Source organism: Rubritalea squalenifaciens DSM 18772 (assembly GCF_900141815.1).
Taxonomy (GTDB): Bacteria; Verrucomicrobiota; Verrucomicrobiia; order Verrucomicrobiales; family Akkermansiaceae; genus Rubritalea; species Rubritalea squalenifaciens.
The window spans coordinates 1-57671 of record NZ_FQYR01000010.1; the positions used below are offsets into that span (position 1 = coordinate 1).

At 53.3% G+C, this 57671-nt stretch carries 50 protein-coding genes and 1 pseudogene (1 of these 51 running past the window's edge); 27 read left to right on the forward strand and 24 right to left on the reverse strand.

Annotated features, from left to right (window positions below):
* A pseudogene (locus BUB27_RS18485) lies at window positions 1-257 on the reverse strand (hypothetical protein); the annotation flags it as partial.
* 405 nt (window positions 258-662) lie between these two features.
* Here BUB27_RS18485 and BUB27_RS18990 point away from each other — a divergent pair.
* The 10 genes from BUB27_RS18990 to BUB27_RS18530 all read left to right on the forward strand — a co-directional run bounded on the left by BUB27_RS18990 (window position 663) and on the right by BUB27_RS18530 (window position 5979).
* On the forward strand, window positions 663-812 hold the full coding sequence (locus BUB27_RS18990; protein WP_159435080.1) for a hypothetical protein: 150 nt from the start codon (window positions 663-665) through the stop codon (window positions 810-812).
* The gene (locus tag BUB27_RS18490; protein ID WP_143185379.1) at window positions 809-1087 is read left to right on the forward strand and encodes a hypothetical protein; all 279 of its coding nucleotides are present in this window, start codon (window positions 809-811) and stop codon (window positions 1085-1087) included. The genes BUB27_RS18990 and BUB27_RS18490 overlap by 4 nt, the downstream gene beginning before the upstream one ends.
* Window positions 1081-1431, forward strand: coding sequence for an IS66 family insertion sequence element accessory protein TnpB (gene tnpB, locus BUB27_RS18495; RefSeq protein ID WP_143185380.1), 351 nt, complete (start codon window positions 1081-1083; stop codon window positions 1429-1431). The genes BUB27_RS18490 and tnpB overlap by 7 nt, the downstream gene beginning before the upstream one ends.
* A gap of 41 nt (window positions 1432-1472) precedes the next feature.
* Window positions 1473-2078, forward strand: coding sequence for an IS66 family transposase (locus BUB27_RS18500; RefSeq protein WP_159435081.1), 606 nt, complete (start codon window positions 1473-1475; stop codon window positions 2076-2078).
* 254 nt (window positions 2079-2332) lie between these two features.
* Window positions 2333-2533, forward strand: coding sequence for a hypothetical protein (locus tag BUB27_RS18505; protein WP_143185382.1), 201 nt, complete (start codon window positions 2333-2335; stop codon window positions 2531-2533).
* Between the two features lie 577 nt (window positions 2534-3110).
* Window positions 3111-3545 (forward strand): hypothetical protein, encoded by a 435-nt coding sequence (locus BUB27_RS18510; protein ID WP_143185383.1) that lies wholly within the window; start codon window positions 3111-3113, stop codon window positions 3543-3545.
* Between the two features lie 178 nt (window positions 3546-3723).
* Entirely contained in the window at window positions 3724-4128 is a 405-nt protein-coding gene (locus BUB27_RS18515; RefSeq protein WP_143185384.1) for a hypothetical protein, read from the forward strand.
* 2 nt (window positions 4129-4130) lie between these two features.
* Window positions 4131-4340 (forward strand): hypothetical protein, encoded by a 210-nt coding sequence (locus BUB27_RS18520; protein ID WP_143185385.1) that lies wholly within the window; start codon window positions 4131-4133, stop codon window positions 4338-4340.
* A 278-nt stretch (window positions 4341-4618) separates the two neighbouring features.
* Window positions 4619-5050, forward strand: a complete 432-nt coding sequence (locus tag BUB27_RS18525) for a hypothetical protein (RefSeq protein WP_143185386.1) — start codon at window positions 4619-4621, stop codon at window positions 5048-5050.
* A gap of 332 nt (window positions 5051-5382) precedes the next feature.
* The gene (locus BUB27_RS18530) at window positions 5383-5979 is read left to right on the forward strand and encodes a hypothetical protein (RefSeq protein WP_143185387.1); all 597 of its coding nucleotides are present in this window, start codon (window positions 5383-5385) and stop codon (window positions 5977-5979) included.
* Between the two features lie 112 nt (window positions 5980-6091).
* On the opposite strand, the gene BUB27_RS18535 is transcribed toward BUB27_RS18530, so the two are convergent.
* Entirely contained in the window at window positions 6092-6970 is an 879-nt protein-coding gene (locus tag BUB27_RS18535) for a metallophosphoesterase family protein (protein WP_143185388.1), read from the reverse strand.
* Between the two features lie 358 nt (window positions 6971-7328).
* On the opposite strand from BUB27_RS18535, the gene BUB27_RS18540 reads away from it, so the two are divergent.
* A complete protein-coding gene (locus BUB27_RS18540; RefSeq protein WP_143185389.1) occupies window positions 7329-7712 on the forward strand; it encodes a hypothetical protein in 384 nt (127 codons plus the stop codon).
* 104 nt (window positions 7713-7816) lie between these two features.
* On the opposite strand, the gene BUB27_RS18545 is transcribed toward BUB27_RS18540, so the two are convergent.
* Window positions 7817-8212 carry a hypothetical protein gene (locus tag BUB27_RS18545; protein WP_143185390.1) on the reverse strand — a complete coding sequence of 132 codons (396 nt, stop codon included), beginning with the start codon at window positions 8210-8212 and terminating at the stop codon, window positions 7817-7819.
* A gap of 357 nt (window positions 8213-8569) precedes the next feature.
* Here BUB27_RS18545 and BUB27_RS18550 point away from each other — a divergent pair, with 357 nt between their 5' ends.
* Both BUB27_RS18550 and BUB27_RS18555 read left to right on the forward strand, forming a co-directional pair.
* Entirely contained in the window at window positions 8570-12679 is a 4110-nt protein-coding gene (locus BUB27_RS18550) for a DUF6288 domain-containing protein (RefSeq protein WP_143185391.1), read from the forward strand.
* Window positions 12680-12682: 3 nt separating this feature from the next.
* On the forward strand, window positions 12683-13528 hold the full coding sequence (locus BUB27_RS18555) for a hypothetical protein (RefSeq protein WP_143185392.1): 846 nt from the start codon (window positions 12683-12685) through the stop codon (window positions 13526-13528).
* An 8-nt stretch (window positions 13529-13536) separates the two neighbouring features.
* Here BUB27_RS18555 and BUB27_RS18560 read toward each other — a convergent pair whose 3' ends face one another.
* The 4 genes from BUB27_RS18560 to BUB27_RS18575 form a co-directional block, all read right to left on the reverse strand.
* Window positions 13537-14064, reverse strand: a complete 528-nt coding sequence (locus tag BUB27_RS18560) for an NADPH-dependent FMN reductase (protein ID WP_143185393.1) — start codon at window positions 14062-14064, stop codon at window positions 13537-13539.
* Between the two features lie 9 nt (window positions 14065-14073).
* A complete protein-coding gene (locus tag BUB27_RS18565; RefSeq protein ID WP_143185394.1) occupies window positions 14074-14460 on the reverse strand; it encodes a hypothetical protein in 387 nt (128 codons plus the stop codon).
* 70 nt (window positions 14461-14530) lie between these two features.
* Complete coding sequence (locus tag BUB27_RS18570) at window positions 14531-15166, reverse strand: YceI family protein (RefSeq protein WP_143185395.1); 636 nt, start codon at window positions 15164-15166, stop codon at window positions 14531-14533.
* A 40-nt stretch (window positions 15167-15206) separates the two neighbouring features.
* The gene (locus tag BUB27_RS18575; RefSeq protein WP_143185396.1) at window positions 15207-15920 is read right to left on the reverse strand and encodes a pirin family protein; all 714 of its coding nucleotides are present in this window, start codon (window positions 15918-15920) and stop codon (window positions 15207-15209) included.
* A gap of 108 nt (window positions 15921-16028) precedes the next feature.
* On the opposite strand from BUB27_RS18575, the gene BUB27_RS18580 reads away from it, so the two are divergent.
* Window positions 16029-16925, forward strand: a complete 897-nt coding sequence (locus tag BUB27_RS18580) for a LysR family transcriptional regulator (RefSeq protein ID WP_159435082.1) — start codon at window positions 16029-16031, stop codon at window positions 16923-16925.
* Between the two features lie 43 nt (window positions 16926-16968).
* Here BUB27_RS18580 and BUB27_RS18585 read toward each other — a convergent pair whose 3' ends face one another.
* Both BUB27_RS18585 and BUB27_RS18590 read right to left on the reverse strand, forming a co-directional pair.
* Entirely contained in the window at window positions 16969-17592 is a 624-nt protein-coding gene (locus BUB27_RS18585; RefSeq protein ID WP_143185398.1) for a PEP-CTERM sorting domain-containing protein, read from the reverse strand.
* Window positions 17593-17638: 46 nt separating this feature from the next.
* Window positions 17639-18286 (reverse strand): PEP-CTERM sorting domain-containing protein, encoded by a 648-nt coding sequence (locus tag BUB27_RS18590; protein ID WP_200797162.1) that lies wholly within the window; start codon window positions 18284-18286, stop codon window positions 17639-17641.
* Window positions 18287-18535: 249 nt separating this feature from the next.
* On the opposite strand from BUB27_RS18590, the gene BUB27_RS18595 reads away from it, so the two are divergent.
* Complete coding sequence (locus BUB27_RS18595; RefSeq protein WP_143185400.1) at window positions 18536-18931, forward strand: hypothetical protein; 396 nt, start codon at window positions 18536-18538, stop codon at window positions 18929-18931.
* A gap of 159 nt (window positions 18932-19090) precedes the next feature.
* Here BUB27_RS18595 and alaS read toward each other — a convergent pair whose 3' ends face one another.
* The 5 genes from alaS to rph form a co-directional block, all read right to left on the reverse strand.
* A complete protein-coding gene (alaS, locus tag BUB27_RS19135; protein ID WP_234991788.1) occupies window positions 19091-22237 on the reverse strand; it encodes an alanine--tRNA ligase in 3147 nt (1048 codons plus the stop codon).
* Window positions 22238-22379: 142 nt separating this feature from the next.
* Window positions 22380-24275, reverse strand: a complete 1896-nt coding sequence (gene speA / locus BUB27_RS18610; protein ID WP_143185401.1) for a biosynthetic arginine decarboxylase — start codon at window positions 24273-24275, stop codon at window positions 22380-22382.
* A gap of 165 nt (window positions 24276-24440) precedes the next feature.
* Window positions 24441-25166 (reverse strand): type II secretion system protein, encoded by a 726-nt coding sequence (locus tag BUB27_RS18615; protein WP_143185402.1) that lies wholly within the window; start codon window positions 25164-25166, stop codon window positions 24441-24443.
* Window positions 25167-25414: 248 nt separating this feature from the next.
* A complete protein-coding gene (locus BUB27_RS18620) occupies window positions 25415-26074 on the reverse strand; it encodes a hypothetical protein (RefSeq protein WP_143185403.1) in 660 nt (219 codons plus the stop codon).
* 9 nt (window positions 26075-26083) lie between these two features.
* Complete coding sequence (rph, locus tag BUB27_RS18625) at window positions 26084-26866, reverse strand: ribonuclease PH (RefSeq protein ID WP_143185404.1); 783 nt, start codon at window positions 26864-26866, stop codon at window positions 26084-26086.
* 68 nt (window positions 26867-26934) lie between these two features.
* Between rph and lpxK the strand changes: the two genes are divergently transcribed.
* The 8 genes from lpxK (at window position 26935) to BUB27_RS18665 (ending at window position 35171) form a co-directional block, all read left to right on the forward strand.
* Window positions 26935-28143 (forward strand): tetraacyldisaccharide 4'-kinase, encoded by a 1209-nt coding sequence (gene lpxK / locus BUB27_RS18630; RefSeq protein WP_143185405.1) that lies wholly within the window; start codon window positions 26935-26937, stop codon window positions 28141-28143.
* A 93-nt stretch (window positions 28144-28236) separates the two neighbouring features.
* Complete coding sequence (locus tag BUB27_RS18635; protein ID WP_143185406.1) at window positions 28237-28785, forward strand: sigma-70 family RNA polymerase sigma factor; 549 nt, start codon at window positions 28237-28239, stop codon at window positions 28783-28785.
* The gene (locus tag BUB27_RS18640) at window positions 28782-30368 is read left to right on the forward strand and encodes a FecR domain-containing protein (RefSeq protein ID WP_143185407.1); all 1587 of its coding nucleotides are present in this window, start codon (window positions 28782-28784) and stop codon (window positions 30366-30368) included. Before BUB27_RS18635 ends, BUB27_RS18640 begins: the two co-directional genes overlap by 4 nt.
* Before the next feature lie 50 nt (window positions 30369-30418).
* Entirely contained in the window at window positions 30419-31171 is a 753-nt protein-coding gene (locus BUB27_RS19140; protein WP_234991789.1) for a PEP-CTERM sorting domain-containing protein, read from the forward strand.
* 147 nt (window positions 31172-31318) lie between these two features.
* Complete coding sequence (locus BUB27_RS18650) at window positions 31319-31867, forward strand: sigma-70 family RNA polymerase sigma factor (RefSeq protein WP_143185408.1); 549 nt, start codon at window positions 31319-31321, stop codon at window positions 31865-31867.
* Window positions 31864-33468 (forward strand): LamG-like jellyroll fold domain-containing protein, encoded by a 1605-nt coding sequence (locus tag BUB27_RS18655; RefSeq protein ID WP_143185409.1) that lies wholly within the window; start codon window positions 31864-31866, stop codon window positions 33466-33468. Before BUB27_RS18650 ends, BUB27_RS18655 begins: the two co-directional genes overlap by 4 nt.
* 73 nt (window positions 33469-33541) lie before the next feature.
* On the forward strand, window positions 33542-34261 hold the full coding sequence (locus BUB27_RS18660) for a PEP-CTERM sorting domain-containing protein (RefSeq protein ID WP_143185410.1): 720 nt from the start codon (window positions 33542-33544) through the stop codon (window positions 34259-34261).
* Between the two features lie 70 nt (window positions 34262-34331).
* The gene (locus BUB27_RS18665) at window positions 34332-35171 is read left to right on the forward strand and encodes a PEP-CTERM sorting domain-containing protein (protein WP_143185411.1); all 840 of its coding nucleotides are present in this window, start codon (window positions 34332-34334) and stop codon (window positions 35169-35171) included.
* 92 nt (window positions 35172-35263) lie between these two features.
* On the opposite strand, the gene BUB27_RS18670 is transcribed toward BUB27_RS18665, so the two are convergent.
* The 7 genes from BUB27_RS18670 to BUB27_RS18700 form a co-directional block, all read right to left on the reverse strand.
* A complete protein-coding gene (locus BUB27_RS18670; protein ID WP_143185412.1) occupies window positions 35264-36130 on the reverse strand; it encodes a hypothetical protein in 867 nt (288 codons plus the stop codon).
* A 38-nt stretch (window positions 36131-36168) separates the two neighbouring features.
* Window positions 36169-37716 (reverse strand): SUMF1/EgtB/PvdO family nonheme iron enzyme, encoded by a 1548-nt coding sequence (locus tag BUB27_RS18675; RefSeq protein WP_143185413.1) that lies wholly within the window; start codon window positions 37714-37716, stop codon window positions 36169-36171.
* 17 nt (window positions 37717-37733) lie between these two features.
* Window positions 37734-38894 carry a tetratricopeptide repeat protein gene (locus BUB27_RS18680; RefSeq protein ID WP_143185414.1) on the reverse strand — a complete coding sequence of 387 codons (1161 nt, stop codon included), beginning with the start codon at window positions 38892-38894 and terminating at the stop codon, window positions 37734-37736.
* A 147-nt stretch (window positions 38895-39041) separates the two neighbouring features.
* A complete protein-coding gene (locus tag BUB27_RS18685; RefSeq protein ID WP_143185415.1) occupies window positions 39042-40487 on the reverse strand; it encodes a cryptochrome/photolyase family protein in 1446 nt (481 codons plus the stop codon).
* Window positions 40480-40971 (reverse strand): glycosyl-4,4'-diaponeurosporenoate acyltransferase CrtO family protein, encoded by a 492-nt coding sequence (locus BUB27_RS18690; RefSeq protein WP_143185416.1) that lies wholly within the window; start codon window positions 40969-40971, stop codon window positions 40480-40482. The genes BUB27_RS18685 and BUB27_RS18690 overlap by 8 nt, the downstream gene beginning before the upstream one ends.
* A 1-nt stretch (window position 40972) precedes the next feature.
* The gene (locus tag BUB27_RS18695) at window positions 40973-42091 is read right to left on the reverse strand and encodes a glycosyltransferase family 2 protein (protein ID WP_143185417.1); all 1119 of its coding nucleotides are present in this window, start codon (window positions 42089-42091) and stop codon (window positions 40973-40975) included.
* Window positions 42091-43590: a phytoene desaturase family protein gene (locus BUB27_RS18700; RefSeq protein ID WP_143185418.1), complete on the reverse strand. Its 1500-nt coding sequence runs from the start codon at window positions 43588-43590 to the stop codon at window positions 42091-42093. Before BUB27_RS18700 ends, BUB27_RS18695 begins: the two co-directional genes overlap by 1 nt.
* A gap of 74 nt (window positions 43591-43664) precedes the next feature.
* Between BUB27_RS18700 and BUB27_RS18705 the strand changes: the two genes are divergently transcribed.
* A complete protein-coding gene (locus BUB27_RS18705) occupies window positions 43665-45050 on the forward strand; it encodes an aldehyde dehydrogenase family protein (RefSeq protein WP_143185419.1) in 1386 nt (461 codons plus the stop codon).
* On the opposite strand, the gene BUB27_RS18710 is transcribed toward BUB27_RS18705, so the two are convergent.
* From BUB27_RS18710 to BUB27_RS18720, 3 genes are read right to left on the reverse strand one after another with little or no spacing between them, the layout of a single operon-like run.
* Complete coding sequence (locus BUB27_RS18710) at window positions 45040-45492, reverse strand: SRPBCC family protein (protein ID WP_143185420.1); 453 nt, start codon at window positions 45490-45492, stop codon at window positions 45040-45042. The two genes, BUB27_RS18705 and BUB27_RS18710, sit on opposite strands and share 11 nt — an antisense overlap.
* Before the next feature lie 6 nt (window positions 45493-45498).
* Window positions 45499-46119, reverse strand: coding sequence for a hypothetical protein (locus tag BUB27_RS18715; RefSeq protein ID WP_143185421.1), 621 nt, complete (start codon window positions 46117-46119; stop codon window positions 45499-45501).
* A gap of 21 nt (window positions 46120-46140) precedes the next feature.
* The gene (locus tag BUB27_RS18720) at window positions 46141-47664 is read right to left on the reverse strand and encodes a phytoene desaturase family protein (RefSeq protein WP_143185422.1); all 1524 of its coding nucleotides are present in this window, start codon (window positions 47662-47664) and stop codon (window positions 46141-46143) included.
* A 218-nt stretch (window positions 47665-47882) separates the two neighbouring features.
* Between BUB27_RS18720 and pabB the strand changes: the two genes are divergently transcribed.
* The 3 genes from pabB to BUB27_RS18735 all read left to right on the forward strand — a co-directional run.
* Window positions 47883-49118: an aminodeoxychorismate synthase component I gene (gene pabB, locus BUB27_RS18725; RefSeq protein ID WP_159435083.1), complete on the forward strand. Its 1236-nt coding sequence runs from the start codon at window positions 47883-47885 to the stop codon at window positions 49116-49118.
* Between the two features lie 486 nt (window positions 49119-49604).
* Window positions 49605-53243, forward strand: a complete 3639-nt coding sequence (locus BUB27_RS18730; RefSeq protein WP_143185424.1) for a LamG-like jellyroll fold domain-containing protein — start codon at window positions 49605-49607, stop codon at window positions 53241-53243.
* A gap of 348 nt (window positions 53244-53591) precedes the next feature.
* Window positions 53592-57671, forward strand: partial view of a LamG-like jellyroll fold domain-containing protein gene (locus BUB27_RS18735; protein WP_143185425.1) — the 5' portion only. The gene runs 1797 nt beyond the window's last position; the window shows 4080 of its 5877 coding nt (coding positions 1-4080); it begins with the start codon at window positions 53592-53594; its stop codon lies beyond the right edge, outside the window.

Genomic DNA, 57671 nt, shown 5'->3' on the forward strand with positions numbered 1-57671 from the left:
AGGGATTCCAGCAGCTTTTGCGCAGGAGGCTCGTCGCCGGGTACTACCGGGTATTCATCACGCTCGCGTTTGCGGTTCTGGACCCAGGTGGCGAAGGTCTGGTATTTGACGCCGTGAAGGGCGGCAAACTTCGTTCCTGACAGAGGGCTCTTTTCGAAGGTATCCAGCAGGGCCTCCCGATGTTTCTTGTCCAGACGAACCCGGCCGATGCAGTCGGTCTTAATGAGGGGATTTCCCGGCGAATTCGTAGACGTCATAGTTGTCATGCTATGACGTCTATGAAATCGACGTTACAACGGCGAAGCGCAAACCGAGGGTCGATGATTTAGCGCTTACGTTTCAGAGGATGATGAGTCATTGTTGAGTGATTTACTTTTATATCTAGAAAATTCACCAAATAGCTAAGGACGTTGCTAAGTAGCAAACACAAAAGCCACCCTGCGGAGTCACAGGCGAGTTCATGGGGTTAATGGTTGCAAACGCTTCCTGCATCCGCACCACACTCCACACCCCATAAGGCCTGTCATGCTGCGTGCAAACGCTGACATTCGCACAACGGGTGTAATAAGGGGCATCCTCCTTCACGTTGGTTCGTAAGCGCTCAATAGAGGGCCTTCCGATTTTGGTTCATCGTGTTGGCTTTCGTCATAAGTATCGTAGTCATGTCAGATACGACACTTACGACCGCTGATAAATTCGAACCGTTGAAAACCGGTTGCCTTGGCCGGGTGAAGCTCAAGCCTGAGCACCGTGAGGCCCTGCTGGATGCATTTGATTCCATGCCACCAAGTTTGCCGAAGCCCATGGGGTGAACTACCAGACCTTTGCCACCTGGTTGCAGAAGCGCAAACGTGAGCGAGGTGAATATCGGGACGCCGCAAAGGGCAACCCATCTCAAAAGCTCCTCGAATCCCTCGTCGAGCTTGAACTTCCCGGGCCTTCCGAAAATCCCCGACGAGAAGAGACTGGGGCCGGCAAGCTTTTTGCCGAACATCCTTCCGGGGTCAGGGTGCAGTTAACGGATCTTTCACAGGTGGAGCTGGCGGCTGCACTGTTCAACAAACTCGATGTCCGCCGGCCATGCTAAGCTTCAGCGGCAGCCTCAAGGTCTATCTGGCCACCGAACCCTGCGACATGCGCAAGAGCTTCAACGGACTCAGTGCCGTGGTCGCGCAGAAGCTCGGGGCCGACCCGGTGAGCGGGGCGGCCTTCCTCTTCACCAACAAGAAGAAAACGCTTATCAAGATCCTGTACTGGGACGGCTCTGGCCTCTGGGTCATGGCCAAGCGGCTGGAGAAGGGTACGTTCAGCTGGCCTAAACACACGGGAGGCAAAACCCGGATCAGACTGGAACCCACCGCCCTCGCCATGCTCACCGACGGGATCCAGCTGCGCGACGGCCACAAGCTGCCATGGTATGAAAAACCCTGATTTAGTTGAAAAACATCCGTCCCAAGGAACGTTGTTAGATCGTGACCGGGAACGAACAGGACAAGGACGAAATCATCGCGCAACTGCGCGAGGTGAACCGCCTGCTAAGGGAGAAGGTCGACTATCTGATTAGAGTCATCCACGGCAGCAGTAGCGAGAAGGTCGACGCCTCCCAGCTCGAACTTCTGCTCGACCCGGCGTCGGCAAAAAAGCAAGAAGCCGCCGATGGAAACGAAGAACCACCGGCGGCTGAAGACCTTTACACCCCCGCCTGCATGCGCAGACGCGCCCCGCGCAAGCCCCGCCTGCCCGCAGACATCCCTACCACAGAGACCGTGCTCATCCCGGATGAAGTGGAAGCCGAGCCGGATGCCTACCGGCAGGTAGGTGAAAAGCGCAGTGAGAAGCTCGATGTCATCCCGGCACGCTTCATCAGGAAGATAACCGTCCGCCCCCAGTACATCAGGAAGGGGAACCCTGTCCCGAAGTGGCTCATAGCCCCTTTGCCTCCTTGTTTGTTAGAAGGGAGCATCCTGACGCCTTCGCTGCTTGCCCACGTCCTGGCCGGGAAGTACTGCGACCACCTTCCCTTCCACAGGCAGGAACAGATCATGCTCCGGCGCCACGGCGTGCGCATCCCGTATTAAACGTATTAAAAGGACAGACAATTTACGAGCAGGACATATGCTTGCAGATAGAGCTGGTAAAGGTTTCGCTGGTGGATCACTTTTAGATGAGGTTCAAGCTAGCTGGATTGGGCGTAATCTTCCCTGGTTTGAGTAAAGTTGAAAGATACCAGCTATTAAGAGATGCAGCAGAAAGGGCTAAAAATGAAGGGCAGTCATTACGTAACCTTCTACCTCAGTTAAATCAGTAAATGTTATCCGAGAAGGACTGAATTATGAAGAAGCGAAAGTCATTAGATTCTGAAACATTTGCGATAATTGAAGCAGCTCTTAAAGAGTTCAAAGATCACGGTAGGGTATTAACTGTGACTTGTCCCCATTGTGGTTCGTTGGTTGAGGTGAAAGCAGCAGGTAGTGAGATATTTGAAATGAAGTGTGACTGTGGTTATTTCAATGATACTTTGAAAGGCATATAAACCCATTAATGAGACAGACAATTTAAGGATTAAGAGATCGAGATGAACTACTTGATTATATTATGGATGTTGCTGATGAAGCGCTTGGTGTAGCTAAAACCAAACTAGAGGCATCAAAAATTGATTATGACCTTAAGAAGGACCGTGCTTTTTTGAACGAGTTTCGAGATTTAGTACTGGGCTGATTTTTTCACAATTTGCTAGTCCATCCCCCCATTAAAAGGACAGCAAGACAAATTGAAACATTGAGTGTGAGGGCTACATTAGCTCATGAGTTTCATGGGCATGCTGCTAAGCGTGGCAGTATTAAAAGGACAGACAATTTACGAGCAGACAATTTACGAGCAGTAAGCTTCCCGGTCTCAGGAGGAAGTAGTCTGCAAGCTGCCGAGTTCCAAGTGTTTAAAAACGCACACGAAGTGCATCTAAAAAACAATCTTCTGCGAAGTGGTTTACCTGTTGATAGTAAACTTCTGGAATCTACCCGAGCAGGATACCAACGAGCTCTAGACGCAGCTCGTGAAGATGTTGATTTTTGGCTAGGGCTATAACAATGAGTTTAATACGGTATATTAAGGTGAGAAAGAGCTTAGGTAAAATTCGTAAGCTCTTACCGAGTCAAGTTGAGAAAGCATTCGCCGAGGCTAAAAGGATCTGGCAAGCAGGAGAGGGTGTATACAGTCGAGCAACTCCTTTTGATGGCACTGAACGAAATGATTATTTGGTGTTAAAGGAGTTTTTGGAATTAGATGAAGCTGAATCATTATTTCTATCTTTGCTGAAGGAGGAATCAGCAATTTTAACAGGATATGGTATTCTAGGACTATTTTTGGTTGAGAGCCCAAAAATGAGCGTAAATCTAGAAATACCATTGCCTGAACGGAAAATTAGATTCTTCCACGACCCCGAAGAGGAATTATCATTATCAGATTTTCATGATAAATTACTTAAAGAAAAGCGAATACATGAAGAGAATATTAGACGGTTCGAAAATAGCAAATCTCACCCCTAGCGAGCCTAATATTAACCAAGAAAAGCAATCATTTGTAGTATTAGTGAGACAGACAATTTAAGAGAATGGGAACGCAGGGCTTGGGGAGCGGAGTTTGAGTTCCAGAAATTTATGGGAGGTGATACTTTTGCTGATGACATGAGTTGAATACGTGATTTAGTTAATAAATTATATTAAAATGGAAGAGATTGGTGATAAAGTATTGTGTTTTATTGCGGAAATTATTGCATCTCATAGTCGTGATTATGATTCTTTTGACGAAAGGAATGCACTTTTACTTGGGTTATCCAATTACTTGAATGGAAGTGGGCTAGTAATCATTAACTCGGCGTCCAAGTGGTTTCAGCCAGTGTATGAACTCATACGAAGTAATAAGCTAGATGCAGGTTTCGCACTTGTTGATGGCTCGCTAGTATTGAGGAAGAGTGCTTACAGTAAAGAGCAACTGGCAAGACTATCATCTATGACCAATGAGGAGTACCCTCAAGTATTATTGTATTCTCCAACTGGTATAGGATTGTTTCTATTGAAACTTAGAAAAAAATGGCGAGAGGTAAAAGGAGTGTTAAATAGAAAATCTTAACCATGTCGATCCTAACAGGAAACAATCCGTCTTTGAGCGTACACCATTCTCCTGATCCGTCCGTGGACTTTGCAGGCTTCCCAGCCTTTCGCGGTATTTCCCATGAAGACTATCTCCCGGCCAACAGAAAAGGAAAAGGCGGACGCCTCGGCGAACGAATGAAATCCATCAATCTCTGGAGTCTACGCAAGTTGGCAGAGAACGGGGTATGAATTTTCTGTTAGTAAGAAACGATAAGGAGATCATGCAAAGCGGTACGCCACAACGCAACAGCTAGGAGAATCCTGTACGGACAGAGTGAGATTGAATCCAAGGTAGGGGCCTAAGGAAGAATAAATCCTAGCCTGGATCTATAAGAAGCCGTGCCAGCTGAAAACTAACGCGTCAGATGAGTAAAGTGACCATGAGAGATGAATTCGATTGCCATTTATCCGAATATTGTCTGTCCTTTTAAATATTTTGGCGTTGGTGCCGCGTATTACTTCGACGAATGAGTGAATCGGGATTAGAGAAGATTGAATGGCCGGTGTTGAGGTTCGGTTCCCCGAACTGCACCGTGATGAAATATGAGTCTGGTGACGCTTTGGCAAACGCCTCATCTAAGACTCTCGACGTCTGGAAACAGATGGCCGAATACTTCGTCATCGACTCCAAGGGCAATCGCTACAACTTGAACAATCCCGAGTTCGTTGATCCGCCGAAAGGCTTTGGAAAGCTCATGTCGGGATTGAGCGGATCCGCAAGGCCAGTTCGTTGGGAGTCCGAGGATGCTGGTGCGCTTTCGGCTGATCAAATCCGATCGTTGATCATGGCTAACTTCGACGAGTATGAAACTGTCTGGCAGGCATACGAACTTGATGAACTGAAGCAGCGTGTAGCGTCAGCAAAAGATGTTGCTGAGATCATGGAGGTGTTTGGTTAGTCCACGCGCTGAGGCTGTCGCCGAAACAACGGCCACCCAAGCCGTCCCAAAAAATAAAAGGACAGAGAATTTATGAATCGTGATTTATGAATCGTGAACGGCCGAAATACGGTCGTGCGCAGTAATTGAATATTTAATTGAATATTGTCTGTCCTTTTATTAAAGGATGCTCTGATTGCTGATCCTCTAGCTCCCACCACGTTCTTTGGGAGAAGGGCACGAGCGGCTGGCTTCCCCAACGGAACTCCAACCGGGCCGATTCGAACCTTCGAGGTTAACGCTTCTAATTTGAATAGATGATGGATGAATTGACGGCAAAAATTGGAAAGGCGTTGGCTGATAAACTTGATGGCTTCAAGTTCGTGAAGTCTCAATGGCACCTAATCCGCAAGACAGAAGTTGGCTCGCAATCCATCGTGATCGAGGTGCTACCGACATCTGACCCTGAAACCGCTAAGCTGGCAGCACACGGGCATGTCCGCATCGATGAGATCGAGGATGGCTACACACCCCACAATCCATATTTGACGCCGAAAGACGCAAAGGCACACCCAACGATCGTAGTGAACTGCGACCAACTTCTCAGCGACAAAAGTCTAGCAAACGGCTTTCGCGTTGATGAACAGAGCATCAATCAGTTCGTTGATGTCTATGCTAGGGCACTAGAAGGGGACGTGCTTCCGTGGCTCAACAAATACTCTGACGAAGGCAATCTGTTTGAGAATCTGAGTGGTGAAGATCCGAAATCATGGATCACTTCTGATCGCCTCATTCGCTACCCAGTTTTATTAGCGATGTTGGCTAAGAAGGAAAACTGGGCGCGATTTGAGCAAATCGGAGAGGAGTTCCTGAACTACTGCGATCAACCTCACGCTCAAGTTTACAAGCCTCTTGCAGCTTCGGTTATCGAAGGCCTGAAGGGGGTGTAAGCTTCCCTCGAACTGAGACATTTCAAAACTTGATGTTTTCTTTCACACTCTCACTGAAGTGGAAAGTTAGCCTGCTTCTGGCAGAATGCCGAAACAGCGTGCCCTCGTGCTGCTATCTCAGCCACTTCAGGTCCACTTGCTTGCCGTGCTGGGACTTGCCGGCGGCGACGGCATCCAGGGTGAGGCTCATGCCGTTCTTGTGCAGAGTGGTGTCCATCCAGCCGATCGGTTGTTTGTGGTCGAAGACATAGCCGATGGCGGGTAGATTGATCAGGTGGATGTCCTCATGCTTGCTGTAGCCGTAGCGATGTGAGTGGCCGAATACTATGGCTTTCACCTGATTGCGGGAGGCCAGCAGCTTGAAGAGTCTGTCGCTATCGAGCAAATCATAGTCACCGTCTCCGAGGGTGTGGTGGAGGACGAGAATTGTCGGGATCGTTGATTCCTGGTCTAAAAAGTTTTCCAGCCAGGTGCGTTGGTTCTTCCCTAACAACCCGGCGCCATCATTCACGTGAAAGAGGGAGTCCAAGATGATCAAGCGGCAGCCTCCGCCCTCGATCACCGTGACATGCTTCTTGGCAACATCCTGGGTGTGCTTGTCGTTCTTTACCTCGGGAAAGACCTCATAGAAATTGTTCCGATGATCATGGTTCCCTAAATTGATGAAGACCGGGAGCTTGTCGGACATTGGTTTGAGGAGTTCCTTGAACTTCCGGTAGTCGCCTACGGTTCCTTTCAAGCGCGCCACGTCCCCATTGATCACCGCGGCATCAGGCCCGGCCTGGATGACATGGGCCACCACTTTTTCAAAATTCGGGATCGGCTCATAACCATTCCACCCGTCTGGTGGATTCTCCGGGATGTGTGTGTCGGATAGCAGGGCCAGCCGGAACGGCTTCTCCTCACCTTCCGCTCCAAAGAGGTAGTGATTGGAAGCCATCATCACCCCTGCTGCGGTAGCAGAGCGAACTAGGAAATCTCTTCTATTCATGGGATCAGGTGATTGAGTGAAGTTGCAGGATCTAGGGTGCCAGACACTTTATTGTTGAGGGGGATCTTTGGCGGCTGTTTATTTTAACACGAATCGCACGAATTTTCACGAATGATTAGGAGTGTGTAGCTAGCAGGGACGAACTTTCAGGGTGAAGGTGGGGGCGTTTGCTGTGTTTTTATTGATGTGATAAGGACATTCTACATTAAGATGAAACGCATGAACGCTAGGAATCTTACATAGGAAGGTGTTGTGGAATCGAGGAAAGCTACTTGCCTGATAATTGCCGATCCGTTAGCTGTTCTATCTATTGATCGAAATCTTGGCGCACAGGGTAGAATTATAAATTAGCAGCCATATGAAATACTTCCTCATCATCCTAGTCCTTATTTTCACAGCCATCCATCACAGTGCGGCCTGTGATGATAACAAGCGTGATGAAATCGTGTTACATCTTCCAAAGGGGAAGAAGATGGTTTTGTTTATTGGTGAAGGATCCATAAAAACTTTCGGAGCTGCTCATGGAGAAGCCACTGATTTCAGGATCTATGTGAAAAATAATGAATTGCGTGTTCAGGATTTAAGGGTCGGAGGGTTCGCAGAGAGTAGAATCCCAAAGACAAGCTTTCATCTGAATTTTGGGGTTAAACTAGATCAACTGAAAGAGGGTCAGAAAAAGTTGATAGGGCATTTGGAGAGCCAAGGGAAAGTTGTCGGTAAACTATGGCTTAAGATTGAATGATCCTATGTCTGTTAGGATATGTCTGGGAGAGCCATTCTAATCATGTGAAAAACTAGATGTATCCATGTGTAGATTGCCGAGTGGAGATTCTTCAGCTGTCGGCCTCACTTGCCCTCTTGCTCGGTGCCGTTGATGGTGACTTTTCTGACCTCATCGATCACGACTTTGTCACCTTTTGTTAGGGTAGGGTATTTCTTGCCGTTGCATTGGAAGGCTATGCCCTTGTTGTCCTCAAGCTGTTTCAGTTCGATAGTGACATCTGCGGCCAGGGTGATGGTGGCGCGTCCTGAGGAATAGTCGGGTGTGCCGATTTTGGACTCGGTCTGTGCCTGGCTGGCGCCAGCGACGGCGAATTCGACGCCTAGGGCCTGTCCGGTGGCTATGCCGGTCTTGCTATTCACCTCGAAGGGGCCGACGGAGAAGTTGCGCGTTTCTTTTTCGCAGCCGACGAGGGCGAGCAGGAAGGCGAACAAGGCGATGAGTAGAGAGTGGTTTTTCATGGCAGGGGACAGATGGTGAGGGTGCATCATGCCCTGATAGCTAGATGGTTGCGAGACAATTGTGGCTCAGGGGGATGCGGGGATTTTTAGGTGGCTTGTTTTTTAGACACGAATCGCACGAATTCTTACGAATGATGGGCGAAGGTCGATGAGGGACTGAGTGGATGAATTCTGGTCTTGTTATTAGACCACTTAGGTGATGGTGCTCAGTTACTTGGGGTTAGGCTGGGCAGTGAGTGGGAGTATGACAGAGGAATCGTGTCTTGCTTGAAATAGAGGGGGAAGTGGAGCAGTATTTGTGAGGCTCTCTATTTGGCTCCGTCGGAGCCAGCACTGCGAAACTTACTCTTACTCACGATGTCCGACACACAGACAATTTCCTGCGCTTGCCCGAATTGCGGCAAGGTGTTCCAGCTGGATGCTAGCATGCTTGGCCGCAAAGGCCGCTGCGATAGCTGCCAGACGAAGTTTTTGATCGAGGAGTCCCCTCATCCACAGGTCCAGGCTCCGGCTCCAGTGCCACAGCTGGCTTCTGGCAAGTCCTCCGGAGGCTTGGGCTTAACGGTGGTGGCGCTGCTGATCGCAGGTGGAGCTGGTTACTACTTCATGAATCGCGATGCTCTGGCGCCGAGCGAGAGTAGCAGCGGGCCTGCAAAGACTGTCGAGGCGGTGCCTGCGGATCTGGTAGAGGGTTCTTCGGCGGAGAAGGTGGTCGATATGAAGGGGCAGACTGGCCCCGCCTTGCCGCCCTTAGAGAAAAGCTTTCCGGTGGTGAAGTCGTTCAAGGATCTGGATATCCGCCAGTATCTGAATACTTACCCGAATGTGCATATGGGCTGGATGCCGAGCAAGCCTGAGCAGGCCGATGAGGCCCGGGGTTGGGGGCATCATCTGGGGCCTCTCGGAGTGAGGGTGCGCCCTTACGTGCCGCAGCACCAGAACCGTCCGGCCTTTGCGGCGAATGTTCCGGATTGCTTGCGTGGTCAGGATGGCAGGTTGGCGCTGACGGCTGCGGAGGTGGTGACGATTGCTCCCGGCTCTCCGGCCGAAGGTCAGCTGCAGGAGGGGGATTTGATCATCGGGATCGAGGGGGAGATGCTGAAGTCTGGCAGCAAGTATCGCCCGGATTGGGAGTTCATGCACAAGGATGCCCGCGAGCTGCAGCTGATGCTGGGTGAGAAGTTAGACCAGGCCCAGGGTCGTGGTGATGTGCGCCTGACAGTCATGCGCTACCCGAATGAGGTGGAGACGGTATTTTCCGAGGAGATGAAGCAGGCCGATGGCAAGCGTGAGCTGGCGGCTACTCCAGTTAGTGAGGGGGATGAGATCCACCTGATCGTGGATAAGAAGGATCGCAATGACTACGATCATTTCAGCTGGCTGTCGCCAAGCTTGAGCGGACCAAGTGGTACGCTGGATCTGGCCGATGAGGCCAAGGTGCAGCCAGCGAGTGCGACTACCGGCTGGGGCAAGGTGACCCGCGGTGCCGACCTGACAGGGAAGGCGATTGCGGAGCCGTGCTTGTCCGTGCATGGGGATTCCAAGTTGGTCTTCAAGGTGCCGACTGGCTATGACAGTTTCCGTACAGGCATGCAGGCCACGCATGGCAGGGGGGACTTGAAGGCGGAGGTAAAGATCGTGAAGGCACGCCAGTCACTGCCTGTGGTGCGCACCCAGCTGTGGCAGGGTGCAGGCGGGAACCAATCGGTCGGGGCGCAGAATTTCTCCGTGGAGATCCAGGGCGAAGGGCTGCTGACTCTGGAGAGTTCCCAGTTTGATAACAATATCCATGGTGATGGCACCCGCTGGTGTGACCTGGTGATCGAGGGTGACTACGGAAAGAAGAGTTTGTTAGAAATGCCGTGGGAGACGATCAGCAGCGGCTATGGCAGGCCGTCGGTGGAGCTGGAGAAGCCGTTTACCTTCCAGGACAAGAGCTATCAGCAAGTCCTGGACCTGCATGCTCAGGGCGAGGTGAGCTGGCTCCTGCCTGCGGGTACCAAGCGCGTGAGTGGGGTTTTCATTCCGGCAAGTTATGGCAAGGTGCAGCCTAAAGTTCATTTGACCAATGATGCTCTCCCACTGACGGGGATTCATCAGCAGAAGGTGGTCGAGCTGCGTTTCCCTATTGGCAAGGCTGGCAGTTACAGCGCGACCTATCCACGGGACTGCAAGAAGACGAAGATCACTGCCGCTAGGCATGTCGAATGGCTGGCAGCCCAGCAGAGTGAGAACGGCACCTGGCCGCGACTCGCTGGCTATACCACGGAGGGCTGGGATACTTCTTGGTGCGGGCTGGCTCTGATGTCCAGCGGGGACGCCAAGTACGATGAGCAGGTGAAGAAGGCCGCCTACTGGGTTGCTTATGCCGGGGCTCCTAGTGAATGGACGGCAGAGCGCGCGATGCGCCTCATCTTCCTTTCCGAGTACTACCTGAGAACCAAGGATGAGAAGATCCTGGCTGGCGTGCAGGCTGCCTACTACCAGCTGATTGATGTCTGTAAGAATGACTACATGGCCGGTCACAAGGTCAATGGTTTTGGTTACGGCATCGCTGGTCAGCATTACGGCACCGGCCATCTGGCGCTGGGTGTCGCCCTGGCCGCGCGTACCCCGATCACCGTGGATCAGGAGCTGGTGGGGAATATCCTTCGCCATGCCGGCGAGGTCTGTGTGAACGGTACCTATGCCTATGGTCGTGGTCGCAGGATGCTGCGTGACGATTCACGCCGCCACGGTGGTGGTAATGCCATGGTGGGGCCTGGTATCCTTGGGGTACAGATCGGCGGTGGTCACCGGACTGCGGTGAAGGAAGCGGTAGAGCGCTGGGAAGCTTCCATCGGCGATGGGGACAACTCCCATGCCACCAGCTCGCTGGCTTATATTTTCGCCTCGCTGGCCATGGCGGCCGCGGATGAGGAGGTGTTCCTGAAGCACATGCAGAACTTCCGCTACAAGATGACTATCGATGACAACTGGGAGGGTGGCTTCCTGAAGTCGGCATTCCCACTCGATTTCCAGGGTGGTGAGGGCGTGACCTCACAGTGGATCCGCTCGGCTGGCAGCATCCTGGTGCTCAACGCGCTCAAGCACAACCTCGCCATCACTGGCAAGAAGGAGCTGATGGCGAAGGAGAAGTTAGATTCCGTGGCCGTGAGTGAATGGGGTGGTCAGGTACATTCCTACTACCTGCGCAATTGGTGTCTCGCCAATGAGCTGCTGGGCCGCAAGGCTCCATCCAAGCTGGCGAAGGGCATCGAGCGGCTGGCCAAACTGGAGCGCGACATCACTCTGGTTCCAGAGACCAAAGAACTGGTGACTCAGCTGGCACCGGAGCTGATCCGCAGCATCGCTGCTGACAAGTCACTGGATGCGATGCAGCGCGCCTACGCGATCGAGCTTCTCTGTGGCCTCAACTTCCAGGTCAGCACAGAGCTGAAAGGGGATAAGCAAGTGGTGGATCTCAATGTCTACTTGCCGCTGCAGCAGTTGAATTGGTTAGAGAAAGACAAGGAATCCTTCTTTGCGGCGAGCCCGTTTCATCTCACGGCGGATGTGATTATTCAGAGTGATAATCTAAGCAAGCCACTTGAGTTCAAGGTCAGTTCACTGGATGGATTTAACTTCGACATGGGAAGCAGGAAATTCAGTGCCTCTACAGGTCTCAAGAACGCCAGCAAGAAGGAATTCGATGGTGCTGCCTGGATTCGTTTCACCGTGGGAGATACTCAGATTACCTACAAGCGCCCGATGACTTTCAATACTCTGTTAGTCACCAAGAACGAGGTCAACTACCGCCGCATGAATCTGAAGCTGAAGACGGGGCCGCGCGCCTACTTCCAGAGTCAGCCGCTGGTGATTTCTGGCATTGCCTTTGACTGCATGTACCCGATCGAAACCACGCCGCCGGTGACTTCACCGATCGGCCAGTTGGTCAACGTGCATGAAGGGGATGAGGTGCTGGTGAATGTAGGCAGTGACAACATGATCTGCGGTACGGTCTATAGCCTCAGTTATGACAAGCCGAGCCAGGTGACGCACGTGCCTGCGGCTACCCGCACGATGGTGCGCGGTCAGGTGGCTGGTGATATGGCTGCCTGGGTCGATCATGACGAGAGCAGCGCCACCATCAAGATGGAAGACGGCAAGGCGGTGCTGGAGTACGACTTTGGCAAGCCTGTGGCGATCAATGGTCTGGATGTGAAAGACGCCAGAGCCTTTATCCGCGTCTGGTATCATGACGAATCTCAGTGGGTGCCCTTGGTGTGGGACAATTACAGCACGAACACCAATCATCACCCGGTCTTCCCGGAGACGAAGGCGCAGCGCTGGAGGCTCGAGTTCCAAGGCAGAGATTTGAAGCTCAAGACCCTGAGGTTCTATCACAATCCGCACACGCTGATGCCGAGGCAGCCTCTGGCCCAGTCCAAGGGTGCCAAGTACTTGCCTCCTATCCAGCCGGAGTAATCCATGATCTCACCCAGGCATTACGCAATCGCTGGCATTCTTTTGTTAGGAGTGCCGGCGTGTGACCGGGCGCAACCGACGACGGCGACAGAGACGGTAGAGGCCAAGGTCGATTTATTGCCTCTGGATGCCACGAGCCAGGAGCTTGCCAAGGGCTTTCCCTTGCTGCCGCTGGTGGAGAAGGCCCAGTGGGCGGAACTGGTCAGGCTGGAGCAGGCCTATGCTGAGGTAGAACCGCGTGATAAAAACGCGCTGGCTCCGCAGATCAATGGCATCATCTCTAAGCTGCGGGAGGCTTATCCATTCCAGGTGGATGGGGAGTCCATCCGGCTTGGTGAGATCACCTACTTCAAGTCCTCGGGTCGGATTGAAATGCCAGCCAAGGTCACTTACCCGAAGCTGGACCAGGAGGGAAACATCCACGAGCTGGAGGTCGTGCTCTGTACCGACAAGGGCCGGGTGCACGAGACCTTGCTCATGACGGAGGCACGTCCGCTGCATCTGGAGCTCCTGCTGCACCTGACCGGGAGCAAGAAACAGGCGAGCCGTTATCGGGTCGCCATCCTGCTGCCGGGCGAAGAAGCGATTCCGCTAGAGACTCTGCTCAAGACGACAACTGGGAAAGCGCTGCCTGATCCCTTGCTTTTCAAGTTCACCGGTAGCGCTTTTCAAGAGGGATACAGGCCGGACAGTACGGGAGATTTGGTCATCACTTGGCACGCGCATGATGCGGTCTTGCAGGCGGTGGATGAAGACATCGCCCAGGCGCGGACACGTTTACTCGTGACCCGCCATCCCTCGCTTGAAGAGGGAATGACGGTACACCTGGCGCTGATCCCTGAGGAGTAGCGATTGGCTTAGAGTGCTTCGCTGAGTGAGCTGAGAGCCTGCTTGTGCTGGGCCGCCAGTTCATCGTTCGTGATGCCGTCTTCGCCGAAGTGGTCATAGAAGGAAGGCAGTGAGAAGCTAGCCTTCAGGTCGGCACCCATGCGTGGGAATTTGCTCTCCGCTGCGGCGAGGACGAACTTGGCGCCACCGGGGCCGGGTGAGGTGGCCATGAGAAGCATCGGCTTGTCTGACCACAGCTTCATCTCGATACGGGAGGTCCAGTCGTAGAGGTTCTTGAAGGCGGCACTGTAGGAGCCGTTGTGCTCAGCGAGGGATACGATGATGGCGTCGTGCTCGCGGATGGCATCGAGGAACTTCTGGGCGTCGGTCGGAATGCCGTCTGCTTTTTCCAGGTCTTCAGAGAAGATGGGGAGATCGTAGCTGTTGAGGTCCAGCTCGGTGACCTCGGCATCCTCGATGAGGTTCGCGGTGTAGTTGGCCAGGGTGCGGTTGATGGAGGTGGATGAAGTGGATCCACCGAAGGCGAGAATTTTCATGGTATGACTTTAGTTGAGAAGCTTGGCGAATTTGTCTTTCGCGGCGATGAGTAGGAAGGCTCCGAGGACGGAGATGGCGATCACTGGAGGATCTAACAATCCGGAAGGAGAGCCAATGAAGATGTGGAAAGCGAGGATGTTCAGGATAATTGGTCCGAGTACGAGCAAGCCAAGGTTGCGCGTTTTCGGGATGGCGACGAGGACACCACCGAGGATTTCGCAGACTTTGACGAAGGCCATGAAGCCAGTCGGGCCGACGGCACCGAAGAAGAGGGCTGGAGGTGACCCTTCTGGTGGGCCTCCGCCCATCGGGATGAAGTTCAGGAAGAAATTGAGACCGAAGACGATGAAGGCTAGGCCGAGCAGGCCTCCGGCGATGGCGGTGATGGTTTTCATGGAAAAACGGGGTAGCTTGTTGGGTGGAGTGAGGACCGCCCGTTATGGACGGTCCTTTCCAAGTTAGATGTTAGTTTACCTCAGGTTTGGCTTTGAGGTCAAATTTGATCACGACTTCTTCACGGATCAGGTCATCCTGCTTGCCCGGGTACTTGATGTCGAAATCGAAGCGGTTGATGTCGAACTCAGCGGTGAGGTGGATCTGCTCCTCGGATTTCTCCACCGTGACTGGGAACTCGATGGACTTCTCCACACCGTGGAGCTTGAGGTTGCCAGAGAGTTGGTGGGTGCCCTTCTCGCTGGCTTCAGATTTTCTCACGCCAGTGGCAACGAAGGTAGTCTGCGGGTATTTCTCCACATCGAAGAAGTCGGCGGACTTGAGGTGGCCGGTAAGCTTCTCGGCATCTGACCAGGTGGAGTCCATGGTGATGACGACCTGGTGGCCGCTCTCAGCGAGTTGGTCTCCGTTCACGTGGAAGAAGCCGTTGAACTCCTTGAAGCCGCCTTCGTGGCTGCCAGTGACTTTGGAGCCGATGAAGGAAATGCTGGAATCCTCGGAGAAGACCCACTTCTGGCCGGTGACGTCGCCTACCGGGACGGCTTGGGCTTCGCCTGTTTTGGCGGAGGTGGTCTTGTCTGCCGGGTTATCGCAGGAAACGAGCGCGATGGACGCAATGCCTGTTAGTGTGATGAATGTAGCTTTCATATTGATGGTATGGTTGGGTGGTTTGTTTTTATGGATTGATTTAGTTGAGATCGAAAAGGAGGGCTTCGGTGTCGCTGATGGCACTCAGTTGGATGGTACCGGGGTCTTCGGTGCTGGCCGCGTCTCCGGGATGTAAGAGGGTGTCGTTGAATTTTAATTCCCCTTTGATGAGTTGGAGCCATGCGCCACGTCCCTCAGTGAGTTCATGTGGCACACTTTCTCCGGCTTTCAGCTGGACGCGGTAGATGAGGGCATCCTGATGGATGGTGGCGGAGTGCTCGCGGCCGTCCGGGGAAATCAGGAGTGTCTTGCGGGCATTTGCCTGTTCTTCATTGGGCTTCCACTCGGTGTAGCTCGGAGTGAGATTGCGCTCAGCTGGGGTGAGCCAGATCTGCAGCAGCTCGACTGGTTCCGAGGCGGAGTGGTTGAACTCCGAGTGAGTGATGCCTGAGCCTGCGGACATGAGCTGGATCTCTCCCGGGTGGAGGGTCTTGTGGTTGCCCATGCTGTCCTCGTGGGAGAGGGCTCCGCGAAGCACGTAGGAGAAGATCTCCATATTGTCGTGCGGGTGGGTCGGGAATCCTCCGCCGGGGGCGACAACGTCCTGGTTGATGACGCGCAGTGAGCGGAAGCCCATGTGTGCCGGATCGTAGTAGCGGGCGAAGGAGAAACTGTGATAGCTGTCCAGCCAGCCGTGGTTGGCATGGCCTCGCTCCTCGGAGCGGCGGACGGTGATATTCTGTTTCGTTGTCATGGCATCATGGTGCCAGAGCTTGGCGGTTTTGTCTCATGTTCAGAGTGATGTCATGCTATGCCTGATAGGCATGCTTGAATCTAGGTGATAGGTATGCTAAAGGGAGGTATGGATCTAAGAAAGCTGAGGTACTTTCTGGAGGTGGCGGATGCGGGGAGCATAACCGCGGCAGCAGAGCGCTTGCGAATGACCCAGCCCGCGCTCAGCCGTCAAGTGCGTGCCTTTGAGGATGAAATGGGCTGGCCCCTGCTCGACAGGGGCGCCAAGTCGATCCAGCTGACTAAGCAGGGTAAGGTCGTGCTACGCGAGGGGAAAGCGATTCTGACCGCGGTGGAGGGCGGTGTGGAGCGTATGAGGCGTGAGATCGAGGGAGGGGTAATCCGGATTGGTTACGCGCCCAGCCTGGGAGGAGAGATTCTCAAGAATGCGATGGGCTGCTTCGTGCAGCGCCACAGCGGGGTGAAGCTCGAGCTGCATGACGAAACCACTGAGGAGATGCGCCGCAAGGTACTGAGTGGCGAGCTGGACCTGATGATCGGTGTCCGTGCTCACAAGGCGGACATGGAGTGGGTAGACCTCGATAGCAAGAAGCTGGTGCTCGCCGTGCCGCAAGGTCATGCCTTGGCGGACAAGAGTCGCATCAGGCCAAGCGATCTAGAGGGTGTAAGATTGCTACTACTTTCCCGCCATGACTATCCCGAGTACTGGAGCCAGGTGATTCATTTTTTCAAAGACCAGGGCGTGAATGCCAAGGTGGCCGGTGAGTTTGATGGGATTGAGAGCTTGGGCGTGGCTCTGCGGGCTGGAGTGGGGGTGGCCTTGGTGGCTGAGAGAGCCTCTGTGGGTGAGGGCGTGCGCTTGATTCACATGCAGCCTGAGCCTGATCCAGTGAGTGTGGCTGTCGGTTGGCGAGCGGATCGGGCACTGGATGCGATGACCTCGGCCTTTGTCGAGGAGCTCAGCCTGAATGCCCAGAATGCGAAAAGCCCCGGCCAGACGCGCTGACCGGGGCATACCCTAATAATCCATTAAGTAATGGAAATCTGGTTTAGCGACGGCGTCGTAGGATGAAGCCGAGTCCGGCCAGCCCGACCAGAGCTGTGCTGGATGGTTCCGGGATGGCAGTGAAGGTGACCGAGTCCACGCCGAAATTCGCGCCGCCACCGGAGGTGCCACTGGACTGTAATTGCACGCCCAAGGTTTTTCCAACGTCTCCAGCCTGCACGATGTAGGTCGTCGTGGAATCGGAAGTGACGCTAGGAGCTGTGGCTGTGCCCGATGAAAAGCTGAGGTTGCCAGTTTCCGTTCCCACGGTGGAGCCGTCCAGAGTCAGTTGGAGGCGGACATTGGCGAAGTTGTTCGGGCCAGTACGGTAGTGGAGTACGGTAGCCGATGCTTCCTGGCCAATCATCCCGGAAGTGATGACCAGAGTGCTGGAAATGATGACGCCATTTCCTGTGCCTGTGCTTGCTGGGATGCCGAAGTTGGCTGCGCCATCGTTCAGTCCGTCTCCGTTATCTCCATCATTGGTGATCCTGCTGGAGGACCAGTTACCAAATGTGGATACCGCAGAGATATCTGAGCTGAAATCTACGATGGTGGTGGCTGCACATAATGAAGATGCTGTGGCTGCCGCTATCAATGAGGTGAGCAGAGTTACTTTGAGTTTCATAGCTGGTTATTTTAGTGAGGTGTTGCGGGACACAGGAAAGTGGCTTCTAGCGGCGGCGACGCAGGATGAAGCCGAGTCCAGCCAGTCCGAAGAGGGCTGAGGTGGTGGGCTCAGGAACCGCTGTCACCACGGATACATTGTCCCAGGCCACCACGGCGGTGGAGACATTCCGGCTACTTTGCAGGTTTACCCAGAGGTCTTTGCCGGCATCAGATGCAGTGGCCACATAAGTCAGCTCTAGCTCGGACCAGCTGCCGGAGGTGGTACCGGTGCCTGTGGCGTTGCCGCCTAGCTTGTCAGCAGGGTTGTAGCCTGTAGGTGCGGTAGTGGATAAATAGGCCGCACTGATATTGTAGGAGCTGCCGGCTCCTGCGCGCCAGACGGTGAAGGTGTATTCTTCACCCTCGGCCATAGTGCCTACATTGTAGGAGAAGATGGCCGAGCGTCCTCCATTGAGGAAGAAGCCGGTGTCATCCATGGTTTGCACGGTCACACCGCCGCTGCTGTCGGCGTCAGGGCGAAGACCTATAGAGGCGTGGTCACCTGTGTCAGGTGCGTCTAGGTAGGTCCAGCCAGTCGGTGTGTCGCCAGCCGAACCAGAGGAGTTGAAGTCGTCCAGGAAGAGGGTCGCTGCGCTAAGAGAGGGCGCGGCTAGCCCCATGAGGAGTAGTGATAGTGTTTGTTTTGCTGTCATGCGAAGGGTTGTTTGATTTGTAGTACAGGTAGAATTAGTGAGTTGCCAACCTGTAGTAAAGGTAAAAGTGGAATTATTTGTCATACAGATGATTTGGGTTCTGTCGCTTTGCCGTGGACGAGCTTTTCAAGGGAACCAGAATAGTGATGCTGTAACTATGTAACTATAAATGGTCTGCAAAAACTTATTTGAGTAAAAAGAGTAAAAAGAACTTGAATCTAGCTGTGAGCTTTGTTAGATGGATACGCTATGAAAGTAGAAAGTGTGTTGTTTTTCACTCTACCCTTCGCACTGCTGCTAAGCCAATGTGCCGAGCCAGTCTCGAGTGCAGACACGGCCGCAGAGAAGGGGATGAAAAAGGCCACGCACGACGCATACGCACCACTAACACTTCGTCAGGAAGGATCCTCAGTCAAGGTGGTGAACGGAGCAAAGACAGTGTCCACATGCACTTCTAAACTCCCCAATGTAGAAAAATTTAAATTCGTGAAAAACAAGAGTCAGGTAGTCGTGAAATCCCGTGGAAACCACGGACCTGCTGTCGTGGAGCTCTTCGATTCACTAAGCGGTGTACGCCGGGCTCGAGTGATGGCGTATGAAATCAGTAATGGACAACCAGACTGGGCTGTAGGAATGGCCGATTAGAAAAATTTGTTGTGAGGAATAACTGGAGTTAAATCCGGTGTTTGTGTGTTGCGCCCCGTCGGTGGAGACCGACGGGGTGTTTACTTTCCGGGCAGAGCCAAAAAGAAAAGCCCGCACACGGTTAAGTGAGCGGGCGGGTTGAATTGTTGGAAGATCTCGTTAGGCGAGGGCGGCATTGGCTGCCGCGAGAAGTTCCTGGGCCTTGTCTCGCTGAGGAGCGGCGCCGCGTGCCTGGTCTGGCTTGCCGCCGCCCTTGCCGCCAGCTAGAGGAGCAAGGTCCTTGATGAGGTTGCCTGCCTTGTGGCCAGCTGCCTGACCATCTGCGCCTGCAAAGGCGCCGAGGTGGAGGCGCTCGCCGTCATCGACGATGAGGAAGGCTGCCTGAGTGAATTGCTTCTTCTTGAGGCCATTGAGTAGCTCCTGCAGGAGATTGGCTGGACCTTCGAAGGTGGAGACGATGTTGCCACCCTGTTCTAGCAGGGAAACGAGTGCTTCGTCAGCCATGGAGGCGGCAGCAGCGGCCTGAGCCTTCTTGAGGGACTTGTCAGCCTCTACCGTGGCGTTCTTGAGTGACTCCACGTGCTTGATGTAGTGCTGGAAGGTGCTGTTGATATCCTCAAAGTCACCCTCTACCAGCAGGGCGCCCATGATGTGCGGGAACTCGCCATGGTGCACAGGTTCGGCACCAGCTTCCTGCAGCTTGGCGTTCACTTCATTGAGCTTGTGGCGAAGTTCTTTCTCTTCGTGGTCGTGCTTCTCGACTTCCTCGCGGATGTAGTTCCAGGCGGAATCTCCGCAGACCGCTTCGATTCGGCGGACGCCGGAGGCGATAGCGCCCTCGGACTTGATCTTGAAGATGCCGATTTCAGCGACATCGGAAACGTGGGTGCCGCCACAGAGCTCCATGGCGTAGCCGTCGAGTCCAAGGTCATGGCCACCGATCTGGACGACGCGGACGAGCTCGCCGTACTTGTCGCCGAAGAACTGCATGATGTCGCTGCGGTCTTTCACGTCGACGTGCGGGACTTCAACGTAGTGAACTGGAGCGCCTTCCTTGATCTTGCTGTTGACCAGGTTTTCGATCTGGGAAATCTGCTCATTGCTGAGTGCGCCGGAGGTGAAGTCGAAGCGCAGGCGGTCGGTGCCCACGAGAGAGCCCTGCTGCGTGGCGTCTGTGGAGACGACTTCGTGCAGTGCCCAGTGGAGCAGGTGGGTGGCGCTGTGGTGAGCCTCGATCGGGCGGCGGCGTGAGCTATCGACTGTGAGGGCGATGGCCTTGCCGATGACGATCTGGTCTTCTTTTACCTGAGCTTTGTCGATGACGTGGGCCACGGCGGAGCCGATCTTCTGGACGGCTGTCACTGGGATGGCCTCGTCTGAGTCGATGATGGTGAGGACACCTGTGTCGCCAAGCTGGCCACCCATCTCCACATAGAAAGGAGTGCGGTCGGTAATGACGAGTAGCTTGTCCTCGTCTTCGTGGACTTCACGGATCTCAGCCTGAGAGGAGTCTTCGTCGTAGCCGGTGAATTCGGTTTCGACTTCGGAAGTGATGTCGAGCGCACGGACGATGGTCTTCTTCTGATTCTGACGGCCGCGTTCCCTCTCCTCATCCATAAGTTCATAGTAACGATCAATGTCTAAAACTAATCCGTGCTCTTCACATAGGAGACGGGTTAAGCCGATTGGAAAGCCGTAAGTTTGGTGAAGTTCAAAGCCACATTCACCAGTAACAGTATTTACCAACCTAGAGATAGAGTTCTGCCATCCTACGAGAGTACTCTGGTTAATGTCTTTGGAGTAATTGCATAAGGTTGTGCTGACATCCAAATATTCCTGAACAGTTGTGGCGAATTTATTAATTGGCCTGAACAGAGCTTGTTCTGTAGGGGATGTAAATTTCTCGTATGAGAGTTGTAGATTAAAGACGGCATTATTTAAATGACCTGCTATATCTTTAATTTCATTGATGACCTCGTTAGGAAGGGTGTCCATATTCCACGGGTCAAGAGCTATTAGCTTCTTTATGCTCTCGTTAGCAGTGCCGATATGTTTTCTTCTTTCGACAGCGTATTCTACAAAAAGATTCTCTCCATTGTCTAACGTCTGGTTGCAACTATCTTCTTCAGAACGGAGGATGGTTTTAATTTTTTCAGACTGCTGTTGCAGTTCAGGGAAAACGTGACTCATCTGGTCTGCTAGTGTATCTACAAGGTCTGCTAAGAAAGTTTTTTCTGCGGAGAAACCAAGTCTACGTCCATATCTGATACAACGTCGTAATATACCTCTTAGTACACTATTTCTTCCATTTTTTCCCGGCAGGATGCCATCGGCGATGGAGAAGGAAAGGGTGCGGATGTGGTCGGCAATCACACGGAAGGCGACGGCTTCCTTCATCTCGGCGGAGAGGGTGGACTTGTCTGTCTCTACAGACTCTGGGTAGATGTCCTGATAGGTCTTGCCGGAGAGTTCTTCGATCTTCTTGAAGAGGGTGGTGAAGACGTCGGTGGCGTAGTTGGTTGGCTTCTTGGAGAAGTCGGTAAACCCTTGGGTTCCCTGATAGATGGAGCAAGCGCGCTCAAAGCCCATGCCGGTATCGATGTGCTTGGCAGGGAGGTCGCGGAAGGAGCCGTCGGCCTCTGCATTGTACTGGATGAAAACGAGGTTCCAGATCTCGATGCAGAGATCGGAGTCTTTATTGACGAGTTCTCCGTTGGTGTCGCCGTTCGGGGTGAGGTCTACGTGGAGCTCGGAGCACGGACCGCATGGGCCAGTGTCACCCATCATCCAGAAGTTGTCCTTCACGTCGCCATTGACGATGTGTTTTTTGGGGTCGAGGCCCTTGGCTTCGAAAAGTTTGGCCCAGAGATCGTAGGCTTCCTGGTCGAATGCGGATGGGTCGCCTTCACCCGGCATATAGACGGTGGCGTAGAGGCGCTCAGGTGGGAATCCCCAGCGCTCGACGATGAGTTCCCAGGACCATTGGATGGCTTCAGCTTTGAAGTAATCACCGAAGGACCAGTTGCCGAGCATCTCGAACATGGTGTGGTGGTAGGTATCGTAGCCTACATCGTCCAGGTCGTTGTGCTTGCCGCCGGCGCGGATGCACTTCTGGGTGTCAGCAGCGCGGGGCGGGCTGTAGGGGGCCTTCTCGGTGCCAAGGAAGTAGGGGACGAACTGGTTCATGCCCGCGTTGGTGAAGAGAAGTCCGGGTGACTGTGGAAGGAGGGAAGCGGAAGGCACGATGGTGTGCTGCTTCTCCTTAAAGAAGTCAAAGAAGGATTGGCGGATTTCGTTGGCGGTCATGGTGACGGTGAATCGTTAAATGAAAATGGTGAATGGGTGGCTAGCGCGTCTGGGGGCGCTGGTCAGTGATTGTGAAAGGGCTTAACAGCGGAAACGGGTGCTGTGAAGTGTGATTTCTGTAAGTATGGGGGTTCTTAAGCTCCTAGGACTCGTAGTAGGTGTATCCGGCGAGTCCTGCGCGGTAGGCTTCCATGATCTCGCGGCGCTGGGCGGCGCTGATGGTGCCCTGACGGACGGCTCTCTCAGCGAAGGAACGGAAGCGCTTTTCGAGCTCTTTCGGGTCGTATTCCACGTAGGAAAGGACGTCGGCCACGGTGTCACCTTCCACCTCGTGGGTGTAGGTGACCTTGCCGTCTTCGATGCCGATGGAGACCACGTGTGGGTCGCCGAGCAGGTTGTGCAGGTCACCGAGGGTTTCCTGGTAGGCGCCTACGAGGAAGGCCCCGATGTTGTATTCCTCGTTTGGCTGGCGGTCGTGTACGGGCAGGAAGGTAGCGATGTCTTCGCGGTCGATAAAGCGGTCTACCTTGCCATCGCAGTCACAGGTGATGTCTGCGAGAATGGCGCGGTGGGTTGGCTCCTGGTCAAGCTTGTGGATCGGCATGATCGGGAAGAGCTGGTCGATCGCCCAGGAATCCGGCAGGGACTGGAAGACGGAGAAGTTGGCGTAGTAGAAGTCGATCAGGTTGGACTCCAGGTGTTGGAGGTCCTCAGGGATGTGCTCGAGCTTCTGAGCTTCTACGGCGATGCGGGTGCAAAGGTGCCAGTAGATTTTCTCAGCGCAGGCGCGTTCACGTAGGCCAAGCACACCGTGGCGGAAGAGTTCGCGAACTTGGTCGCGGTAGAAGAGGGCGTCGTTGAAGCACTCCTGCAGGTCGCTGTTGCCGATGCGGTTGCGGACTTCCCAGAGACCTTTGGTCATGTCGTGGGCATCTTCCTTCGGAGCCTCTGGTTCCTCTGGGATCGCGAAACGGGTGACATCCAGGATGTTGAAGACGAGCACGGAGTAGTAGGCCACGACGGCGCGGCCGGACTCGGTGACCAGGGTCGGGTGCGGGATGCCTGCGGCATCACAGTGTTTCTGCACCACTTCGATGAGGTTGGTGGCGTACTCGTGCAGGGTGTAGTTACAGGACGAGGAAAAGTTGGTGTGGGAGCCATCGTAGTCCACAGCCAGGCCACCACCCATGTCGAGAATTTCCATGGCGGCCCCTTCCTGGGCGAGGTTCACAAAGACGCGGACCGCTTCCGTGGCGGCCTCACGGATGGCGCGGATGTTAGGAAGCTGGGAGCCCTGGTGGTAGTGGAAGAGTTTCAGGCAATCTAGCAGATCCTCTTCACGGAGTAGATCCACGGCATCGATCAGCTGCGGCGAGTTGAGGCCGAAGACCGAGCGGTCACCACCGGATTCAGCCCAGTGACCCTCAGATTTGGTGGAGAGACGGAAGCGGATACCCAGGTCCGGCTTGATGCCGAGCGCCTTGGAGCGGGCGATGATGGCAGGGAGTTCGCTAGGCATTTCCAGGACAAGAATCACACGAAGTCCCATCTGTTTGGCGCGTAGCGCGAGGTCGATGAACTCATCGTCCTTGTAGCCGTTACAGATGACATAGGCGCTCGGGTCGTGCATGTAGGCGAGGGCGGCGATGAGCTCCGGCTTGGAGCCTGCCTCGAGACCGTAGTGGTACTTGCGGCCGAAGTCGGTGATTTCCTCGATGACCTGTTGTTGCTGGTTGACCTTGATTGGGTATACGCCGCGGTAGGATCCTTGGTAGTTGGATTCCTGAATGGCGGCATTGAAGGATTCATTGAGGTGCTCGATTCGGCGATCCAGAAGATCGCGGAAACGAAGCAGCTGCGGCATGGCGGAACCACGCTCCGCCAAGCCTTCGATAATGTGCTGGAGGGAGACGGATGCCGTCTTTTCACCATCGCGTAATTGCACGCAGGCGTGACCGTCTTCGTTGATATCAAAGTAGCCATTGCCCCAGCGTGATACGCCGTAGAGTTCGCGGGCAGATTCTATGTTCCAGCTCATGCCGTGAGTTGTAGTATGGAGTTTGCAAGTTTCAAGTGCGATGAAGCGCTTAGGATGGAAAAAACGACAGCCGGCATAGTAGTGGATATCGAGGCATCTGGGCACAAAAAAAACCGGAGATGCTGAGATCTCCGGTTTTGGATTAAGAGTTCGTCTTAATGGTGATTAGTCTTCATCAGTGTATGAGGCGCTACCGCCGTGAGCACCAGATGGTACGAGTACATCAGCACTGCGTGGCAGGAATGGCTTTCTGAAGATGTTGATCTTGCGGCTGCCACGCTCTTCCACGATTGGGCCAGTCTTGCTGCCGCCATCTTCAGTGTCGAGTTCACCAGTGAAGTCGATAGGCATCGTCTTCACGGACTGGTCGATACGAGCCACGATGGCGTAGCCGTCCCAAACAGCGGTGTCGAACTTACCAGGAGAAATAGCGGAATCGAAGAGGATCGGTGCTTCTGGCTTACTGGTGGAGCTGAGGCCTCTTACGTAACCAGTGGTGCATTCGTCGGTGGTCAAAGAACCATCGTTGTCTGGACCCTTGGTGCTGGTGAGGATGACTTCAGCGTTCACCTGGCTGTAGAAGTATTTCTCTTCGTTGATGTACTTACCGCTGAGGAGCTGGTTGAAGCATCCTTCGAGGGTAGATCCATCTTGGCCGCTACGAGTGGTGTCCTCGTTTGGGTACATGCCATCGTTGTCGGTGGCAAAACTCTGGAGAGCCATCAAGACCTGTCTCATGTTACTGGTTGCTTCAGTTTGCTTGGACTTCTTGATGTTTCTCATGATCGGGCCATAGGACATGGCTGCCAATCCTGCGATGATAGCAATCACCACGAGAAGCTCCACGAGAGTGAATCCCTTTGGAGCGCGGTTTTTGTACTTAATTTTCATTAGTTACTTTGGTTTTATTAGTTTTATTGTTCTTTTATGTATATAGTGGTCGACTCCCAGAGAAGCTCAGTTAGACGCCACCATACGGTCAAACGATATGCTTAACCGTTAAGTCAAGTTAACGAGGAAAGCCTGCTAGGCAAGGTAAAAAGCGGGGCTCGTTTAAACTATCGAGCGTTTAAATGAAGATGCTTAAGAGAGATTGGATATCCCCAGATTTTTAGATAGAATCAAGGGTTTCCAGTCGCTCAGGGGGAGCTGGGGATGAGGATGGAAGCCTCTTTTGGTATAAGATCTATAAAGATATTAATATTATGTTCTCCACGTTGCTCGAAGATAGCACCTTGTTGGGGAGTAGCTGAAGTTTGCTCAGTGGGACTCTGTGCAGTGATTTCCATGGCGACGACGGCATGATTGAGGCGGCCAACAAGGGCGCGGCCATCCCATACTGCTGTTGAGAATTGTCCTGGGCTGACTGCGGCATCAAAGATGAGTGGGGTGTCTGCGGGTGAGTGATTGAAATTGAGGCCGCTGACGTATCCGAAAGAGCATTCCCCCGGAGTTAGTTCACCGTTGTTGTTAGGAGGTTTGCTGGCGTTCCAGAGTGATTCAGCATTTCTTTGGTTCCAGAAGTAGCGCTCGTCATCGATATATTTTTGCTCGATGAGTTGAGAGAAGCACTGTTCTACTGAGTCTCCAGTGGGCATCTGGCCGTCATGATCCACGGCATAGCTGTTCAGAGCCATGATGACCTGCCTGATGTAAGAGATCGCCTCAGTTCTGTACGGGCGATGAGTACTATTCGGGATGACCGAAAAGTAGAGGAAATACCCTGCTAGACCGGCCACGGCGATCAAAACGATCGCCGTGGCAATGACTGAGCCGTTGCTTTGCTTGCCTTTATCCATCAGAAGTTTCTACTTCTGGCCGAAGGCGGCGGCGAGGTCGGTGAGGGCGTCGGTGTCCGGTTTGTCGGCGGCGCTGATGGCGGCCTTCTGGAGCTGGACGATTTCTTGCACGCCCTTTTTGGAGAGTTCTAACATGCCCATCATTTCTTCCGGTGAGAAGGTGGCTTCTTCACCAGATCCCTGGAGTTCGACGAAGTTGAGATCTTCGGTCATGACGACATTGAAGTCGACGGAGGCGTCCTTGTCCTCCGGGTAGTTAAGGTCGAGTACCGGGGTGCCCTGATAGACGCCGGCGGAGACGGCGGCGACGAGTTGTTTGAGAGGGGTGGTCTTAAGTTTGCCGGCTGCCATGAGCTTGTTGATGGCGATGGCTGCGGCGACACAGCCACCGGTGATGGAGGCCGTACGGGTGCCTCCGTCAGCCTGGAGGACATCACAGTCGATCCAGAGAGTGCGTGGGCCGAGTAGCTTGAGGTCTACTACGGCACGGATGGAGCGGCCGATAAGGCGCTGGATCTCGGAGGAGCGCCCGTCGATCTTTCCGCGGGTGATATCACGCTGTTTGCGGTCGAGCGTGGAGTAGGGAAGCATGTTGTATTCGGCTGTGAGCCAGCCGCCCTTGACCTTCTGGTGTTTCATCCAGCGAGGGACATCTTCTTCCACCGTGCAGGCGCAGATGACGCGGGTATCGCCAAAGGATACGAGAACGGAGCCAGTGGCGTGAGGGGCTACGTTCGGGGTGAAGGTGATCTGGCGGAGTTGGTCAACCGCGCGGTTGTCAGGGCGAGTCATGGGTTAGAGTGTTAAGTTTTCAGTTTTAAGTTTCAAGTATACAGTCGGTGTGTGTAGCCTGTGGCCGCATGAAGGAGACTCTGGAGGAGCTGGAACAGTGGGGAACCGAGGTGATTTTCGGGCGCGCGAAGGGATTTCGCGCGACGCTGATGCGCATCGTTCTGCGTTTGTTCTCTTTTCTCTACAGGGGCATCATTTTGATGCGACTGCGTTTATTCCGCAAAGGGTGGAAGGATCAGGCCCATCTGGGGACGCTGGTGGTGAGTATTGGTAATATCACGGTGGGAGGTACTGGGAAGACTCCGGTGGTGGAGTTGTTTGCGCGTACGCTGCGTGACCGTGGGCGCAAGGTGGCTATCCTGAGTCGTGGTTATAAGAGTAAAAAGCTGGAGGAAGTGCAGGAATGGCCGCGCCGGGCCACAGGCGAGCCGGTGCATGAGGATGAGATGCCCAAGGTGGTGAGTGCTGGGCGAGGACTGGAGCTGGATGTGCAGTATGCGGGTGATGAACCCTACATGCTGGCGAAAAATCTGGATGAGGTGGCTGTGGTGGTGGACAAGGACAGGGTCAAGGGAGGGCGCTTCGCTATCGAGGAGCTGGAGTGTGATACCCTCTTGCTGGATGATGGACTGCAATTTCTCAAATTAGGCCACTCGATTGATGTGGTGCTGGTGGATTTCAATGCTCCTTTCGGCACGGGTGCCATGTTGCCACGTGGAACCCTGCGTGAACCGCCCAAGAATCTTTGCCGTGCGGACTATATTTTCATTACCAAGTGTAAACAGGCGGGTAATTACGAGCTGATCGACAAGATTCGCAAGCACAACCCGGTGGCGGAGATCATCGAGTGCACTCACGGCCCGATCCATCTGGAGAATGTCTTCACGGGTGAGGTGGAGCCGCTGGAGTTTCTCGAAGGCAAGTACGTGGCTGCGATCAGCGGGATCGCGGTACCTCAGAGTTTCGAGGATAAGCTGACCGGTCTGGGAGCCAACGTGCTGTTTCACCGAACCTTTGCTGACCACCATACCTTTACCAAGAAGGATATCGATAGTTTCATGCGTCGCTGTGTGCGCCGTGATGCGGATATCATTGTGACCACGGAGAAGGATGCGGTGCGTTTCCCGAGACCGGAAGAGCTGGATGTGGAGGTTTACTTCCTGCGTATCGAAGTGGATATCCTCAGCGGCGAGGAGGTCTGGGAAAGTCTGGTGGATCGTATTTGCGGTGTGAAAAAGCCGGTCGATCCTCTGCTCTTGTACGAGAGGGTGAGCTAAACGGCTGATTTTCAGGTCGGGAAAATTTTTTCCGACTTTTTTAGGAAAGCTTGTTAAGATTCTGGATGATCTGGCTATGTGCCAGTACCTCCGATGAAGAATCGTCCGCACAGCTCTCTACACACCTCCGCAGAATTTGTCTGTCTTCTGACAGAGCATCAGTCTGCCCTGTGGGCGTATATCATCACGCTGATGCCAGGAAGCCCGGATGTGGCGGATGTCCTGCAGAAGACCAATCTGGTGCTCTGGACCAAGCAGGAGGAATTTTCTCTGGGAACGAACTTCAAGGCTTGGGCCTTCCAGATCGCGCGCTTTCAGGTGCTCGCCCATCTGAAGAAAAACAAGCGTCTCAGCTGGATGGTGTTTGAGGAGGATCTGCTTGATACGGTGGCCGAGGAGTCGGGTGCCGCTCTGGATGCATCCACGGGCAAGTTGTCCTATCTCGATAGCTGTATGCAGCAGCTTTCTGCTGAGGATCAACAGTTATTGAGGTACCGTTATCAGTCTGAATCCAATCTGGCCGAGTATGCCGCGAAAAGTGGGCGTAGTGTGTCTTCTCTCTCGGTGACCTTACACCGCCTGCGTGTGGCGCTGCGGAATTGTATCAATCGTAAGATTGAGGAAGAAGGGAGGTTGGCATGAGTATGGAGATCCACCAGCTCATTCATAAGATGTTTGATGGGGTTATTACCCCGGAGGAGTTTGCCCAGCTGCAGGCTGAAATGAAGAGGGATCCCGCCGTGCGTGAACTCTACTATGAGTATGCGGCCATGGAGCAGCGTTTGCAGTTCCGTCTCGGGAGGCATGCCGCCCAGGCGGGCGTGGCCGGCTTGTCTGAGTTGCGCCTCATTCGCCAGCGCAAGCGCACGATCAAGGTGGCCTCCTTGACTGCCTTGGCGGCATCGATCCTTTTAGCTATCGGTCTGAGCCTTCTTTTTATCAAGGATACTCCGCAACAGCTTGAGTATGCCTATGCACCGGGAACCAAGTATGAGCTGACCCATGCAGAGGGTACCGGGGAGGTAGATGGACCGCTGATGAAAATGGGCTCCCGCATGGTAGTGACCCAGGGGACGGTGGAGTTAAAGTTTGAATCTGGGGTGAGGGCGGTGATTTCAGCGCCTGCGGACATGACTTTATTAAGTGGATCGGTGCTGCAGATGCCAGAAGGCCGTGCGTGGTTTGATGTCCCGAGGGAGGCAATCGGGTTCAAGGTGTTGACGAAGGAGGTTGAGGTGGTGGATCTGGGGACGACCTTTGGGGTGGTCTCTGATCCCTCAGCGGGAGACGAGGTACATGTATTCCAAGGGAAGGTGAGAGTCAGTACTCTGGCGGGAGAGAAAGCTATACAGGAGTTGAGTGTTGGTGAGGCTGTGTTGGCCAATCCTCGAGGGAAGCTCAGTAAAATTGAGGATCAAGAAGGATCCTTTCTTACTGAGCTTCCCCAGGCCCTGCCTCATGTGCATTTCAGTTTTGATCAGGAAGGGGAATTCATGTCTGATGATACGCTCACTGGTGTGGATGATTTGAGTTACCAGTGCCACGGTGCGCGGCCTCAGCTAAGAGAGGGGGTGTTCGGAAAGGCGCTCCAGCTCAATGGTCAGGATAATTTCCTAGAGACCAATTGGCGTGGAGTCATGGGGGATAAGCCACGCAGTGTGTTGTTCTGGATCAGAATGCCTGAAGCTCGGAAGGGCAGGGATGTGGAGCAAGGCTCCCATACGATCGTGGGTTGGGGGATGCAACGGAGTGGATCCACCATGGAGAACAAGTTTAACAACAAGTGGACCATCCATTTGGACTATTCTCCCAATCGCTATCCCATGCTGAATATCAGTTTCGGGGGCTTCTGGTATTACTTTCCGGGGGTCGTGCTGGATGATGATCAGTGGCACCACGTGGCGGTGATCTACACGGGAGAATCGGATGAAAAAGGTCTCCCCGTGCTGAAGCTGTACCTCGATGGGGTGGCGGTGCCGATCACGGATTCGAATGTGACGAGCTGGGAAAAACTTCTGGATGCTCAGGGCAGGGTGATGGTGAAGACCTTGGAGAAAAGCCCCATGAGTGTAGGGGCCCGATTATCCAGAGAAGCGGATGAGAGCTACCATCAGGAAGGGTTCCTAAGGGCGGGTATCGACGAATTGTATGTCGTCGAAGGGGTGGTGGACGAGGAGACGGTGCTTTCCTTGATGAAGCAAAACACTTTTCCAAAACGGAAATAGCAGTGCGGTGCTGAGTAGGTGCCGAGCTGTATCTTAACACATAAACACAGATGAAAAAACACACGCAATGGATGGCTGTACTGGCAGCGGCTGGGCTAAGCACAGGCTTGGCTCAAGCGACTGTCATCAGCCTTAACATGACAGATGGCGGTGGTGGTGCTGGTACAGCCAGTGCAGGAAATACCACAGGTGCCGTGCTCTCCGGCTACTGGAACACTATTGGTAAGAACGGTAATGCCCTCTCTGGTACAGATGCTGGGAGTTTGACCGATGACAGCGGTGCTCTCTCCGGTGTCTCCTTTGTGCAGTCTGCTGCACAGGGTGGTTACTGGAGTTCAGCTTCTGGCTTCTCTGGCACCATCGGGGATAACGTGATGACTAACTTCGCGGACTCCTCCGGTAACTATACTTATACCTTCAGCAATCTGAATGCCGGGGTAGGTGCGGTCTATGATGTCTATATCTACAGTGCCCGCGGCTTTTCCAATACCGGGGTGACTCAGTTCGACGTGAATGGTGAGACTCTCTACCTGACGAATGAAAGCATGACAGGTGATTTCACAGAGAGTGGTTTCGCGACTCAAGGTGAAGCAGAGGCCAATCTGAACTCAGGTAACTATGTTCGTTTCCGCAATGTCTCCCTGGATACTTTGCAAATTGGCATCACAGGTCTGACTGATAGCACCAATGGCGGTACCTTGGCAGCGGTGAATGCGGTCCAGATCGTGGCGGTTCCTGAGCCATCTTCCACAGCTCTACTCGGTTTGGCGGGTGTGGCTTTGCTGCTGCGCAAGCGCCGCTAGGGCATCCCCATCTCACTCATAATACTTGGATTATCCCGTTCGTTTTGGTCGACGAGCGGGATTTTTTTGTGCGCTGGAATAAATTTCCGACTTTTTAAAGGGAATTTGTTAAGATTTCGGATGTGTGGCTGTTTGCCAATATCCTAAATGTTTCAGCGTAAGTCCAAGTCTCCTCAACCCTCTGCTGAGTTCGTCTGTCTACTGACCGAGTATCAGGCGGATTTGTGGGCGTATATTATTGCCCAACTTCCCGGCTGTCAGGATGTTGCAGATATTTTGCAGAAGACGAACCTGGCGCTCTGGACCAAGCAGGATCAGTTCGAGCTGGGCACGAATTTCAAGGCCTGGGCTTTCCGGGTGGCTCGCTTTGAAGTGCTGGCCTACCTGAAGAAGAGCAAGCGCGGGAGCTGGCTGGTCTTTCGTGAGGAACTGGCCGAGACGATTGCCTCGGAATCGGCGGATGAGATGGACTCTTCCATGGAGAGGCTGCCCTATCTGGATGCCTGCATGCAGCAGCTCAGGCCTGAGGATCAGCAGTTGCTGAAGCATCGTTATCAAGCGAATGCGCCTCTCGAGGACTACGCCCAGAAGACCGGGCGCAGTGTCTCTTCCTTGTCAGTGACTTTGTATCGGCTGCGTGCAGCCTTGAGAAGTTGCATCAAGGAAAAGCTGCAGGAAGAAAGGGGGAATGCATGAGTAAGGAAGTGCATGTCCTAGTCCAGAAGCTGGTGGACGGCGATATTTCTCCGCAGGAGTTTGATTTCTTGCAGGATCAGATGGAGGCAGATCCGTCTGTGCGGGAGCTTTATTATGATTATGTGTCGTTGGAGCAGGGCTTGCAATTTCGCTTGGCGAGAAAAGCGCAGCAGTCTGGTCTGGCTGGGTTGGCCGAGCTGAGATTGCGTCAGCAGCGCAAGCTCATGCTCAAGGTGGCCACTATTTCCTCTTTGGCCGCTGCGGTGTTGATCGCCATCGGTTTGAGTCTCTTTTTCATCGAGCCTGAAGGCGAAGGCTTGCAGTATGCCAGCTCACCGGGGACTCAGTTCAAGTTGGTTCATCCTGAGGATGCCGGGGAAATCCCAAATGGCCAGATGGTGGTGGGTTCACGGATGGAGGTGAGTCAGGGGGTGGTCGAGTTCCAGCTGGATACTGGTGTGCGGGCGGTGATTTCAGGTCCGGCGGATATTAGTCTGCTGTCCAAGAACCGCCTGTTCATGAAGTCAGGAAGCGGGTGGTTTGATGTGCCGGAGAAAGCGCATGGTTTCACGGTGCAGACCAGTGAATTTGAGGTGGTCGATCTGGGGACCAAGTTTGGAATCATTGCTGATCTGGCGGCGGAGGACCAGGTGCACGTTTTCCAAGGCAAGGTGCGCGTGCATGCTCTCCAAGGTAAGAAGCAGCAACGAGAGTTGACTGAAGGAAATGCCCTCAGGGTGTATCCTGCAGGCGATCTTGAAGCCACTGGGCCAGAGAGTGATTATTTCCTTACCCAATTACCGACTGAATTGCCTCATCTGCATTTCACCTTCGAGCATGCTGATGATTTGTTAGGGGTAGAGTCGCTGACCAGCCAGAAGGAGTTCAGCTATCAGTACCAGGGCGATCAAGCGGATTTTGAGAGTGGCCGCTTTGGAAACGCGCTGCGCTTGAACGGAATTAACAATTACCTGGAAACGAACTGGCCAGGGATTCTGGGAGATCAGCCGCGCACGGTGGCTTTCTGGATTAAGATGCCCAAAAAGCGCATTAGTAAGGAGGAGAAGCATATCTCCGACACGATCGTGGGCTGGGGAATGCAGCGAGATCAGAATGAATTTGAGATGAACTTCAACAGCAAGTGGACGATCCATCTCGATTACTCCTCTTACAGGCGCCCTAGCTTGAATGTGAGCTTCGGAGCTTTCTGGTACTATGTGCCTGATGCCGAGCTGGACGACAACCAATGGCACCATGTTGCAGTTACCTACTCCGGTCTCGTCACTGAGGACGGTAAGCCCTTCGTGCGCGTCTATGTAGATGGCGCCGAAATGAGGCTGAAGGTGAAAGCTGATCGAGAAACGGTCAGGGATTCGGCGGGCAATGTCGCCGTGAGAACCTTGGAGAAAACACCTCTCGTCGTGGGTGCCACCCTTTCGAGCGACCCGATGCAAGACACGATCCAGGGTCAGTACCTTGGGGCGCTGATTGATGAGCTCTACATCATCCAAGGTGAAATCGACGAGGCGACCGTGCATTCGTTGATGGAAAAGAACCGGATTTCGACTCCTCCCTCCGTGGTTGGGGAGGATGGTCAATGAACCAAGGGGTAGCAAGTTTGCATGCTGAACTTCAAAGCCCCCAGAAACCACGACAACACAACACACAATAATAATGAAAAACACAATGCTCCTTACTGTTGGCTCGCTTCTCGCGGCGTCGGCAATACACGTATCGGCTGCAGTTATCGTACAAGATGACTTCAGTGGTGATTCCGCAACAGACCTTAATGGCACCGCCGCGGATGTGGGCGGTACCTGGACTGCAGATACAGTCTACCCTTGGAAAGCAGACGGTTCCTATGATAGCACCGCCTTCAATGATAAAAGTGCTTTTATCGCTCTCTCTGGCTCATTGGAAACAGGCACCATTTATACCCTGACGGCGACGGTAGGTAGTCACACCGATTCTTTCTTTTATCTTGGTCTGCATGATGCAGCTCCTTCTACTTCTTCCCGCCTTCAAGCTCAGGATAATGGTATTCAAATGGAGTGGGACGCTATCGGCGACACTGCAGCGAACCTGCACATCAATGCTGGGACATCAGAGTCACGCCCTTTGACAGGAGCTTACAACAATACACTGTCCATGGTGATCAACACAGGGTCAGATCTAACAACTGCGAATGTGGATTTCTATTCCGGAGCGAGCTTGGTTGGTAGCGTTACTTATGACGTGACTGACCTTAACCATCTCGTGATGGGATGGGAAGGTGGCAATGGAGCTGTAGATATCGACTCTGTAACTTTCTCCTCACAGGCAGTTCCTGAGCCGTCCAGCACCGCTCTTATCGGTCTTGCAGGCATCGGATTCATTCTGCGCAGACGCCGTTAATTTACACGCAAGTGCCCGTCCTCCGGAGTTCGTGAGAACTTTGGAGGATTGGGGCTAAGCATTTCAAGTTATGTGGAAAGCAACTAACAAACTCTCCCTCGCTGCTTGCATCGCTTCCGCTGGGGCCCTGACAGTGACTGGTTATTCAGCAACCCTGACTTGGGATGCTGGCGGTTCTGATGGTATTTGGCAGACTGCCGGTAACTGGGACAGTGATACGGTGCCGGCTACCAATGATGATGTGATCATCAATAATGGTGATACTGTCACCTACTCTCCAGGCGATGACCTGAAGGTTGAGGGTGGCGGAAGTGTGACCGTAAGCGGTGGCTCTACCCTCACTCAAAGCACCTCTCACTGGGCTCAAGTCAATGGCGGTCAGTTTACCCTCAATAATTCTGCACTGAATTTCACCCATGCGAACAACAAGCTGGTGCTTGGTCTGACCACTTCCAGTTCAGCGACGTTCGTGGCTACTAACAGTACTGTCAGTCTCGCAGGTGAACTCTGGCTGGGCCATAACAATAATACTGGAAACCAGGTGATCAGCATGGATCTCACCAACTCATCCATCGATGCCAATGGTGTCGTGGGGATTTGGTTCTGGGATACCGATGCATCAGGTAATGATTTTACGCTGAATATCAATGGTGGTGGGACCACGATCGAAGGTCGTGTGGGCCGCCGCAATTCAGTGAGTGGTCAGGAGAACGATGTTTCCTGGGAGACTCTCTGGAACGAAGGTATTCTTACCTATATTGGAAGTAATGACGGTGAGTTCGCCGACTACTTCATCACCAGTGGCACGCCTGGAACCACAGGTTACGTGCTTACCTCTGTGCCTGAGCCATCCAGTACCGCTCTGATCGGCCTTGCTGGTGTTGGTTTCATCTTGCGCAGACGTCGCTAGATCGGTTTTTGCCGTTTGTGTTACGCGGCTCAATAAAAAATCCCGCTCGTTGTCATGTGGCGAGCGGGATTTCTTGTTTTATGGAGATTGGATTATTGCTGCACTCCACCAGGAATCTCGGAGATGTTGTGGAACTTGGCTTTCTCCTCAGCTTCCTTCTGAGGGTCGTATGGGATGGAGTTGACCACGGAGACGTTACCGCTTGTGGTGGGAAGGAGGCGTGGAACGCCAGTCGCACTGTTCTTGTGGTAGGTGCGCTCGATGGTGCGCCCAGCTGGATTGATAACAGTGTGGCAGGCCACTGATGGGCTAGTGTGGAAAAGTACGTGAAGGTTGTTCTGCCTGTCCAATGATGTCTGGAACTTGCGGAAGGTGATATGGCGGCCCAGGGAGTGGGTGGCCAGCATGCGACCACGCTTTTGGTCTTCTACCTGGATGTAGAGCTCAGGGTATTTGTCGCCACTGAAGGTGATCAGGCGGTATTTACGCTGGTCCCCAGCTGTACCGGGAACGCCGACACTCTGAGACCAGGCTGTGACGCCGCGCGTCACGGTGAAATGGGTTGACTGGGTTGGCGTGCCTTTACGATCCCCTTCACCTGGCATGCGGATGACAGCGAGTACAGAGTAGCTCCCCGGGTTGGTGAGGTTGAAGGAGTTGTTGAGAGTGAATGTAGAGGCCACTGTCTGCCCGGTGCCGATGGATACAGGAGAGTAGGCAACGTCTTTGGTGGACAGGACATTTCTTCCCGTGTGGTCACGCACGAAGAACTCGATCCAAGGCTGGTTGGTACGGTTCTGGAGAGTCAGCGGCTTGCCTGAAAGGTTGGTGATGTTGACCGTCATGTTGACAGGTTCAAAGGCAACGAATTGATCACGGTTTGCTTTGAGTGTGGCTGACAGTTGGCCGAATACCGTCTGGCTCAGCAGCAGTGCGGATAAGATGATTAGCTTGCGCATAGGTTAAACGATTGGTTTTTTGATGTAGTAGGTGATGTTTATTCGCTCGGAGCCGTATCTCCGATGGTTCTGAACCCTAGATCTGGTCTGCGTAGGTCACGTGGGTCAGTCAGATCACTAGTAGAGGGATCGAGCCATTCACGTGATGTGGCGGTAGAACCCGGTTTGAGAAAGCTGCCGCCACACAATACGACCATCTTTGGTTTTGTAGGATAGGCTGGGTTTTTAGCAAGTTTTCGAGTCCATTCCGAGACATTACCTGCCATCCCGTGTATTTTATTAGCCGTCAGGTCTTCATCTGACTGGTCGACTGGTCCCCAAGGTGAGGCTTTGATTTCCTTGAGTGGAGTCTTTGAGCTGCTCAGAGCCGCATACCATTCCTCCTGGGTGGGCAGGCGTCTGCCGGCTTGCTCCGCAAAGGCATAGGCATCCCACCAGTCCACCCCGACGACCGGGCAGTTCAAGGTGACTTTCCTGCCGTTCCAGTTCATGCCCTTGCGTGCTGCTGCAAGCAGGTTGTCCCAGTCGTCAGGTTTGTGTGATTCTTTGCTCTCCGGCTGATCTTCGTGCTGGAAATTTTCCTGCTGGGAGGGGGTAAGCTGGTCCATCAGGGCCAGAAACTCGGCATACTCGCCGATAGTAACCTCGTGGGCGTCTATCCAGAAGCTGCGCAGCTGGTTCTTGCCGCCATCATGAGTCGGATAGTTTCCGCTGGGGATTTCTACAGCTTCATTGAGAATGCGCTCCTTGGGGCGGTCTGGTCTGTTGATAAAGAGTGAGGCAATGATGATCAAGGCTGCTGCACCGATACCGATTCCCGTGAACAGAACGAGCTTCTTACTGGTGTCATTCTTTCTCAGTTTGACTGTGGATTGCTCCAGAGCCAAGGGCTCGTCCGGAGTCGTCAGTTGCCGCTCGATGCCTTCCGAGAGGTCTCTGATTTGCTCCCAGGTAATCGGGATGTCCCTTTCCAAGTCGGTCATGTATGAGAGAAGGGACTTGGTGCGTGTGGAGCCTGGTTTGTCTTTCTCCAGAAGTTCAAGCAAGGCGCTGCCCAGAAGGTGCTTTTCCTGGGTGGAGATGCTGTGATCCCTGTCTCCGCCGACCGCCATGTTGACAATGCGTGTCAGGTAGCCTTCGCTCACATACACTTGGTTGCTCTCTAGTGGGAGAGAGGCCACGTTGTGCTTTTCCAGGTAGAGGTTTGCTTCTGAGATCTGGCGTAGAATGTGAGCAATGTGTTCGGGGGCAAGTTGCTGGCCGCTCTCGATCATCTCTTCCAGGGTTTCGCCAGAGAGTGCTTCGCGGGCAAAGAAGCAGAGCCTACCCTCACGTATGGCTTCATAGACGGAGCCGATGAATGGGTGGTCCACTCGGGCCTTGGCTCTTACGTCCGCCAAAAATTCAGAAACAATGTCATCGTCCTGCTGATGCTCCCTGTTCAAACTGTCGATGATAACAGGTCGGTTTACGGAAACCTGTCTAGCGACCCAGGTGCGGGTCGCAGCTCCTTCAAAGGCGATTTCTTCTAACAAGTAATCGCCGATTTGCATGCCTGGTGTGAGGCGTTGATCTTCTGGTACCACGGTGGTGAGCGATTTGTTTATTTGCGGGGTAAGGGGGGAAGGAGTGGGTTGTCAGGATTGATGTTCGGCAAGGGTTCTTCCAAATCAAAGTCTGATGGCCAGTTGAGATCCATTCCGGGGACTTGGTTCTGCTTGGCATGGATCGCGTGCAGGCGGCGAGGTGATGCTTGTTGGTCTAACAATTCACCTTTGTAGTAAAGCTCGATGACGTGGCCAAAATATTTCCTGTTGCCGAAGAGGTGGGTGTCGGCAATCGCAAGAGGAGGAATGACGTATTCGCATTCCAGCACCTCTTCGGCCTGATCTTTCCAGTCAACGGGAGGGTTGAGCCAGCGAGTAGTGATGTTCTTGGCTCTAGCAGGAGGTACGGGTTCGATCTTTTTGCCATCCACGATATCGTAGATGTGGACGCGGATGTCCACCTTGTCTGGATCGATGTCTTTATCTTGAAGAGCCCGGACTGGGATCGGTAGCTTGGCGTTGAGTTTATCCTCTGCAATACGTGGGATAAAGTTGCCGAGCACCATCAGGCCTTGGATGTCACGCTCTGGGCCAAAGCCGCGGGAAAGCTTGAGTGAAGCTTGGGCGTAGTAGGAGCCGATCTCGGGCCCCATATCGAAAAGTTTCTGGTAATTGTCGCCGGCTTTCTGCCAGTGGCCCATGTCCTCGAAGAGCTCAGCTTTTTGGTAGTAAACGGCTGGCTCATTCGGGTCGATATTCTCAGCTTCCTCGAGTTTGAGGATGGCGCGCATCATATCACCATTGATATGCAGGCCGTGAGCTTCACGGAGAATTTCTGCTACCTTGGCATTGTCTACCTGAGGGGTGAAGTGATCAGGATCTCCGCTGCGGTTCTGAGGTGAGATCGGTGGGTGGACGGGAATGTTGGGGTCTTTGATGGTGGGGGTGAAATCTCCAGCGTATTTTTCAGAGATCGAGGCTCCGTCTCCGGCTACCTCCACTTCCTTGATTTCTGGTTGTGCCCGCACGGTCGGAATGGAGACAATGATGGGGTCACCCGGGATGATTTTTTCCACGATGCGCGTTTCACCTGCGCGCAAAGCTATCGCCACGCCGAGGGCCATCAGCTCCGCAAAGCCGATCGCGGCAAAAGTGGCGCAGGTGATACCGAAGGTGTGTCTTTTTTTGATCAGGGATGTAGGTGTAATATCTCCCATGGGGATGGCACTCTAGATAAGGATGCGGCGGCATGGGAAGGAAGATTTTTAGTGTCTTCTCTGATCTTTGGGGAGATTGCTGGGATTTGGGGGTAGAAACGCTGTAAGTAGTTGCTCTCAGGAGAGTCTTGAGAGGTGGGGCTGTGACTAGTTTTCCTGGGAATCTTTGAAGCTCTGGTAGGCATCGAGAGCCTGCTGGCGGCCTTTTTCGTGGGAAATGATCGGCTCGGGGTAGTCTTTGCCAAGGGTGATTCCCGCAGATTGAAGCTCAAGTGGTTCCATCTCCCACGGACAGTGGATGTACTCTGCGGGGACATTCTTAAGCTCGGGCACCCAGCGTTTCACGTATTCGCCCTCCGGATCAAACTTTTTGCCCTGGATGATGGGGTTGAAGACGCGGAAGTAGGGTGAGGCATCGGCACCGGAGCCGGCGGTCCATTGCCAGCCCATGGTGTTGTTCGGCAGGTCAGCGTCTACCAGTGTGTCCCAGAACCAGTGGGCCCCTTCTTGCCAGGGCTGGAGAAGGTGTTTCACCAGTAGGGAGGCTACGATCATGCGGACTCGGTTGTGCATCCAGCCAGTGGCCCAGAGCTGGCGCATGCCGGCATCCACGATCGGGTAGCCAGTCTGGCCTTTTTGCCATTTGCGGACGATGGCTGGATCAATCTTCCAGGGGAAATTGTTGTATTCCTCGCGGAGTGGCTGGTCGCTGGTGTGCGGGAAATGGAAGAGAAGGTGGGCTGAGAACTCCCGCCAGAAGAGTTGGCGAAGGATGCCCTTGTGGGCAGCGTCCTTGTCCTGGCAGTTCCTCAGGACTTCGGCGTGAAACTCAGCGGGACTGATCTGGCCGAAGTGGAGGTAGGGGGAAAGGCGGCTGGTGGCGTCTTCGGCCGGGATGTCCCGGTGATCCTGGTAGCCGGGTGCCTTGGTGATAGCCTCTTGGAGGAGTTTCTCGCCTCCCTTACGTTTGGGGTCCCAGAAGGCCTGCATCTCCTTGTCCCAGGGAATGTCCGGCAGGAGGGCGAGACTGTCGAGGGAATCGCCCTTGAGCTTTCTGGATCGGGAATCCTTGGCTTTGCGGGCCTTGGCTGTTTCGGGCTGCTTGATATCCATCGCAGCGCAGTGCTTCCAGAATGGGGTGAACACCTTGTAGGGGGTATCGGACTTACTGGCAATTTTCAGCGGATCGAAGAGGAGGTTGCCGTTAAAAGTCTCCACGGTGAAGCCGTCTTCGCTGAGAGCTTTTTTGATCTTGGTATCACGGTCCACGGACGCTGGCTCGTAGCAACGGTTCCAGCAGATAGCTTCAGCTTGGCTGTCTTTGATGGCTTTTGTGAGAGCTTCGTGGGCTTTGTCCGCTTTGTGAATAAATAGTGAGTAACCCAGCTTGTCGAGTTGTTCGGAGAGGTCGGCCAGAGCGTGGTGAAGCCACCAATTGGATGCACCACCGCGTGCCCACTTGCCGTCTTCTTTCGGGCTGTGGATGTAGAGGGGGATGATGTCTCCTCCGGTTTCTACAGCGTGGTTCCAGGCGGGGTTGTCTTGCAAGCGGAAGTCTCGGCGAAACCAAACGATGGTGGTGGGCTTACTCATGGGTAGTCTTCAGGGTAGGTTCTCTCTTGAGCAGCACGCGGATGAGTCTGGCCCGCGTGTAGCGTAGGTTCAGGATGCAGGGCAAGTTCGATGCAAACGCGTAGATTGCAATGATCAGATTGGCTGGCCATGGGTTCCACGCGATAAAGCCAAGAATCACAATTACCTGTGCCCAGTGAGAAAATTCACCGCGCCGGGTTTCGGTGATGAATTGCTTCAGGTAGTTCGGTTCCGCACTCGTGAGGTGGGCCTTGGGGACGCCTCCCATCCAGGGGGCGGCGTCAGGCAGCAGGTGTTTCCAGTGGCGGGTAAAAAAAAGGTGATGGTGGAGGCTGATTTCCCAATCAGAGAATGGGGTGATCGTCCGTTGGGTGAAAAGTGAGGAAGGCATCCGTGTAGCACCCCAGGCTAGGCCGAGGTGGGCGATCGGGATGCCAATAATATTGATGAGGGCGATCCAGAGACTTGGAAGCTCGATCCACATGTTAGTCCACGGGCCTTCCTTTCCAGGTGGTCTTGATTCCCTTCTTTCTGTCGATCACGGATTTCGCGAAGAGAACCTGATAGAAAAGCAGAGAGATGGGGAAGAGTGCGGCGTTCCACATGCTGAATCTCCCGGCGATCTGGAAGGCCCAGTAGGCGGCGATTACATTGGAGACGTAGCTCATGATCGTGAAGATCACAAAAGCAGGGGTGCCTAGTGGGGTGAGACCGATAAGCATCGAGATAACGCTGAACATGCCGCCAGCCACCCAGGCAGAGGAAAATATCAGGGCATTGATGTCTGTATGGGCAGCGCCGGAGGCAAAGCCTTTCTTCCAGCTATTCCACAGTTCTTTGTATCCCTTAGGGAACATGCGCATGCTGATCAGCCCTTCGCCGAGATAGCAAAGGCAGCGGCCATGAGCTTCTTTGAGGTGCTTGGCCAGGTGGAAGTTTTCCAGCACTTTGTCTTTCACGGCGGCATGGCCGTCGATGAGAAGGTAGAGGCGTTTCGGAATCAGCAAACACTGGCCAAAGAGTGCCGGGTCGCGGCCATCGAGTTCGAAGCAGCCAAAGGCCCCCACCCCGGCCACCATCAGTGAGTTGAAGTAGGCCGAGAGTTCCTCGTAAGGCTTCTCAATGGCATGATAGGGGTAGATCGAGTAGGCGGTGTTGGTGTCTCCATTTTCGATCAGGTCGGTAATCTTGCGCATTGCCCCGGGATGAAGGCGGACGTCCGAGTCCAGGAAAAGTAGCCATTCTCCCTCGGCGGCTACAGCTCCTTGCAGGCAGGCCCAGGGCTTGCCTTTCCAGTCTTCTGGGAGTGGTTCGGAGGTGATCACTTTGGCCCCGCCTTGCTCAGAGAGCGATTTGGTGGCGTCTGTCGACTCATCATCGACGATGATCGTTTCGTGAATGAACTGTTTTTCCGAGTGGAATGATTCTAACAGTTTTGGAATGTTGTCTTCTTCATTGCGTGCAGGGACAATGATGGAAATGCTGGGCGGAGTCTCGGCATGCTTCTGTGGCTGCGGGATCTCTCGTAGGAACCGTGGCTTACCCATCACCATGATGAGGGCTGCTGGCAGCAAGATCGCGAAAATGGGAAGAATGAGAAGCATCAGGAAAGAGGGTGGCGCTTGATGATGCGGTCGGCACACTTTTGTCCGGAGAGAATGACCATGGGCATGCCCCCGCCGGGATTGGTGCTGCCCCCAGTGAAGTAGAGGTTGTTGTAGCGGCTGCTGGTCTTTGGGGCCTTGAAACCGTAGTTCTTTTTCCAGTCTGTGACCACGCCATAGATGGATCCTTGATTTGACCTGTACATGCGCTGGATATCGACAGGGGTGAGGAGGTCTTCGGTGATGATGCTCTCACGTAGGCCGGTGATGCCGCAGCGTTCCATCTTGTCGATGCAGCGCTCTTTGAGTGCTACGTAGTCCTCGTGAGTGATGCCCGAACCCTCCTCGATAGGTGGGATGTGCGGGAGGATCTTGATGTTATCACAGCCATCGGGAGCTTTGCTCGGGTCTGTGCGGGTAGGCGCTACCACATAGAGGGTCGGGTCGTCTGGCAGTTGCTTCTTGTGGAAAACGGTCTCGAAGTGCTTGTGCTGGTTCTCCGAGTAAAAGAAGTTGTGGTGAGCCAGTTGCTCGTGGATCTTGTTGGTGCCAATGTGCAGTACGATTCCCGAGCAGGCGGGCGCGAATTTTTCGAGCTTGTTGGTGAAGCTTTTCTCCTCTCCTAACAAGTGCTTGTAGCAGGGGATGACTTCCATGTTGCTGACGATGATGTCGCTCTCCTGATAGGAACCATCAGCGAGATGCAGGCCTTTGACGGATTTGCCGTTCTTTTCGATGGAGCTGACATCAGCACCTAGGTGGACAGGGATTTCCATTTCCTCCATCAGTTTGCCGAGACCGCGAGCCAGATTATACATGCCGCCACGGACGTACCAGAGGCCGTAATCAAACTGGATGATGGGCATCAGGTTCATGTAGCCGGGAGCATCCAGAGCTGAGGAGCCGACGTACTTGATAAAATACTCCAGGATCAGGCGCATCTTTGGGTCGCTGATACGGGTGGCGATGGATTCCGCCATGCTGGGCTTGTAGTCGATCTTGCCTGAGAAGAGTTCTTTCCGGTAGTGCCAGAGGAATTCCCAGAGCGTGTCCAGCCCTTCGCGGAAATAGCCGTCATCAACGATCTGGTATTGCTCGCGTGCGTAGTCGAGAAAGCCCTGAAGCTCCTGCCAGTGTTTTTCCGGGTCTCCCTGTAGCTTTGCCAGCTCGGCCTTCATCAGTTCAGGTTCCTGATAGAGGTCGATGGTGGGGTGGTTTTCAAAGAAGTTGCGCCAGTGGGGGGTGACGGGGTCGAGCTGGACGTAGTCGTCCATGTTCTTGCCGGCACGTTTGAACAGATCTTGGAAAAATTGCGGCAGGGTGAAGATGGAGGGACCTAGGTCAAAGGTGAAGCCGTCTTTCTCCAACACATTGAGTTTGCCACCAATGCGTTCATTTTTCTCAAATACTTCGACTTGGTAACCAGCTGCCTTGAGCGAGATAGCCGCTGATAGACCGCCCAGTCCGGCGCCGATGATAGAAACACGAGGTGGCTGCATGATTGTATCATTCCATCTAATAATACCTTGTCAATGATGTGAGCTGATTTAGGTTCAATCTAGCATCTATCATCATGTCAGTCGTTCCGAATCATCCGCCTCTTGGCGAACTTATAGGCAAACAGAAACAAGCGCTAGCAGCAGGTGAGTTGCGTTCCCTGGAGGTGCGGAGAAATTATCTTCTGAGGCTGGAGAAATGCCTGATGAAGTATCAGGAGAGGATGATAGAGGCCTTGGACAAGGATTTGGGAAAGCCGGAGGCGGAGGCTTATCTGGCGGAGTATCATTTTCTCCTGCAAGAAATTCGGCTGGTGAGATCGAAGCTCTCGGCTTGGCTCAGCCCAGAACGGGTGGGAAGTCCGCTGTATTTTCATCCTTGTAGGAGTGAGGTCCTGCGTGAGCCCTATGGTTGCGCGCTAATCATCGCGCCCTGGAATTACCCGTTCCAGCTGGCCATGGCTCCGCTGATTTCAGCCGTAGCTGCGGGGAACACCGTGGTGCTAAAGCCCTCTGAGATCAGTACACATAGTGAGGCTTTGATCGGAGAAATTATCAGCGAGGTGTTTCCTCCTGAAACCGTGAGTGTAGTGACAGGAGGCGCTGAGGTGGCAGGTGCTCTGCTAGAGGAAAAGTGGGATTTCATCTTCTTTACTGGCAGTACCGGGGTGGGAAGATTGGTGGCCAAAAAGGCGGCTGAGCATCTGACTCCCTGTGTTTTAGAGCTTGGTGGAAAGTGTCCTTGTGTTGTGGATAGTAGGGCGGATCTCAAGGTGGCTGCTGGTAGGATTTTAGCTGGCAAGTTCTTCAATGGAGGGCAGACCTGTTTTGCTCCGGACTTTGTAGCGGTGCATCACGATGTGAAAGAGGAGCTGCTGGAGGCGATGCAGTGCGAGTTAGAGGCAGTGCCTTGGCATGAAGAAATGGCGACAGTCATTAACAAGCGCCATTATGATCGTCTACGTGGCTTGCTGGATGGGGTGGAGGAGGCTCGCATCATTCAGAGCGGGGCGGACGATGAAGAGAAGTTAAGGCTGGCTCCCAGAGTCGTGAAGGAGGTGGCTTGGGAAGACGCCTTGATGAAAGAGGAAATCTTTGGACCCGTTTTGCCTGTCATTTCCTACGAGGGAGATGATGAGTTGATCAATAGACTTCAGCAGCTCGAGGATCCTCTCGCGCTTTATCTCTTCACGGAGGATGAGGCTTTTGTGAAGAAAGTCATGCAGGCGAAGCGCTCTGGAGGAGTGTGTGTGAATGATACGCTGAAGCAATCCTCTAACCTAGAGCTACCGTTTGGCGGTGTGGGTGATAGTGGTTACGGGCGCTATCGCGGGAAACACGGAGTCTATGCCTTTTGTTACGAGCGGGCGGTTGCTCGACGAGGTAAGCTGGGTGCGGGGCTCATGGATATCAAGCCCCCCTACGATAAGGTCTTCAAGTGGTTGAAGCGCGTTATGCGTTGAAGATTTCTTCCGCCAGTCGATAGCGTTCGTCAAAGATGTGCTGAAGCTGTTTTTTGACGTAGAGTGCGTGAGCGATCCTGCCGATCGGGCCGAGGGGGAGTGCGTAGTTGACGTCATCAATCATGTAAACGCCCTGGTCGTTTTCTTCGAAACGGTGGGTGTGGTGCCAGAGGGCATAGGGGCCTACGCGTTGGTCATCGATGAAGTGTTTCTTGTCTGCGACCTGAGTGATCTCAGTGACCCAGGTCACCCAGATGAGTGGAGCTACTTTGACTTTGTAGGCAATGATCTGGCCTTCGTGCATATGCTCGGACTGGCAATGCGTGATCTTGAAGCCGACGGCATCCGGAGTGAGTTTGTCGAGGTTCTTGGGGTTTGAGAAAAATTCCCAGGCCTCGTCCGGTGTGCAGTTGAGCTGTTGTTCGCGATGTAGGTGATACATGGCAGGTTACTTGGTGAGCTTGCCGTATTCGGAATCAGGGTCGAGCTTGTGGCAGAGTGATTTGGCCTTGGACGCATCTTTATGGTTTTCCTCCGTGAATGCTTTCCAGGCGTAGTAGAGGATCGCCTGCTTTTCGTTCTTCTGCAGCACGGAGTTTTTCTTCGCGGTTTCTCCTAACAGTTTTTCAAAATCTGAAATTGAAGTGGGTCTGGTGTCGAAGCGCTTAGGCACCCGGTAGTAGGCGATGGCTCGCACCATGCGGACTCTGGGGTTGTCTGGGGAGCCGGTCACGGCTGCTTCCATGAGTTCCTTGCCTTTCTTCAGTGAGTTGAGTTTGGTGAGCGGGAAGACAGCGTGTTTGGCCTTGAGCGCGTAGGCACTACCGAGATAGGCGCGGGCGAGATCGTCTTTCGGGTTGGCTGTGATCTGCGCTTCAAACTGGGCGATCTTCTTTTCGATCTCGTCCATGTCTCCTTGTAGGCAGACATCGTGCCATTGCCTGTACTGCTGGTGTAGCGGGGCGGCTTTGGCTTCTTTGTGGACTACGGTTTTAGCCTGGCCTTCCTCCGAGCAGGCGGGAGTCACGATACAGAGGGCGGAAAGTAGGAGCGCTGGCAGGACTTTCATGAGAATGGATAGTCTGGTCACTTAGCTGGTAGCCGTGTTGAGGATTTCCGTGGCGAAGTCTATCCGCTCGCGTTTCTTTCCGTAAGACTCACAGATGAGGTTGGAGGAAATACGCGCACTTTCATAGATGGTGGGCAGACCACTGCCGGGGTGAGTGCCGCCGCCTACCAGATAGATATTGTCGAAACCTTGCATGCGGTTGTGTGGTCGTAGGTAGAGCATTTGGTCCAGGGTATGCGCCAGGTTGAAGGTGGCGCCCATGAAGATGTCTGCCTGCTGCCATCCCTGCGGGGTGATGATTCTTTCCTCCACGATGTGTTCGCGCAGATCCTTCATGCCGGTGCGCTTGATGATACGGTCGAGGATGCGGTCTTTGTAAGCTTGCTGCGTAGCTTCCCAGTCCTGGCCGTGGCGGCAGTTGATGGTGGGAACTAGGATGTAGAGCTGGGAATGGCCTTCAGGAGCGACTGTCGGGTCTGTCACGCTGGAGTTGCGGATGTAGATGGACATGTCATCAGAGACCACCTGCTCATCCTGGATGTCCCGCAGATTCTGGTGGTAGTCATCGGCAAAGAGGACGTGGTGATGGGGCTCGTCTGAGTAGAGCTTGTCGAGGCCCAGGTAGAGCATGAAGGTGGAGCAGGAGTACTTCTTCTTCCTTAGGGATTCTTCTTCTTCATTCTGAGGCCCGAAAATACGGTTGCGGGCATGGGCGTAGTCGGCATTCACGATCAGGTCATCGCATTTCAGGACTTCGCCATTGGTTAGAGTGACGGTGGCTGCCCGGCGGCCATCGTACTGGATTTCCTGCACCTCGGTATTCAGGCGGAGCTCTCCGCCTTCCTCCTCGAATACTTTGGCCATGCCGGCTGAGATGTTGGAGAGGCCGCCCTGCACGTGGTAGATGCCGTGGGCGTACTCGATGTAGGAGAGGATGCTGAATAGAGCTGGGCAATTCCATGGGGACATGCCCAAATATTTGGCCTGGAAGGTAAAGGCGAGTTTGAGTCGCTCATCAGTGAAATACTCGCTGAGAACGTCCATCACTGACTTGGTGGTGGCGACATAGGGCAGGGCCTTCACCAAGTGGCTACTCAGAAAGCTAGATAGCTTGTGGTAGGGCTTGAGCAAGCACGGGAAAATCGCTTGGAGCTTCTTGGCGTGGTCGTCCATGAAGCGCTGGTAGTTGGCGGACTCACCAGGGAAAGCCGCCTCGATATTGCGGGTCATTGTTTCCTGGTCAAAGCTGGTCTCCATGGAGATGTCTCCCCAAGTGAGGGTGGTCATGGGGTCGAGCTTCACGAAGTCCATGTAGTCCTCTGGATTGCGGCCAGTCTCGGCAAAAACTTCATCCAGCGTGAACTTCTGGTGTAGGAAGGTGGGGCCAGTATCGAAAGTGTAGTCACCTGCTTGCAGGGCTGCATTGCGACCTCCAATGACCGAAGCTTTCTCAAGGATGGTGACATCATAGCCGCGGTGGGCTAGCAACATGCCGCTGGTGAGGCCGCCCGGGCCCGCTCCGATGATGATGATTTTTTTATTCATGGAAGATCTGCTAGAGGTAGACTGCAATACCTGAATGGTATCTGAAAATGGCACACATGGCTTACGCCGCAAATACTATTCTTATCTTTTCTTAACTAATTTACCATGAGTCTGCAATGGTCTGTCGAGCCGAATGAGGGGATGAATTAGTGGTGTTTTGGTGATTTGGGGTTGTAGAACGCTGGTGAACATTGAAGTCTGTGGCCGACCCGATAGCGATGCCAGCCAGATTGAGAGAGATCGAACTAGACCTGAAGCCGGAGGAAGTAGCCTCTGGCCTGAGGCATCTGGGTGGCTTGGTCTACTTTGATAGTTCGGGGAATATCCCTGGAAGTTACGGGGAGGTTGTTTCCATCATTGCTGCCCGGCCCGCTCAGGTGTTGACGGGGCACGTGAGCGATACAAGCGAACTGGAGCGAGTACTTGAAGAGCACCAGGCTGCGAATAGCCCGCTTCCCCACGGAGGCTTGTGCGGCTGGCTGGAGTATGAGGGGGCCTACTGTTTTGGAGTTTATGAAGAGATGCTGGTGTATCGCCATGCAGATGGTCAATGGCTGGAGGTAGGGAATCTGTCCTCCGCGATTCAGTCTGAATCTGGAAATGCAGCGGTACGTATCGGTGAATTCCGTTCTCTGATGAGTCATGAGGATTATGTGGCAAAGGTAGCGAGGATCCGCGAATACATCGCGGCAGGTGATATTTATCAGGTGAACCTCACCCAGAAATTCGAGGCGGACATCGAGGGTGAGGGGGATTTGTTTGAGCTTTACCTTGCTCTACGTGAGAAGTCGCCCGCTCCGCTGGCCAGCTACATGGACTTGAATGGCAGGGAAGTGCTCTCGTCCTCACCAGAAACCTTTTTACGAATCAGTGGTGGTGTGATTGAGACCCGCCCGATCAAGGGGACACGTCCTCGTCATGAAGATCCGGATGCCGACCTGCGCAGTGCCTATGAGCTACGCAGCTCCGAGAAGGAGCGTGCCGAATTGGTCATGATTACGGACTTGGAGCGTAATGACCTTGGCCAGGTGTGTAAGTTCGGCTCCGTCAGAGTGGAGGAGATGCTCAAGCTGGAGAAGCTGGAGCAGGTCTATCATCTGGTGTCCACTGTGACGGGGGAGCTTCGGGATGGAATGAGTCATGTGGAGGCTTTGTCAGCCTGCTTTCCAGGTGGGAGTATCACCGGGGCTCCGAAGAAGCGCGCGATGGAGATCATCGATGAACTCGAAAGCGAGCCGAGAGGTCTGTACACAGGAGCGATGGGCTACTTCGGCTTTGGTGCGGAGAGCCAGTTTAATATCGTGATCCGTACTCTTGTTAGGGAGAGTGGAAAACTGCACTACCATGTGGGTGCCGGGATCGTGGCGGACAGTGATCCAGAGGCTGAGTACGAAGAAACTCTCCACAAGGCGCGCGGCATGCGTGAGGCGGTGCAGTCCTTTCTGGGGGCCTGAGAGGGTGAAATATGCCTGAAGAGTAACGCGTTGAGTAGTTTGCCTTGTAAAATTGCGTCGAGAGTAATTTTCGTTCTAATATATTAACAATTCCTGAATTTCAATGTGTGTTTCTGGTGTTTCTTGCTTAATGTAAGTGGGTTGTGTGTTTTATTGTTAGGTTGTTATTTTTTGTATTTGTTTCTGTATTAGTGATTTGTATTGATTCGGGTGTATTGGGTTGCGGTGGTTGTGTTTTTATGAGGTTGACGTATTTGGGGGTATGTACATAGCATGCAACCTGCTCTCTACTCGCTACTTACAGGTGGTGAATGTTGGGTTTCTATATGAGGCCTGATATGATTTCCCTCATTCTTCTATAGAATGAAAGTTTTGTTTAGGGGGCGAAACCCATCGCCTTTCTGAGATGTCCCGCATGCGCCTCACCATAAGGTAGCGTGAGGGGTTAGATCGGAAAGGTGTTTTAACTCATAATTACACTCCGTAATGAAAACCCTAATTCATAAAATGCTCAGGCGGCGATTTTGTCATGCCGTCCTCTTGCTGATAGGTTCTATCAGTATTGCACAGGCTGCACCCTCAAATGTGGTGCAGAGTGTTACCTACAATGGTGAAACCATCACCATGCGAATGGATCTGCAAAACCTCCGGGGGTCGCAGTTCGAACTATGGGCTCAAAACGCCTCGGGAGGTTACGATACTCTAACACCCGTGGATGAGAGGTCTTATATTGGTACAGTCGATGAATATCCGGGAGCTGTCTCCTGCGGTATTCTTCAGGATGACGGACAGTTCTTGGGAGCTGTCTACTTTGACCGAGGAGTCATGTGGCGAACTCTTGGCACATCGGTGATCGGCACACGAGGTCTTGGCTACGGTCCTGATGACTTTACCAACTACCAGTATCCCTCGGCATCCAGCGTGACCGCTGGTCAGGGTGGTACCACCATGTACGCCTATGATATCGGTATCGATGCCGAGTATGGCTACTACAGTGGTCCTGGCGGAAGTGATACCGCGAGAACCTTCGAACTGATCGAGTACAGCGTGTGTGTCACGCGTGCGATCTATATGCGAGATGTCTTGCTGCGTCCCTACCTGGGCCGTGTGATCATTCGTACCAATCAAAGTCAGGACCCATACAATGGTCTTGGCGGAGGTACCTACCTTGATGCCCTGCGCACTCACTGGAATGCGAACCACACGGCTGCCAACAGCGACCTCGTTGCAGGTGTTACCCCTGGTAAAGTGGGTGGTGGTCTCGCCTGGGTCGGTGTGGTAGGAACCAGTAGCGGCTACTCGGTAAATGACAGTGGTAGCTCCGGCCATTTCGATGTCGTGTGGCGCCATGAGATGGGTCACAACTGGAACTGTGGTCACTTCGTGGGCGGAAGTCCGGAGGGTGCCGGCCTGATGGGTGGTAACCAGCCTGGTCGACTTAGCGGTTGTGAGGCGTACCGAGTGTTAGCTCACCGCGCTAGCAAGATTTCCAGCGGTATTGTGGATAGTGAAGGTACCTACACCGCTGTAGAGCTTCCTCCTTACGCCAGCTTGGATGCTGCAGTATTCGTGCAGTCAGTGGACAGCAGTGTGAGCATCCCTGTACTTGCCAATGACCATGATGCCAATGGTCAGACCATCAGCTTGACAGGCTTTGATAGTGCCACCGTTCAAGGTGGTACAGTAAGCCAGGCTGGCCAAAATCTGGTATACACTCCTTCTGGAGCCTTTTTGGGAACAGATTATTTCCGTTACACCATTACAGACTCAGCAGGTAAGACTGCTACGGGTATCGCTGTGATTGATGTGCAGCCTAGTGATAATCTGAAGCTGTATCTGAATCTGGATGAAACCAGCGGAACCGTGGCAAATGATGCCTCTGTCTATAGTAACAACGGTAGTCTCAATGGCACCGATTTTGGGACTGTCTCTGTAGCCGGTCAGTACGGCAATGGTGCAGACCTGGATGGTGTGGATGACCACGTAACAGTCTCCGGCATGAAGCTGAATTCTAATACCGTGACCATGACAGCCTGGATCAAACCTGAGGTGACTCAGCCATCCTGGGCGGGGATTATCTTTGACCGTACTAGCGGAGCGCAAGGTTTGAACTTCGGTACAGCTGGTGAGCTTCGCTACCATTGGAATAGCGGCAACTATGGCTGGAATTCCGGCTTGGTGCCTACGCCTGGTGTGTGGACCTTCGTTGCTCTTGTGATCGAGCCGAACAAGGCAACCATCTACATGAACAATGGCTCTGGCTTCCAGTCTGCTGTCAACAACGTGACTCATACGGCTGCTGGTTTCGGTACTACTTATGTAGGTCGTGACCCTAACAGTAGTGCTCGTAGTTTCAATGGAGTCCTTGATGAGGCTCGTGTCTACGGCAAGGCGATGACCCAGGCCGATCTTCAGCAGGTCTATGACGGCGGAACCGCTGAAAGTCCTAGCCCGTTTGATGGCGCGAGCGAGGTGAACGCACCTACTGCTAGTTGGGCTCCAAGTGCTGCGGCCACTTCCTACCAAGTGTACATCGGTACCAATCAAACTGCAGTGGCCAATGCTACAACCGCATCCGCTGAATATCAGGGAAGCACAGCCAATCCTGAGTGGATCTTTGATCTGGATACAGACACCACCTACTTCTGGAGAGTGGATGTCGTGACTGCCTCAAGCACGATCACAGGTAATGTTTGGAGTTTCTCCACGGATTCCATTGTGTATGAGGCTGGACTGGTTGCTCACTGGAAGTTTGATGAAGGCAGCGGTGCTAGCACCTCGGATTCTTCGCTGAATTCCAATACGGGTACCGTGAACGGTGCTTCTTGGACCACAGGTTTCACTGGTAACGGTCTGCAGTTCGACGGTGTTGATGACTCCGTCACCTTCGGTAATGGTCCTTCACTGGGTGGTCAGACAGACTTCACGGTTTCCGCATGGATCAAAACCAGCGCCTCGTCCGAGCAGGTGATCATCCAGCAACGTAACGGCGGTTTCAATGGACAGTATGCATTCAGAGTGACTGCAAGCGGTACACTGAACTTCTATGTCTATGGCAATAGCGCCTATCAGTTCAACTTCAGCACGACTGCGACCGTGAATGATGGCCAGTGGCACTATGTGGCCGCTGTACGCGATGGTCAGAACGGTTACATCTACATTGATGGGAACCCTGTCGCTGCTGCCTCAGGGTCCGGTACCATCCGTGACCTGAGTTCCAGTATCGGGGTTGGCGTTGGCCGTGATATCCGTGACAACAACAAGCCATTCAATGGGTTCATCGATGAGGTGAAGATCTATAACGTGGCAAAGAGCGGACAGAATCTTAATGATGTCTATAACGAGTATCAGCCTGGAACGAATAATCCTCCAGTGGCAAACAACGCCAGTGGTACTGTGGCTGAAGATGTGTCTGTAGGTACTAGTGTGGCTACGGTCAGCGCCAGCGATCCTGATGTTGGTGATACCCTGAGTTTTGCTATTACCGCAGGTAATGTAGGAGGCGCTTTCGCGATCAATAGCTCCACTGGTGAGGTGACTACGGCCACCGCCTTGGACTACGAAACCACAGCCAGCTATTCATTGACAGTAACCGTGACTGATAGTGGTGGTCTTACCGATACCGCTATCGTAAGTGTGACTGTTACGGATGTGAACGAGGGTGGCGGTACTACCAGCTACACCAGTGACGCTGAGACCATGATTGATGGTTCTATTATCTCTGGTTCTCTAGCAGATACTCAAACATCTAACAATGTCTATGAGGTTCTTCGGGAGGAAAAAACCAATGGCAAGCCGTCATCCCGTGTATCAAGCCTTGAGCATACTTGGAGCTTCGATATCGGTTCTGGTGGCATCCTGGTGGAACTCAGTGTGGAGGCCTACCATAGCTCAAACACTGAAGGGGACGACTTTGTCTTCGCCTACTCTACAGACGGTATCAACTTCACGGACCTCATTACGGTGACCAAAACCTCGGATGATAACACAGCTCAGATCGCTCCGCTGCCAGCAGGGGTGACTGGTACTGTTTATGTCCGTGTGCGTGATACGGACCGTACGGTGGGTAATGGTGGTCAAGATACGATCAGTATCGATCATCTCACCTTGGAAGTTACCGAGTAACCTTCACTGCAATATAACTGATTATCAAGCCGCTTCGAGATCTCTCGTGGCGGCTTTTTCTATTAAGTGAAATGATATCATTATTTGTTTAGGTTTCTTTACTGGATGAGGGATTGTGGTGGTCCTTAAATGGTTCCGGTTTTGGGTGGTATTTCCTGTTAAATAAGGATAAATGGTATTTTGAGTCAGGGTTTCTTATGGCTCAGAAAGCAGTTGAAGGGGAGAACTTAGTTGTGGCTTCTGAGGGGAATTAATATGTCAGTGGTCTAATCTATTTAATGTAACTGATAAATAACCCATATATTTCAGTTATGTTAGACGGCTTGGAGATAAACACTCACACAGCTCATGAAAACCCTAGATAACCACCGATGGCGGAAAGTCGCCATGAGGCCATGGTGTGCCTCATTAATTTGTACCTTGCTGATTTCGCTGTTGCTAGTCGGCAGCGCTAAAGCTCTGGAGGATAATATCACGCAGACTGTTACTCATGACGGCGAAACGATTACGCTGCGTTTAACAAGGCAGGTGCTCCGAGGGATGCACTTTGAGGTGCTCGTGCAAAACTCCAGTGGGGGATTTGATGCATACACGCCGGGAGAAGAAAGGTCTTACCTGGGAACGGTAGATGAATATCCCGGGGCTGTCTCCGCGGGTATTGTACAGGATGACGGTACTGTGCGCGGCATGGTGATCTTTGACCGAGGGGGGACCTGGTTTACTTCTGGCCAGACGGTTACCTACAAGCGTGGTGTGGATGAGTGGAAGAATTTTGCTTTTCCGACTTATGGGCTGACTCCTGGCGCGGCAGGGAGTACGACCTACGCCTTTGATAGTGCGGTGGATGTGAATCATGCCTACTATTCCAATGCGGCGGGAAGTAGTGTGGCAAAGGCCTTCGAGAATGTGGAATACAGTTATGCCTGTATACGTGCGCTTTACATGAGTAGTGCGATGCTTCGGCCCTATTTGGCGCGTGTGATCATTCGTGCAAACGCGGCGCAAGATCCTTACCAGACGAATATTGTCGGTTTGGGGCCTCTCACAGATGAATGGAGGGCGAACCAGACAGATGCGAACCGAGATTTTGTGTCTGGCTTTGGTTATGGTAGTGGAGGCCAAGCTTGGTCGAGTAGTATCGGAAATACCTGGGGTTACAATGTGAGCCAATCCAGCGGTGATAATCATTACGTGGTGTTGAGGCATGAGATTGCACACAACTTCAGGGTGAACCATGAGGATGGCGGGGCTCCGGAGGGATCCACCACCAACAGTGAAAGAAACCGCCTCTCCAGATTCAGTGCTCCAGAGATAGAAAAAATGTTCTACCAGCGTGATATCTGGGTCACCGCAGGCTATCTCGACTCCGAGGGTACTTATTCTACGATTAATTTTCCACCCTACGCGGCACTGGACTCAGCAGTCTTCAGAAGAGGGATCGATACCTCAGTGGCGATTGATGTGATGGTGAATGATCACGATGCAAATGGACATGCAATTACTGGTATTATCGCCTTTGATGCGTCTTCTCATGAAGGAGGTTCGGTGACGATGAGCGGCACTGGATCAAGTGCTCAGTTGATGTACACACCGCCTGTGCAGTATGTCGGATTTGACTGGTTCAACTACACCATCACTGATTCTACAGGGAAAACAGCCACAGGTTTGGTATGTATTCATGTGAATTCTGAAGAAGATCTGGTGGCTCATCTCAGGCTGGACGATGCGACAGACGCGATTGATCTGGCAGACTCTAGCGGGAATCTTAATCTGGCAAGTTCCGCTAGCAAGCTGGTGACATCTTCAGGCCAGTTTGCTGGAGCCGCCACCATGGCGAACTCTGACGACTACATCGAGATCCATGGTGCTGATTTTAGTTCCATAACAGCTACGCTAACAGGGTGGATCAAGCGTCCTGCTCAGAGCCAGGCAAATACGGCTGGCATCATTTTCAATGAAGGTTCTCGCAGTGGACTGAACTTCGGTTCCAGTAATGAGCTGCGTTACCACTGGAATGGTGGCAAGTGGGGCTGGGACTCAGGCCTGGTGCCTCCTGCAAACCAATGGGTATTCGTGGCACTCGTGGTCGAGGCGGACAAAGCGACCATCTACATGCATGATGGCACGACCATGCAGTCCGCGGTGAACACCGGTACTCATACGCCAGCCAATTTCACAGGGACTACTTTCATTGGTTGGGAGCCAGCTTTCGCTTCTCGTAAATACACCGGGGATATCGATGATGTGAGAATCTACAAGCGGGCTCTGAGCGCTGCTGAAATCACAGGTCTCGTCAATGGTGGGGCGGCTACGGTGCCAGTGCCCTTCGATGGAGCCAGTTCTGTTACTGCGCGTGTGTTGAAATGGAATCCAGCTCCAGGATCCACCCAGAGCCAGGTTTATCTGGGAACGAGCCAGAGTGCGGTGGCTGCTGCGAACACCTCTTCTTCTGAGTATGTGGGAGCAACATCAGCGGATGATATTCTCGTGAACGTGCAGCCGAATACGACTTACTTCTGGAGAGTAGATTCGGTAAATGCATCTACCACCGTGGCAGGTTCGGTGTGGTCGTTTACTACTGGCAGCTCAATAGATGATATCAATACGAGCCTGTTAGCTCACTGGACCTTTAATGATGGTAGCGGCAATGCTCTGGCTGACTCAGCGGGCTCTCATGTGGGTGCGCTTCAGAATGGGCCTGTATGGAAGAATAGTCCGAATGGAGGTTCGCTAGACTTTGATGGTGTGGATGACCATGTGATCATTAATAAAGGTTTGTCTGATGGTGGTACATCAAAGACAATTGTTAGCTGGGTGAAACTGCCTGCTGCCGACCAGAAAAGTGGTGGCGCCGTCTATTTCACGAGGAATAATAATGCCTCAGGTCTCAATATTGGTTCCGGTAACGCCTTGGGTTATCACTGGGATGGTGATGAGTGGTGGTGGAGTTCCGGGCTATCCGTGCCAAAGCAGCAATGGCTGCTCGTTGCCATGGTGGTGGAGACGGATCAGGCTACGGTCTATTATCATGATGGCACCCTGGCCACTTCTACGAATGCCAAGTTTCACACGCCTGAGGCATTCAATGGGCTTAGCTATATTGGTCTCGATCCAGGGAATAGCTCGCGTGATTTTACTGGAGAGATCGATGACCTGCGTGTTTATGGCAGAGCATTGCATCCTTCAGAGCTTGAGGAGCTCTATCAGCAATTTCTCAACCATGCTCCTGTTGCCAGTGGATTCAATGCACAGTATGCAGAGGATGCCTCTGTGGGGACTATAGTTGGTTCCGTGACAGCTAGTGATCAAAATGCTGATGATGTCCTCAGCTATGTCATCACCTCTGGAAATGACGGTTCATTTGCAATCGATTCTGAAACAGGTGAAATTACACTGGCGTCCAGTCTGGATTATGAAACGAGCACGAGTTACACGCTTACCGTTGAGGTGACTGATGCCGGTGGCTTGAGTGATACCGTGAATGTCTCTATCGAGGTGACTGACATTGCGAATGATGACTCCGATGCCGATGGCCTGATCGATGAATGGGAGGTCTCAACCTTTGGTTCTGTAGCAGCAACCACCGGCGCAGAGGATTTGGATAATGATGGCCTCACCAATGCGAATGAATATGCGGCTGGAACCAATCCAAATAGCAGCGATTCAGATGCTGACGGTTACAGTGATTTCTTTGAGTTGGCAGAAGGTTCGGATCCGCTGGATAGTGCTTCCTTGCCAAGTGTGAATGGCGGTCCAGGTCTGGCAGCCTACTGGAAGCTGGATGATGGAGTTGGAACTGGTGCCATGGATTCCATGGGGCTATCCGATGGGGTTCTTGTAGCTGGTCCTAGCTGGATCTCAGGAGTTGATGGGGGTGCGTTGGATTTCGACGGAGTCGATGATCAAGTGACTGCTCCTGCACTTAACTTGAACTCTAACACGGTAACTATCTCCGGTTGGGTGAAGAGAAGTGGAAATGAGAGCTTTGCGGGTCTGGTGTTCTGCCGCGGTGGAAGCACTGTTTCAGGTCTGCATGTTTCCAATAACGAGCTGCGGTATCACTGGAACTCTGGCCAGTGGGGATGGAGCAGCGGGCTTACTCTGCCTGATGGAGTATGGACCTATGTGGCCTTGGTCGTGGAGCCGACTCAGGCGACGATCTACATGAACGATGGCACGGGTATGCAGTCTGCCGTGAATGTGGGATCTCATGCCGTGGAGGCATTTGATGCGCAAACGGTACTCGGAGTCGATCCAACTGGTGGTGCTCGTTTCCTTAATGGGAGCCTGGATGATATCCGGGTTTACAGCCGTGCGTTGAGTGCAGCAGAAATTACTGCTATCTTTAATGCGGATGCGGTGGGGAACAGCGCTCCTGTAGCGACTGATTCCACATTCTCCGTGAGTGAAGATGCATCCATTGGTGCG

Coding starts and splice junctions, on each gene's coding strand:
- BUB27_RS18990 (WP_159435080.1), top strand. CDS start 663: ATGTCAGATACGACACTTACGACCGCTGATAAATTCGAACCGTTGAAA.
- tnpB (WP_143185380.1), top strand. CDS start 1,081: ATGCTAAGCTTCAGCGGCAGCCTCAAGGTCTATCTGGCCACCGAACCC.
- BUB27_RS18505 (WP_143185382.1), top strand. CDS start 2,333: ATGAAGAAGCGAAAGTCATTAGATTCTGAAACATTTGCGATAATTGAA.
- BUB27_RS18515 (WP_143185384.1), top strand. CDS start 3,724: ATGGAAGAGATTGGTGATAAAGTATTGTGTTTTATTGCGGAAATTATT.
- BUB27_RS18520 (WP_143185385.1), top strand. CDS start 4,131: ATGTCGATCCTAACAGGAAACAATCCGTCTTTGAGCGTACACCATTCT.
- BUB27_RS18525 (WP_143185386.1), top strand. CDS start 4,619: ATGAGTGAATCGGGATTAGAGAAGATTGAATGGCCGGTGTTGAGGTTC.
- BUB27_RS18535 (WP_143185388.1), bottom strand. CDS start 6,970: ATGAATAGAAGAGATTTCCTAGTTCGCTCTGCTACCGCAGCAGGGGTG.
- BUB27_RS18540 (WP_143185389.1), top strand. CDS start 7,329: ATGAAATACTTCCTCATCATCCTAGTCCTTATTTTCACAGCCATCCAT.
- BUB27_RS18545 (WP_143185390.1), bottom strand. CDS start 8,212: ATGAAAAACCACTCTCTACTCATCGCCTTGTTCGCCTTCCTGCTCGCC.
- BUB27_RS18550 (WP_143185391.1), top strand. CDS start 8,570: ATGTCCGACACACAGACAATTTCCTGCGCTTGCCCGAATTGCGGCAAG.
- BUB27_RS18555 (WP_143185392.1), top strand. CDS start 12,683: ATGATCTCACCCAGGCATTACGCAATCGCTGGCATTCTTTTGTTAGGA.
- BUB27_RS18560 (WP_143185393.1), bottom strand. CDS start 14,064: ATGAAAATTCTCGCCTTCGGTGGATCCACTTCATCCACCTCCATCAAC.
- BUB27_RS18565 (WP_143185394.1), bottom strand. CDS start 14,460: ATGAAAACCATCACCGCCATCGCCGGAGGCCTGCTCGGCCTAGCCTTC.
- BUB27_RS18570 (WP_143185395.1), bottom strand. CDS start 15,166: ATGAAAGCTACATTCATCACACTAACAGGCATTGCGTCCATCGCGCTC.
- BUB27_RS18575 (WP_143185396.1), bottom strand. CDS start 15,920: ATGACAACGAAACAGAATATCACCGTCCGCCGCTCCGAGGAGCGAGGC.
- BUB27_RS18580 (WP_159435082.1), top strand. CDS start 16,029: ATGGATCTAAGAAAGCTGAGGTACTTTCTGGAGGTGGCGGATGCGGGG.
- BUB27_RS18585 (WP_143185398.1), bottom strand. CDS start 17,592: ATGAAACTCAAAGTAACTCTGCTCACCTCATTGATAGCGGCAGCCACA.
- BUB27_RS18590 (WP_200797162.1), bottom strand. CDS start 18,286: ATGACAGCAAAACAAACACTATCACTACTCCTCATGGGGCTAGCCGCG.
- BUB27_RS18595 (WP_143185400.1), top strand. CDS start 18,536: ATGAAAGTAGAAAGTGTGTTGTTTTTCACTCTACCCTTCGCACTGCTG.
- alaS (WP_234991788.1), bottom strand. CDS start 22,237: ATGACCGCCAACGAAATCCGCCAATCCTTCTTTGACTTCTTTAAGGAG.
- speA (WP_143185401.1), bottom strand. CDS start 24,275: ATGAGCTGGAACATAGAATCTGCCCGCGAACTCTACGGCGTATCACGC.
- BUB27_RS18615 (WP_143185402.1), bottom strand. CDS start 25,166: ATGAAAATTAAGTACAAAAACCGCGCTCCAAAGGGATTCACTCTCGTG.
- BUB27_RS18620 (WP_143185403.1), bottom strand. CDS start 26,074: ATGGATAAAGGCAAGCAAAGCAACGGCTCAGTCATTGCCACGGCGATC.
- rph (WP_143185404.1), bottom strand. CDS start 26,866: ATGACTCGCCCTGACAACCGCGCGGTTGACCAACTCCGCCAGATCACC.
- lpxK (WP_143185405.1), top strand. CDS start 26,935: ATGAAGGAGACTCTGGAGGAGCTGGAACAGTGGGGAACCGAGGTGATT.
- BUB27_RS18635 (WP_143185406.1), top strand. CDS start 28,237: ATGAAGAATCGTCCGCACAGCTCTCTACACACCTCCGCAGAATTTGTC.
- BUB27_RS18640 (WP_143185407.1), top strand. CDS start 28,782: ATGAGTATGGAGATCCACCAGCTCATTCATAAGATGTTTGATGGGGTT.
- BUB27_RS19140 (WP_234991789.1), top strand. CDS start 30,419: ATGAAAAAACACACGCAATGGATGGCTGTACTGGCAGCGGCTGGGCTA.
- BUB27_RS18650 (WP_143185408.1), top strand. CDS start 31,319: ATGTTTCAGCGTAAGTCCAAGTCTCCTCAACCCTCTGCTGAGTTCGTC.
- BUB27_RS18655 (WP_143185409.1), top strand. CDS start 31,864: ATGAGTAAGGAAGTGCATGTCCTAGTCCAGAAGCTGGTGGACGGCGAT.
- BUB27_RS18660 (WP_143185410.1), top strand. CDS start 33,542: ATGAAAAACACAATGCTCCTTACTGTTGGCTCGCTTCTCGCGGCGTCG.
- BUB27_RS18665 (WP_143185411.1), top strand. CDS start 34,332: ATGTGGAAAGCAACTAACAAACTCTCCCTCGCTGCTTGCATCGCTTCC.
- BUB27_RS18670 (WP_143185412.1), bottom strand. CDS start 36,130: ATGCGCAAGCTAATCATCTTATCCGCACTGCTGCTGAGCCAGACGGTA.
- BUB27_RS18680 (WP_143185414.1), bottom strand. CDS start 38,894: ATGGGAGATATTACACCTACATCCCTGATCAAAAAAAGACACACCTTC.
- BUB27_RS18685 (WP_143185415.1), bottom strand. CDS start 40,487: ATGAGTAAGCCCACCACCATCGTTTGGTTTCGCCGAGACTTCCGCTTG.
- BUB27_RS18690 (WP_143185416.1), bottom strand. CDS start 40,971: ATGTGGATCGAGCTTCCAAGTCTCTGGATCGCCCTCATCAATATTATT.
- BUB27_RS18695 (WP_143185417.1), bottom strand. CDS start 42,091: ATGCTTCTCATTCTTCCCATTTTCGCGATCTTGCTGCCAGCAGCCCTC.
- BUB27_RS18700 (WP_143185418.1), bottom strand. CDS start 43,590: ATGCAGCCACCTCGTGTTTCTATCATCGGCGCCGGACTGGGCGGTCTA.
- BUB27_RS18705 (WP_143185419.1), top strand. CDS start 43,665: ATGTCAGTCGTTCCGAATCATCCGCCTCTTGGCGAACTTATAGGCAAA.
- BUB27_RS18710 (WP_143185420.1), bottom strand. CDS start 45,492: ATGTATCACCTACATCGCGAACAACAGCTCAACTGCACACCGGACGAG.
- BUB27_RS18715 (WP_143185421.1), bottom strand. CDS start 46,119: ATGAAAGTCCTGCCAGCGCTCCTACTTTCCGCCCTCTGTATCGTGACT.
- BUB27_RS18720 (WP_143185422.1), bottom strand. CDS start 47,664: ATGAATAAAAAAATCATCATCATCGGAGCGGGCCCGGGCGGCCTCACC.
- pabB (WP_159435083.1), top strand. CDS start 47,883: ATGCCAGCCAGATTGAGAGAGATCGAACTAGACCTGAAGCCGGAGGAA.
- BUB27_RS18730 (WP_143185424.1), top strand. CDS start 49,605: ATGAAAACCCTAATTCATAAAATGCTCAGGCGGCGATTTTGTCATGCC.